The following is a 54,802-nucleotide window of genomic DNA, read 5'->3' as shown; positions in this document are numbered from 1 at the left end:
CCTGACAGGGCTGGCGCCACTTCATGGCTGGCGCCGTGCCCTTGTTGTAACAGCCTTGTGCTGCGAAGAGGCCCGTATAGCCGACACATCACTGTCAGCCGTACGGGCCTTTTCGCAGCACGAGGCTGCTACAACCATTCAGCCCAGATCGAGCAACCGTTTCACGCTGGCCAGAATGGCATTGGCGTCATAGGGCTTGCGTGTGACGGGCACGTGCTGCAGGTGCTCGGGAATGCTGATGCTGTCGCCATAGCCGGTGGCGAACAGGAACGGAATCTGCCGACGCACCAGTTCATCGGCCACAGAAATGGATGTGCCAGTGCCCAGGTTGACATCCAATATCGCGGCATCCGGTGTGCGACTGGCAATCAAGCGCAAGGCTTCATCTTCGGAGCTGGCGGTGATCACGTCCTTGATCTGCGCATCGTTGAGAATCTGTTCCAGGCCAATCGCGATCACCAGCTGGTCTTCGAGGATCAGCACACTCAGCCCTGTTTGCGCTGCGAAGATATCCTTGGCACGTGCGATGGGCGCAGCCAGGCTCGCGGGTTCGGCAGCCTCGGCCACGGAAAGGTGCATTGCAGGAATCTTGAACAACCCTTGCAGGCCTTCGGCGTGATACTCCACCGCGCTCGTGCCGCCAAGGTCGAACGGGATACTGCGGTCGATCAGCACCGAGCCAAAGCCATTGCGGGTAGGTGGCCGAACCGTTGGCCCGCCGCTTTCACGCCAACTGATGGCACAGGCGTTGGTAGCGTCGATGGCCCAGCTCACTGCAAGCTTGCCGCCAGCCCGCGACAGCGCGCCGTATTTGGCGGCATTGGTTGCCAGCTCGTGCAGCACCAAAGCCATGACCGAATAGGCGCGGGCATCAAGGGTAACATTCGGGCCCTGCAGCTCGATCACCCCAGCGGCGGTGCGGTAGGGTGAAAGCTCTGCCTCCAGCAGCTTGGCCAGTCGCCCGCCACCATCACCACGTACCACTTGATCGTGAGCGAGAGACAACGCCTGGATGCGCCCCTTCAGTGTCGCCACGTAGTCCTGCAGTGTCTGGCTTTCCGAGGTCGGGTGGGCAACCAGAGCGCCGATCAACGACAGAATGTTCTTGACCCGATGATTGAGTTCTTCGTTGAGGATGCGCTGGCGCACTTCCGCCTTCGTGCGCTCGCTGGCCAGTAGTTCGCTGTTGTACAGCACCACTTCGACGATGGCGGTACGGATGGAGTCGCCAAACTGGCGGTCCTGTTCGGTCCAGGGCAGCGACTGCTGGTGAACGGTTTCTTTCCAGATGGCAAAGCTTTTGCGGGGTGTCAGGCGGTCGCCCAGCAAGCCGCTGTCGTAGGTCTTGTTCGGGTCCCCGGCCCAGTCGAGCGTCTCGACCACCTCCTTGCGGAAGAAGATCAGGTAATCCCTCGGCTGCTGCGACATCGGGATGATCAGAACGCCCGATACTTCGGTAAAGTATGCCTGGGCTGAAGGTAATACCATCGACAGACGGTTGGACGCCCAGGTCCGGCCTTCGCTGACCATGTCTGCCAGGCGCAGCAAATCGGGGACGGCCGTTTTAGGCGGCGCCAGGCCGACGGTTGACCAGCGGCCTTGTAGCGACATGCCGATGCCATCGCAGGGGATCAGCGACATCAACCGTGGCAGGCGTGCGTGGAAGAACGAATCGATGTCAGCGGTCTGGTTGGCGTCGCGCAGCATGCTGTCCAGCGCTTTGTGAACCTGCACGGCAGCTTCGAGCTTCTGCCGGCTGCGCAAGGTCTCGATGTGCAGGGAGAAGAACTCGCCGAACATCTCCGCGGCTACCCGCTGCCCCATGGCCAGCGTGCGGGGTGCATAGTGGTGGCAGGCGATCATCCCCCACAGTTCGCTGTTGACGATCACCGATATCGACATCGAGGCGCCCACGCCCATGTTGCACAGGTACTCGCAATGGATCGGCGACACGCTGCGCAGGTGCGCGTAGGACAGGTCGAGCGGTTCGCCTGACGGATCGAGGACAGGCTCGATGGCCACCGTTTTGAACTGGGCGTCGGAAATGACCCGGATCGGGTTGCGCAGATAAAGCGCACGGGCCTGCTGCGGGATGTCGGACGCGGGAAAGTACTGGCCCATGAAGCTTTCGAGGTCGCTGCGCCTGGCCTCTGCGACCACCTTGCCGGCACCGTCGGTGCCTAGCTGGTAGATCATCACCCGGTCATAGCCAAGCACTGCTCGGACAAAGCGGGCGGCGTCGCGGAACAATTTGCTGGTTTGTTCGATTTCGCGCAGCTGGGCAATCAGGGTTCGCGCCAGCTCAATAGGCTCGGCGATGCTGGCGCCGGCCGGTTCGAACTCCAGGATCGCAGTGCCTTTGAACAGGTGGGCGGCGACATCGAAAGCCTGGCCGTTAGGCAGCCTAACGCTGAAGCTGAGTGCAGGGCGCGAGGCTTCGCGAGTACGGGCCAACGCGTTGCGCAAGGTGTGGGCTACCTCGTCCCCTAGCACCGCTTGCAGCTTCTGGCCCTTGATATCGCCTGTTATGCCAAGCACATCCGGGGCGTTGACTGAATGGCGCAGGACCACGGTCGCCGATGCATCACAGGCCAGCAGGCAGCCGTGGGGTTGGATGCTGCCGGGCGTCTGGATGGGCTCGCGGTCGCAGTTGGTCAGGTTTACTTGGGGGTTGAAGGTCATTGGCCGGTGCCTGTGGCTAAAGGGGAGGCAGCCAGCACGGCCTCCATCGTCCGTCAGACTAGCAGGCATTGCCGCATTTGGGCACGGCAGGTGAAAGCGCGCTTGCAAGCAAGGCCGAGAGGTTTGCATGCTCCGGCCCCTTACCTGTTACGTGATTCACTACGCTTCTTCGAAATGCATCTCGGGTGGCTGCTTGCTGAAACCGCGGGTAATTGCGGTCAGGTAAAGCATGCCCAGGCACAACCATCCCAGCCCCAGGTAGATTGCCAGGTGATCCAGGCTTGCCATCAGCCACACGTTGGACACCAAGCCCACCAGTGGGAATGCCAGGTATAGAAGTACGGCTGTGCCGCCGCGTTGCCCCATGGCCAGCCAGTAATGGAAGATGACCGCCAGGTTGACCAGGCTGAAGGCCAGGAAGGCGCCGAAGTTGATGAACGAAGTGGACGTGGTCACATCCATGCGCAAGGCGAGCAGGGCGACGACCCCGCACAGGATGATACTGGGCACTGGTGTGCTGAAGCGCTCGCTCAGCTTGCCAAAGAACGACTTGGGCAACACACCGTCACGGCCCATTGCATACAGCAGCCGGGAGGCGCTGGCTTGAGCCGACAGGCCAGAGGTGAACTGGCCAACGATCAGCCCCAGCAGGAAAACGCTCACGAACAGGTCGCCGCCGATGTTCTGGGCGATTTCATAGGCTGCCGCATCTGCGTTGATGAAGTCGGTAGACGGGTGGGCCAGCTGCACGAAGTAGCTGCAGGCGATGAACAGACCGCCGCCAATCAGGGTGATCAGCAGGATGGCCCTTGGGATGTTCTTGCGTGGCTCCTTGGTCTCTTCAGTCAGGGTACTGACGGCATCGAAGCCGAGGAAGGAGTAACAGGCGATCGCGGCACCGCTCATGATCAGCGGCAACTGGGCACCTTCCTTGTAGAAGGGCTCGAGGGTCCATAGCGGTACCGTGGGATCACCCCACACGTAGTGCACGGCGAGGGCGACAAACGCCGCCAGCACCAGAAGCTGAATGAGCATCAGCAGGCCGTTTACGGTTTTCGCCAGGCGCAGGCCAATCACATTGATGGTGGTGGTCACAGCGATGAACGCCAGAACCCAGATGGCCTGCGGCACACTGGGGAAAGCCGAGTGCAGGTAGGCGGCACCAATCAGCCAGATCGCCATGGGCAGGAACAGGTAGTCGAGCAGCACCGCCCAACCGGTGATGAAGCCCAGTTGCGGGCTGATCGACTTGCGTACGTAGGTATAGGCGGACCCGGCAACCGGGAAGGCGCGCGCCATGTTGCCATAGCTCAAGGCGGTGAACAGCATGGCGATGGCGGCCGCAAGGTAGGCTGCGGGCACCATCCCTGCGGTGGTATCCGCCAGAATGCCAAAGGTGCCAAGGACGATGATCGGGGTCATGTAGGCGATGCCGAAAAGCACCACCGAACCCAGCGAAAGTGTTCGCTTGAGTGTGGCCATTACTGCTTGCTCCAGCTTGTGATTGTTATTCAGAGTCGAACGTGCTGCCGTCCTTGGCGGCCTTGCTTGCCCGTGAGGGGGCTTGAATGGCGGAGTATCAGGAGGGGATGATCAATTCGCGCAGGCCGTTTTCATGCTCGAGCAGTTCACCTGGCAGGCGAATACGGCGCTGGGCGATGTAGCTGTAGTCGCGCCGTGCTTGTTGCAGTTGCTCCATGGCCAGCTCGACGGTCATGCGGCACTCGCCACGGCCCGCTTCGCATAGCAACTGGCCGTAGGGGTCGACCACGGCACTGCCACCGGCAAAGACCAGGCCGCCATCACCGTCACCGACCCGGTTGACCATGACCGCGAAGGCCTGGTTTTCCATGGCACGCGCGCTGATGGCGGTTTTGTGAGTTGGGCCATACGGGTCCATGTTGCCGTTGGTGACGATGATCAGCTCGGCGCCGAGCTGGCCCAGGGCGCGGGCGGATTCGGGGAATTCGATGTCGAAGCAGATCAGCAAACCGACACGCACGCCTTTGAACAGGGTGGTGGCATAGCGATCCCCTGGGGTGAACACGCCGGAGTCTGATGCCCACAGGTGGGTCTTGCGGTAGCTGAGGGCGACGCCCTCCGGCGTGACCAGCACGGTGGTGTTGTAGAAGTTGCCGTCGACGGCGGCTTCGGCCATGCCCACCACTACAGCAACATCCCGCGCACAGGCTGCCTGCTGAATGGCCGTGATGCTCGGGCCATCGAGCGTTTCGGCGACCTGGCCAATGTTGTCTTCGGTAGGGAAGCCTGTCAGCTGGGTTTCGGGAAACACCAGCAGGTCGGTACCTGCGTGGCAGTTGTTGATTGCCTCGATGGTACGCTGCAAATTGTGTGCGGTGTCGCCATCGCGACCGGCCAGTTGCACCAGTTCGACCTTCATGTGGATTCCTCGACTGTCTGCTTCAACCACCATGCGCAAGCGGCATGGGGCGTAAAAAACGACCCCGGTAAAGGTTCGGTCAGCGTAAGCTAGCCCGGATTATGGGGTGGTGATCACGCTGGGGGTATTACGCCCACGTGGTAACCCTGCAGGGGTAGAGGATGAATTTTACGCTGCACGACATTGCCTGGCACCGAGCGGTGGGCCAACTGATCGAAACGCTCGATAAAGCGCATTTCTGGCCTGCCCTGGTGCGGCTGTTGAACGAATACGTGCCCTGCGACAGTTGGGTCGCGCTGCTGTTTTCGGCGGGGCAACCGCAGGTGTTTGCCGAATGCCCCAGCGAGGACGGCAACCCTGATCCGCTGTTCCAGGATTACTTGAACGGCCTGTACCTGCTGGACCCCTTCTATGTGGCCAGCCGCGAAGCTGCGGCATCTGGCCTGGTGCGGCTGGCGGACGTCGCCCCCGAGTGCTTCGAGCAGACCGATTACTACCAGCGCTACTTTCGCCTCAACGTGGTAGCGGATGAAATTCAGTTCAACGTGCAACTGGATGCGCAACGTACGCTTTGCCTTTCACTTGGCTGCAAACGCCGTTTCACCCTTGAACAGGTCACCCTGCTGGAACTGTTGCGGCCTTGGGTGTCTGGCCTGATGCGCCAGCGCATGGCTTTCGAGCGAGAGTTGTTGGAGGCGGCCACCAAGCCTGCGCCGCACTGGCAAAGCCGCATGGAGGAAAAGGTCGAGCAGATGCAGTCGCCGCTGACCGGACGTGAGCTGGAAGTGGGCCGGCTGATGCTCAGCGGCTGTTCGAGCAAGGAGATTGCGCGCAAGCTGGAAATCTCTGTCGAAACCGTAAAGGTGCACCGCAAGCATATGTACAGCAAGCTGGGGATCAAGTCGCAATCGGAGTTGTTTTCGCTGTTTCTTCAGGCCCAGCTGGGTTGACTCAAGGTGATGTAGGCTCCGCGCGTTCATCGGTGAACCCCAGCTCACGGATGAACATCGAAAACAGTTCCGGGTGGGATGAGATGTTCAGCTTCGCGTACAGGTGGCGCCGGTGCACCTTGATGGTCTCCGGCGAGATCCCCAGCCGTTGCGCCATCGCCTTCGACGAGTAGCCGCGCAGTATCAGGCGGGCAATTTCCAGCTCGCGCTCGGACAACAGGCCTTGGGCAAACCTGGCCAAGGCATCGCCAACCGGTGGCCGCACGGGCACCGAGATGTCGCTACGCGCCCAGTGCTGCTGAAGCAGGGCCAGCACCCAGGCACTGACCAGGTTGAACTTGCCCAGTTCCGTTGCATCGAAAGCGCGGCGCATGCCCAGCGACAGTGACAACACCCCGTCCGGCAACTGCAACAGAAACTGGATTTCGTCCACCAGCACATGGTCCTGGAAGTAGTTCTGGTAATAGTCCGTTTGCCAGAAATGGTCCGGGGCCACTTCTTCCAGGTGGTAGCAACCACTGGCCAAGCCTTCGCGGGCGGCCTGGTAGAAAGGGTCCAGCAGGTACAGGCCGTCCAGGTACAGCTCACCTGCGGCCGGCGCTGGCGCGGCGTCGTATTCCTCAAGCACCTGGGGCGCGCCATGGGCCGCGAAGTGAATCGCCAGTGCGTTGTCGAACGGCACCCAGTGGCGTAGCACCAGGATCAGCTGGCGCCAGAAGCGCGGGCTGCCAATCTGCTCGATCGCTCTGGCCAACGCGGTATGAGCGGCAACTTCATGAAAGAGAATGTCCACGACGGCGTCCTTGAAAGCGGTAGGGCATTGGCGCTCGCTTTGCCACAGCTGTCAACCGGGGGTACCCCTTAGTGGGAATTGTCCGACTGGGCGCTGGCGCATAGATTTCATCCCCATCAAGCGGGCCGTCGAGCTCGCCATGTTTCGTTTCCTGGTTCTGCCTCCTGACACTAACAACAACGTGAGGATGAACAAATGACGTCCTGTAGTGCACCCCTCTCGAAACTGAAACCGACGCTGAGCGTCGCTGATGTCGTCGCCATCACCGTATCTTCGGTTACCCCCGCCAGCTCGGTCTTCGTCATCGCGCCATTTGCCATCGCCCAGGCAGGTACCGGGGTGATCTGGGCCTTCATGCTCGGTGGCGTGCTGGCGCTGATGTTTGCACTTTGCTATGCCGAACTGGGGCGCGCCCACAGTGCTGCCGGGGGAGAGTACGTGTTTGCCAAACGGGTATTTGGCGGCATGGCCGGTTACGCCACCTTTCTTACCGTGCTGGCGATGCTGGTGTTCATTCCACCGGTACTGGCAACCGGGGCTGCCACGTACTTGAATGCGGCGCTGGGCTCCCAGCTTGATGGGCAGGCGGTGGCCCTGGTGATTGTCGCCCTGGGGTATCTGCTGGGTATCCTCAATATAAAGTTGAACGCATGGGTTACCGGCATCTGCCTGTTGCTTGAGGTAGCGGCGCTGATGGTGATCGTGGTGCTGGGCTTCGGCCATGCCCAGCAACCGCTCACCAGCCTGGTCAGCCCACTGGTGCTCGATAACGGGATACTGCATGCGGCACCCTGGGCGCTGGTGATTGGTGCGGTCGGCACGGCGTTGTTTTCCTTCAATGGTTTTGGCGGCGCAGTGTTGCTGGCAGAAGACATGAAGTGCGGCGGGCGTGGCATCCCCAAGGCGGTGCTGTGGTCACTGGTGCTGGTGGTGGCCATCGAAGTGATCCCGCTGCTGGCACTGCTGATCGGCGCGCCCTCGCTGGAGGCGATGCTGGCCAGCCCGGACCCGATTGGCTACCTGCTGACGGCGCATGGCAACGAAACGCTGTCGCGCCTGGTGAGTGGCGGGATTTTCCTGTCGGTGTTCAACGCCATCATCGCCCTGGTGATCCAGAGTGGGCGGGTGATCTACAGCAGCGGGCGGGATGCGTTGTGGATGCCGGCCCTGAACCGTACATTCACCCGCATTCATCCCAAGTGGGAGTCGCCGTGGTTGGCCACGCTGTTCCTTGCCGTGCCTTCCACGGCCCTGACCTTCAGCTCCAACCTGGCAGAACTCACGTCTTTCACCGTACTGCTGATCCTCTGTGTGTACCTGGTCGTGGGGTTGTGCGCACTGTTCAGCCGGGTACTGCGCCGTGATCGCGAGCACCCGTACCGTATGCCGCTGTGGCCGTTGCCGGCACTGGCTGCCGTGACCGGTGCCGGTTACCTGCTGACGACCCTGCTGAGTGCGGCTTCGGCCCGGGACATCTTCATCATTGTCGGGCTTCTGCTTACCTCCATGTTGCTGTATGGCACATATGGCAGGTTGAGCCCGGCGTTTCAGAAACTTTGAGCGAGAGACATGATGCGAGCACGCGACTTCGGTATCACGCTGGGCCTTGGTCAACCAGGCCCGTACAACGCAATCACCGATGTACCGGGTGTACGGGTTGGCCACGCCACCCTGAACACGACCCATGACGGAAAACCTGTGCGTACCGGTGTCAGTGTCATCGAGCCCCGCGAAGGCCCGGCGCGCCATCAGCCTTGTTTTGCCGGCTGCCATGTATTGAACGGCAATGGCGATGCCACAGGCCTGGAGTGGATTCGTGAAGCGGGCCTGTTGACGACCGCCATTGCCACCACCAACACGCACAGCGTTGGGGTGGTGCGCGACGCGCTGATCGCCCACGAGCATGCGACCCTGGCGGACGCATCGACCTACTGGTGCATGCCGGTGGTGATGGAGACCTACGACGGCGTGTTGAACGACATCTGGGGCCAGCATGTCAACGCGGACCTGGTTCAGCAAGCGCTGGGGGCAGCATGCAGCGGGCCGGTGGCCGAGGGTGCCGTAGGCGGCGGCACCGGGATGATCTGCCATGAGTTCAAAGGCGGGATTGGTACGGCGTCACGGGTGTTGCTGGCAGAGCAGGGTGGCTGGACGGTGGGCGCCTTCGTTCAGGCCAATCATGGCCAGCGTCGGGAGCTGCGGGTGGATGGCTATCCCGTGGGCCGGGTGTTGCTTGGCCTCCCTTCGCCATTTGACCAGCAGGACACCCCTGGCATGGGCTCGATCGTGGTGGTATTGGCCACCGATGCACCGTTGCTGCCACATCAATGTCAACGCCTGGCGCAACGTGCTGCGCTGGGCATTGCCCGCACCGGGGGCGGCACCGATGACTCCAGTGGCGACATCTTCCTGGCCTTCTCGACGGGGAACACCGGGCTGGCGCCTGCCGATTACAACCGCCGCGATCTGCCGGTGACCGCGCAAGTGGCGATGGTCAACAACGACCATATTTCGCCGCTGTTCGCCGCGGCGGCCGAGGCCGTGGAGGAAGCCATTGTCAACGCGATCCTGGCAGGCAGGTCGATGCTGGCAGGAGATGGGCGAGAGGTGCCTGGCCTTGAGGGGGCACGCTTACTGATGGCCCTCGAACAAGTGGGCTGGCAGGCTCAAGGTTGATATTTGGGGAAGTGCGTATACCTGGGGAGTACAGATGTTCTCCTTTCGATAATTGCTTGTATGCAGGCGGTGATCGGTGGTCTCATCCCGCGCCTGAGCCAACAGGTATTGAAAGATGAACCGCCCGCTATTTGTTTCCATCGATGGCCCCAAGGGCACCGGCAAGACCACGCTGCTGGAAGCCGTTACCCAGGCCCTGAGGGTGGAAGGAAAAAAGGTGATTCGTCTTTGCGAAAGAAACAACGACCCCTACCGGCGCGAAACCATGGCCCTGGTCAACCAGCTCGCCAGAAGCCCTTGCCAGGACCTGGAGTTCAGGGTGTGCGAACGCTTTGCTGAAAGCCGTGCGTGGATTTCCCGACATGTACTGCCTAGGCAGCCAGCTGACAGCATCATCCTGATTGATCGCTGGTACCCCTCTGACGCTGCGTTCCGCCGCACTGTGCCGTTTGACCATATCTTGCGCCTGAACCTTGAACGAAGCGTGCAAGTGCCAGATTTGCATGTCGGGGTTGTCACCGCCCCAGAAACTTCATGGGCAAGGGCTGCGGCCCGCACGCGCGGGCTGGGCAGCACGGTGATCCACAACCTGGATGAGCAGGTGGCCTGTACCGAGGCGTTCGAGCGGGCGGTTGCAGCGCACGGCTGGGTGCTGTGCCGCAATGAAGGGACGATCGAGGCGGCCACACGGCAACTGGTTGGCGAGATTGATCGAGTACTGCGAATGAAATGGACTCAAGCCTCGACCGATGAGTGATGGCCTGTGATCAGCCATTGCCCATCAATGCGTTCAAAGGTGAACAAAAACCTTGCCGGCACCACGTGCTGCTCACCGCCATTGCGGTAGACGAAGGTGTAGAGCCCGCCGACCACCACGGTGCCGAGCTTGCGGCTGACGCGCTTCTTGAACACCTGAACGTCACACACCAGCCCATCATTGGCCAGGAAGTTGTCGAAGTAGTTGCGTCGGCTGTCATCACAATCGCGCACCTGGTTGGACAAGGTCGGCACCAGAATGGCGTCTGGCGCATACAGTGCCAGCACCTGGTCCACGTCACGCGTGGCTACCGTTGCAGCCCACCGATAAAGCGCCGCCTTGGCACCCGCCAGGCAGGCCAGTTCGGTGTCGGCATAGGGTTCAATGTTCTGGGCTGCGGTAGGCGTAGCGCTCATGGGGGCTTGCTCACATAAGGTTCAAAAGGGATGGGTGGCATGTTCATGCCGGGATGAGATAATGTGTTATAACATAACATTATCGAGACAAGTTTCAGATCATGTCCCTCAAGTGCGAACACCTCGTGGTGGGCAGGAACCAAAAGGAAGCTCCTGCATGAGCCGAATCCTTGTCAGGAATGCCCGCTTGGTGAACGAAGGCAAGGTTTCCGATGCAGACGTCCGGGTTACCTGCGCACGCATCGAGAAAATCGCCAGCAGCATCTGGGGTTGCCGCTGGTGCTGCATACACTTTCGGCGTTGTGTTGAACGAACACTGTCAAGGGTTGCCTCTGGCATTCAATGCACAGCGGCACTGACCCTTTTGAACCTGACGCAAGAGTGATAGCGATGAACGAACAAGAGCTGCTTCGCATGCCTGCACAGGCCTACATGGATGCCTCGCAGCAGGCATTCTTCCGTGACCTGCTGCTGTCGCAGCGCACAGTGTTACAAGCGCGAATCTCCAGCGAGTTCGAACTCATGCGCACATTCGAGCCAAGCAGTGACCCTTCCGACCTGGGCACTGTGGAGGAGCAACGGCAATGGCAGTTGCGCCTGCTCGAGCGGGAAAAGAAGCTGCTGGACAAGATCGACGAAGCCCTCCAGCGCCTTGCTCGGGGCGAATACGGGTGGTGCAAGGACACTGGCGAGCCCATCGGCCTGAAACGCTTGCTGCTGCGGCCAACAGCGACGCTGAGCATTGAGGCCAAGGAGCGGCAAGAGCGCAGGGAGCGGCACATACGCGATGACTGAGGCGCTCAGCCTGATCTAAGTGTTCAACGGTAACCTCGCACTCGGATACCCCTTTGGAACCTGAGGAGGTTACTCGATGAATGCGCCGAGCAGCACTTGGCTCAACAAAGTACCGGAAGTGACGCTGTCCTTCTGGATCATCAAGATCATGTCCACCACGGTGGGCGAAACGTTCGCCGACTTTCTCGCCGTCGACGTAGGCTGGGGGCTGGCCATCACCAGTGCGGTGATGGCCGTGCTGCTGGCGGGTGCGTTGGCCTTGCAGTTGCGCAAGCGCCACTGTGAACCCTGGATTTACTGGCTGTGCGTGGTGCTGGTGAGCATTCTGGGCACCCAGATCACCGACATCCTGACCGACGAACTGGACATCAGCCTTTACGCCAGCACAGCGTTTTTCTCGGTGTTGCTGGCTGCCAACTTTGCGATCTGGTACGTGCTGGAGCGCAACCTGTCGATACGCGAGATCGTTACCGCCAGGCGCGAGCTTTTCTATTGGACCACCGTGCTTTGTACTTTCGCGCTAGGCACTGCTGGCGGTGACCTGGCTACCGAAGCGTTGGGGCTTGGCTTTGATATCGGCGTGGTGATCTTTGCCGTATTGATCGCCGTTTGCGTGCTCGCCTGGCGACTGGGCGCCAGTACGGTGCTGGTGTTCTGGGTGGCTTACATTCTGACTCGACCACTTGGTGCTTCCCTGGGCGACCTGCTGACTCAATCGCACGCATATGGCGGCCTCGGCATGGGGGCCACCTGGACCAGTGCACTGTTCCTTTGCGTCATCTTCATCCTGGTCGGCGTTGCCCAGTTCAGCGCCGAACAGTCCAAACGGCTCGCCCGTTGATCAAAATAAGGTAGTTACCCATGATTTCGCATCGTTTACGCATAGCGACGTTGGCAATCGCCTGCACGTTTGGCGTGCTGCTAACCCAAGGTTGTTCCAAACCGGATCAACAACAAACACAGCAGGCACCTGCGGGCGCCCAAGCAGCGACCAAGCTGGGCGACCTCAGCCCATTCCGGGCCATTGCCGAGGATGTGGCGGCCAAGGTCGATGCCCAGGACTTACCGGCTGCCAAGGCCCGCATCAAAGACCTGGAAAAAAGCTGGGACGACGCCGAGGCCGGGATCAAGCCACGCGCGGCCAGCGACTGGCATGTACTGGACAAGGCTATCGATCGGGCACTCGATGCACTGCGTGCAGGCCAGCCGCAGCAGGATGACTGCAAAGCGGCAATGGATGCCCTGTTGAAAGCTTTCGACAACCTGCAAGGGCTACGACAAGGTTGAAGCGAGGAACAATCAGTCACCGTGCACTCGGCTATTGTTCCATCACGTGCTCATTTTGGGGAAGGCAATGCGGGTGTTACTGGTCGAAGATGACAGCATGATTGCCCAGGCACTGCAGGACGCGCTGGCAACGGCGGGTTACGCGGTGGACTGGGTAGCCGATGGCCTGACCGCAGAGGCGGCCTTGCGCACGCAGGCCTATGACCAGGTGCTGCTCGACCTGGGGTTGCCCGGGCAAGATGGGCTGCAAGTGCTGCAACAGCTGCGTGCAGCCGACAACCCCATTCCCCTGCTGATCATTACCGCGCGCGCGGAGCTTGATGACCGCGTGCGCGGGCTGGATGGCGGAGCGGATGATTTCTTGCAAAAGCCCTTTGAAATGGCCGAATTGCTTGCCAGGATGCGCGCCGTCATGCGGCGCAAAGGCGGGCGTGCAACCCCTGAGCTGGGCAACGGCACGGTCAGCCTGGACCTTGTCAGCAAATGCGCCAGGGTGATGGCTCAGCCGCCTGTTCAGCTTTCCAACCGAGAGTTCGCCTTGCTTCAGGCATTACTGATCCGCCCGGGGGCGATCCTGTCGCGGGCAGAACTGGAGGACCGGCTATACGGGTGGGGTAACGAGGTTGAAAGCAACGCGGTGGAGTTTCTCATCCATGCCTTGCGCCGCAAGCTGGGCAAGGATGTGATTCGCAATATCAGGGGGTTGGGATGGATGGTCTCAAAAGGCGCCTGAACCAGTCCCTGCAGCTACGCCTGTCGCTAGGGTTGTCCCTGGCGATACTGCTGGTTGCGACAATGAGTGGGGTATTCAGCTACTTCTCGGCCTTCGATGAGGCGCTTGAGCTGCAGGACAACAGCCTGCGCCAGGTTGCGGCATTGTACATGCGCCAAGGCTTGGCATTTCATTACCCAGCCAACGAGCATTCTGTCCCAGGCGACGATGAAGAAACCCGCATCGTCATCCAGTATCTGGCTGATGGACAGGCCGTCAGCCATGCTGATGACAGCCTGTTGCCGTTGCCCATTCCGGGCGCTGTGGCCAATGGCTTGACTACCGTAAATGTCGGCAACGAACCTTTCCGTGTGCTGGTGAACACCGATTCTTCCGGCAAGCGTTTTGCCGTTGCGCAGGAAATTGACAGCCGCAATCGCGATGCCCGCGATAGCGCATGGCGTGCATTGCTGCCATTCGCCATCCTCTTTGCCATTTTGCTGGTGGTGGTGGCCAACCTGATTCGCGAGCTGTTCAGGCCTGTCGCGAGTTTGGCGGCAATGCTCGACCGCCGTGATGATCAGGACCTGCGGCCGATTGATGAGCGTATGCTGGCCATCGAAATACGCCCTTTCATCCAGGCAATCAACCGGCTGCTGGCGCGTGTTGCCCGCACCCTGGAAAGCCAGAAGCGCTTTGTCGCCGATGCAGCCCATGAACTGCGCACCCCCCTTACAGCCCTTTCACTGCAGGTGGAAGGCCTTGAACCCGAAGCAATGACGGCCCGCGCCCAGGCCCAAGTGGCCCAACTGCGGCTTGGTATCGCCAGAAGCCGCAAGCTCATCGAGCAACTGTTGGCGCTGGCGAGCGCCCAGCTCGGCGCGCTGCCGACAGCTGCGGTTTCTCTGCATGAAGTCTGCCGTCGGGTGCTGGAAGATCTGATGCCCTTGGCCGAGCAGAAGCAGCTCGACATCGGCCTGGAAGGTGACGATGCACGCTTGCCCATACGCGAAGTCGAGTTGAGGACCGTGATCAGCAACCTGGTCGAGAACGCCATTCGCCATGCCCCTGTGGCGGGCCATGTCGACCTGCGTGTGGAGCAGGGCGTCGGCCAAGTCACGCTCAGTGTCAGCGACGATGGCCCGGGCATTGACCCGCAAGAGTGGGAGCGCGTGTTCGACCCGTTCTATCGTGGCACTGGCTCGGTGGGGGAAGGCTCCGGCCTGGGGCTGTCGATAGTACGGACCATTGTTCAGCGTTGCGCAGGCGAGGTGGACGTGGGGTACACCGATGCGGCGCGCCGCCAGGGCTGGCGGGTATGTTTGCGTTGGGTGACAAACAGCGGTTGACGATCCGTCAGGGTGTCAGGCGCCCTGACGGTCGATATCCCGGCGCAGGACCACCGACGTGGTAATGTCATCCACTGATTCGTGACGTGCCACATTGTCGCGTACCTGGTTGAGGTCGTCGATTGTCCGGGTCTCCACTTCAACCACCAGGTCAAGCTGCCCGCTCACCGATGAAACCCGCCGCACGCGCGCGTCCGTTGCCAGCTGGTCGAGCAGCCCCATGGCAGGTGTGCGCTGCAACGTCACCAGCAAGATCGCCCTTATCACGTTGGCGTCTATTTCGCCGATGTCCGCGCGATAGCCACGGATGACCCCGCTGCGCTCAAGGTTGGCGACGCGCTCGGTAGTGGCGCTTCTGGAAAGGCCTATGCGGCCGGCCAACGCCTTCAGCGCAATACGCGCATCTTTCGAAAGTACTTCAAGAATCTCACGATCTTTTGCGTCCAGGTCACGCATTGCACCACCCAATAAGCTCGCCGTCTTTATGCCGGCCGGAACCGGCATAATGCCTGTCGATCCCGACCGTATGCAGGGTGTCGGTTTCGGTGGTGCATGACAAGCTATTGAAAAAACAATTTGCTCGCTCGGAACGTGATGATATGACAGACCTTTCCCACCCGGCACCTCGGTTTTCGGCAAGCGATGCAGAGGGCCTTGCAAAAGATTTCTTCAATGTCACCGGCATTGCAACGCCCCTGGACGGGGAGCGTGATTGCAACTACCGGCTGAAGACGGGCATGGATGCAGGCTGGATCCTGAAAATCGTCAATGCCAGCGAGCCCAGGGTAGAAAGCGAGTTTCAAACCGCGCTGCTCGATCACCTGGCCGTGCATGGCGCGCACTTGGGCGTGCCCCACCTGCGGGCCAGCGTGGCGGGCGATTACCTACCGACGGTGACCAGCGCCACAGGTGAACAGCACGCGGTGCGCCTGGTCAGCTGGTTGGCCGGCACGCCGCTCGCCGAGGCCAGGCGCTCCTTTGCGCTGATGAGAAACTTCGGCCAGGCACTCGGTGAGCTTGACCGCGCCCTGCAGGGCTTCATGCACCCGGGCGCCGTTCGTGAACTGGACTGGGACCTGCGCCATGCGGCGCGCGCTCGATCACGCCTGCACTGCATCAAGAGCCCCGAGCGGCGGGCCATTGCCGAACGTTTCATCACCCAGTTCGAGCAGACTGTCCAGCCCAGGCTGGCTTCACTTCGCGCCCAGGTGATCCACAACGACGCCAACGACTGGAACATTCTGGTCGATGCCGAATCCACCAGCAACGTAACTGGCTTCATCGACTTTGGCGACGCAGTGCATAGCGTGCTGATTGCCGAAGTCGCGATCGCCAGCGCTTACGCCATTCTCGACATGGACGACCCGATCGGCGCTGCTGCTGCGCTGGTGGCCGGCTTCCATGAAAAATACCCGCTGCAAGCGCAAGAGCTTGATGTGCTGTTCAACCTGATTGCCATGCGCCTGGTCATCAGCGTGACGTTTTCTGCTTCGCGGCACGATCAGGCAGGCGACAATCCCTACCTGGCGATCAGTGAAGCACCTGCCTGGCGCCTGCTGGAACAGCTTGATGCGATGAACCCACGGCTGGCCACCGGCATCCTGCGCAAGGCCTGTGGTTTCGATGCCATCGACGGTGCCGGGGAAATCCGCCGCTGGATTGCGGATAACCACAAAGCGTTCGCCGACCTGGTGCGCCCTTCAGCCGCCATCCTCAACAAAGTGATCGCGCCGTTTGGCGACGCCAGCCACGAAATGACCATCGCTTCGGCCGAGCAACGTCCTGCGGATGCGACCCGCTGGTGGGACACGTTCTCTGCCGCGCACAAGGTGCCGCTGGCCATCGGGCCATGGGGCGAGTTGCGCACCATCTATACCGACAGTGCTTTTGAGTCCCGTTTCATCAAGGGGCAGCGCCGCACCTTGCATGTGGGTGTCGACCTGGTGATGCCGGCGGGTACGCCTTTGTACGCACCGATCGCCGGCACCGTCAGAAGCGTCGAGATAGAACCAGACCCGCTTGGGTATGGTGGCCTGGTGATGATCGAGCACGCACCGACAGGTTGCCCGCCATTTCTGACCTTGTGGGGGCACATGGCCCATGAGGCGCTCGGCCGCTTGAAAGCCGGTGACAAGCTAGAGGCTGGCGACCTGGTCGGTTACATGGGCACCGACCATGAAAATGGCGGCTGGATCCCCCACCTGCATCTGCAGATGGCCACCGATACCCAGCTGACCGCGAGCGAGGTCATTGGCGTTGGTGAGCCAGAGTACCGTGACGTGTGGGCTGACTTGTTCCCTGATGCCTCGATGTTGGCCGGTATTCCACCAGAGACCTACGACCAGCAGGGGATGACCAAGGCCCAGATCATTGCCAAGCGCAAGGAGTTGCTGCTACCGAACCTGTCAATTTCGTACACTGACCCGATCAAGTTCGTGCGTGGCGATGGCGTATGGCTGATCGACAACTTCGGTCGGGCTTACCTGGACTGCTTCAATAACGTCTGCCACCTGGGCCATAGCCATCCCGATGTGGTCGAAGCCTTGACCCGTCAGGCTGGGCGATTGAACACCAATACCCGCTACCTTCATGACAACATTGTCGAATATGCCGAACGCCTGACCGGCACCTTGCCAGAGGGGCTTTGCGTCGCGTCCTTTGGTTGTTCGGGCAGTGAAGCCAACAGTTTGATGCTGCGCATGGCGCGCAACTACACAGGCAGTGACCAGGCAATCGTGCTGGACTGGGCCTACCACGGCACCACCCAGGAGCTCATCGACCTGAGCCCATACAAGTACAAGCGCAAGGCCGGCAAAGGCAGGGCGGCGCATGTTTACGAGGCGGTGGTCCCGGACAGCTACTACGCGCCCGAGCATTGGCCAGTGGAAGAGCACGGCAAGCGCTTTGCCGAGTCGGTAGCAGAGCAACTGGATGCCATGCGCAAGGCAGGCAAGAAGCCCGCCTTTTTCCTTGCCGAGTCGATTCCCAGCGTGGCGGGGCAGGTGTTCCTGCCCGAACACTACCTGCAGGAGGTATACGCCATGGTGCGCGCCGAAGGTGGGCTGTGCCTGGCCGATGAGGTACAGGTCGGGTTTGGCCGCGTCGGCAGCCACTGGTGGGCATTCGAGACTCAGGGCGTAGTGCCGGATGCTGTCACCATGGGCAAGCCGATCGGTAACGGCCACCCGATGTCGGCGGTCGTGACCACGCGCGAGGTTGCCGATGCCTTCAACAACGGCATGGAGTATTTCAATACCTTCGCCGGCAACCCCGTGTCGTGCGCGGTAGGCCTGGCAGTGCTCGATGCGATCGAGCGCGACCAGTTGAAGGAAAATGCCTTGAACGTTGGCAATTACCTGCTCGATGGTTTCCGCAAGCTGCAGCAGCAATTTGATGTGATTGGTGATGTGCGCGGCCTGGGCCTGTTCCTCGGCATTGTGCTGGTCACTGACCGTCAGTCGAAGGTGCCGGCCACGGCCTTGGCCAGGAAAGTAGCCGACGGCGCCAGGGAGCGCGGCGTGTTGATCGGCACCGAGGGCCCGCATGACAATGTGTTGAAAATGCGGCCTTCAATGATTTTCAGCCGGGCCAATGCCGATTTCCTGCTCGAGGTGCTGAAAGACAGCTTCATCGCAGCGCTGAAATAGCCTATCGGCTGGGCAGGAGGGCGTGCCGAGGGGCACGCCCTTTGTCGTGTGCTCAGGCTTTTTGGCGGTCAATATCGCGCCGTAGCACCACCGCCGTAGTGATGTCGTCTACAGAGTCATGGCACGCCACAGCGTCTCGTACCCGGTTCAAGTCATCGATCGTCCTCGCCTCTACTTCGACCACCAGGTCGAGTTGCCCGCTGACCGATGAAACCCGTTTCACCTGGGCGTTTTGTGCCAGCAGGTCCAGCAGCCCGAGTGCTGGTGTACGTTTCAGTGCTACCAGGATAATCGCCCGTATTACATTGGCATCGATTTCACCAATGTCGGCACGGTAGCCGCGAATGACCCCGCTACGCTCCAGCTGCAAAACCCGCTCGCTGGTAGCACTTCGCGACAGGCCGATTCTTGCCGCCAGCGCTTTGAGTGCCACGCGTGCTTCCTTGGAAAGTATCTCGAGGATTTCCCGATCTTTGATGTCTAATTCGCGCAATGCTGGCACTCCTGCCTGTTCACCGGTAAATGGCCGGATGCCCCAGTGAAGTGCAGGAGGCACGCCAGCCGAATACTTGCTAGTTTTTGGTGCATTGCAAGACACTACTCCAGTTTTGAAACCGGTCGAAGTAGCGCCGACATTATGTCGGTCGATCCCGGCAATGTGCCACCCGAACACGCACATTGCAGGGTGATTTCAAGGTGTCCGTGTGCAAAGCTCTTTGTGAAGGAGGGGCCATCAGCGCCCCAGACAATAAGAAATACAAACTTCCAAGGAGTGCCTCGATGCGGGTAAGAAAAACCAGGATGCTACTTGCATCCAGCGCAGTGGCAGTAATTGCATTGTTCTCTCAGGGCGTGGCGCAGGCCGATGACTTGCAGGCAGTTCAAGAATCAAAAATACTGCGCGTGGCCATGAGCGGCCAGTACGCTCCCTTCAGTTTCGCCAACGAAAAGAATGAAATTGTGGGTTTCGACGCCTCCATTGGTGAAGCACTCGCCCAGCGCTTGGGTGTAAAGATAAAAATCATCACCACCCCCTTCGACGGCATTATTGCCGGGCTGTTAGCCAAAAAGTATGACGCCGTCATCGCTTCGATGACCATTACTCCCGAGCGGCTGAAAGCCGTTGATTTCGTGGGGCCTTATTACCATGCAGGCCGTACCATCGGTGTAAAGGAAGGCTCTCCGATTAAGGGGCTGGATGACCTCAAGGACGTCACCGTTGGCGTTACCTTGGGCGACTCGCATGACAAATGGGCGCGTGCTCGCGGCAATCTTAAAGTGCGCACCTATAAAGGGTTGCCGGAAATGCTGGTCGACCTGGATGCCGGGCGTATCGATGCGGTAGTGATGGACAGCATTCCGGTCATGGTTGCGGTAAAGGAAACCGGTCAGAAAGTGCGCATCATCAACCTGCCCGACGAGCAGGGTGGCCGTGAAGGCCTCGGCATTGCCATCCGCAGGAACAACCCTGAACTCAAGGCCCAGTTGCAGAAGGCCCTGGACGAGATCCTGGCCGATGGCACTTATAAAGAAATCTCCATGAGATGGGTGGGTAGCGACATCCGCTGATGCACACCTGCAGTGGCCTGGCCGACAGGTTGGGCCAGGTTGGCTGAACTTTGTGAGTGGTTTTTATGGACCTGTCATTGATCCTCCGTACCTACCCGTTTTTCATGGAAGCCGCTTGGGTAACTGTGCAAATTTCATTACTTTCATTATTACTGGGTTTGGGCCTGGCAATCATTCTCGTGGCAGGCAGGTTATCGCCAGTCATTATCCTGCGATGGGCAGCCAAGATTTACGTCAGCGTATTTCGCGGTACGCCCTGCCTCGTGCAGTTGTTCATTATTTACTTTGGCGGGCCGCAGATAGGCATAGAGCTGGAGCCATTCTCTGCTGCGGTGATCGGCTTAGGCATGAATATCGCTGCGTATATGTCCGAGTCCATCAGAGGTGCTATCGACAACGTCGACCCTGGCCAGGAGGAGGGCGCACGGTCAATTGGTTTCAGCCGCAGGCAGACGCTGTTGTTCATCATCATTCCACAAGCACTGAAACTCATGATCAGGCCGCTTGGCGTCAATGCCATTGGCCTGATAAAGGGCTCTGCCCTGGTGTCGGCCATTTCGGTTGTTGAACTGACATATACCGCGCAGCGCTTCATCAGCTCAACTTACAAACCGTTCGAGATATTCATGGTGTCGGCGTTGCTTTATATCGTCATGGTCTACTCGGTCAAGTACTTGGTGGAAGTACTGGACCGGCGATACGCGACCAAGTGAGGAGTACCCGTGGAAGGATTAAACCTGAGTGTCATCACGCCTTACTATGAAATGCTGGCGACCGGCCTGTGGTGGACGGTTGTCATGTTTCTCTGTTCCAGTGTCATCAGCGTGGTGGTGGGCGTGCTGTTTGCCCTGATCGACTTGTATGCGCCCAGGGCCATGGCATTGCCTGTGCGTTTCGTCACCTGGCTGTTGATGGGCACGCCCTTGTTGCTGCAACTGTATTTGATCTACTACGGGTTGGTTCAGGTGGGAATCGATATTCCGGCGCTGGCTGCCGGAATCATCGGGCTGAGCCTGCACTTTGCGGTGTACAACGCTGATGTGATCAAGTCGGGGATCGAGGCAGTTGACCCTGGCCAGATAGAAGGCGCGCGCTCGATTGGCCTGAGCAAGGCAATGACCCAGCGCTACATCATCGTTCCGCAGGCGCTCAGAAAAACCATTGCGCCGCTTGGGAACAACCTCATTGTCTTGCTCAAAGACACGTCGCTGGTATCGATCATTGGTATCGCCGAACTGGTCTACAGCGCCCAACTGGCAGTCAGCGAAACGTACAGCCCCTTTGAGTTCTACATCGCCGTGGCGGTGATCTACTACGTGGCCAACCTGGTGCTCGAGGCTGGGTTGCATCTTATTGAAGCAAAGGTCGAGATGTCACGATGAACAACAACGTTATGGTGGAAGTGAAGGGCGCTCGTAAAGCCTACGGTGCACTTGAAGTGCTCAAGGGTATCGACCTGTCGGTGTCGCGTGGGCAGATTGTCGCCATCATTGGCCCCAGCGGCTCGGGTAAAAGTACCTTGCTGCGCTCGATCAATCATCTCGAAGTGCTTAATGGTGGTGAGGTCTGGCTTGACGGCGATCAGGTCAACCGGCCCTTGAAAGGCCGCGCCTTCGAACAGCATATCAACCGGGTGCGCCAACAGATGGGCATGGTGTTCCAGCACTTCAACCTGTTCCCGCACCTTACCGTCTGTGAAAACATCGCGATAGGGCCTGTGAAGTTGAAAGGCTACTCGAAAAGTGCGGCCAGGGCGTTAGCCCTGGAGTACTTGCAGAAGGTCGGGTTGGCTAACAAGATCGACGAGTACCCATCACGTTTGTCTGGGGGGCAAAAACAGCGTGTTGCCATCGCCCGTGCGCTGGCCATGCAACCCAAGGTCATGTTGTTCGATGAGGCGACCTCGGCGCTGGACCCCGAGCTTGTGGAGGAAGTGAACCTGGTCATGAAGCAACTGGCGGCCGAACACATGACCATGCTGATCGTCACCCACGAGATGCGTTTCGCGGGGGAGGTGGCCGATCAGATTGTGTTCATGGATGGCGGGGTGGTCGTGGAGCAGGGTACTCCGAGTGAAATCCTGAGCAACCCAGTTCAGGACCGCACCCGGGCTTTTCTGAAAAAGCATCTGCATGACCGCTAGTTCACCGGAAAAATGAGTCGAAGCCTCCTATTTTTTAAGTTGTCGCTTCCAGATACCTGGGGGATATGCAGAAGCAAACCCCGCGTTTGGCCAATAAGCCGGCCTACCAAATCCTGATCAGTAATGGTTCCACCACGCATCGCACAATTCACTAACGCCAACCAGGCGGCCCAGGCGGCGGACGTGGCCGCGGCCATTTCCCTGCAGGTACTCAAGGGCACCATTCGGGCCTTCGACCCGCGCTACCACTCGGTCAAGGCCCATGTCGCCCAGGCGCAGACCGCTCGCTATATCAAGCAGTTGCTGGGTGACAGCCAGCTGATCGAGGAGAACATCGACTACCGCCTGCAAGACACCTATAGCCTGCGCGCCATCCCCCAGGTGCATGGTGCCTCCAAGCAGTTCATCGCCTACGCCCAGGCCTGCATCGACAACGAGATCGGCTCCTCGGGCGACAACCCGGTGATCTACCCGCTCAGCGACGATGACGGTATCGCCATCTCCGGGGCGAACTTCGATGGTTCCTACATCGGCATGGCGGCGGACACGCTGTGCAACGCAATGACCAACCTGGCGAAGATCTCCGATGTGGCAACCAAGAAGACCCGGTGAGCTTTGCCTTCAACGCAGCCATAAAGGCGTACCAAGTGTCGCGCAAGCTGGAGTCGGTGCTAGCCATCGAGATCCTGGTCGGCTGCCAGGCCCTGGACTTTCATGAGGTGGGCAAGGCCTCCAGTGCCACGCGTGCGCTCTATGAACTGGTGCGCAGTCGCGTGCCAGTGGCCAATGAAGACCGCGCGTTCTACGCCGATATCGTTGCGGTGACTGAGCAACTACGCGAGGGCGAAGTGCTCGCAGTCATTGATCGCGTGCTTGCCAATCTGTGATTGCGTACCGGCCCGGTGGATATACCGGGCCGGCTCCGGAGTTTGTTGAGCGATCAAATCACCTGTGGCGAACCCTCAAATACACGATTTAACATAATATGCATTATGAGTAACTTCATATTTCAGTGCCGTACCGTGGACGGCCAGATGTTAAGTCAGCACAAGCTCCTCACTCATTCAAACCGTTGGCTTAATTGATCCAGGTTAAGGTTGGCTCACATTGCCTTGAGTAAAATGCGGGCTCCGCACCCTCACGGGGAATCTGGCATGACGATCATCGTAACCGGCGCCGCGGGATTCATCGGCAGCAATCTCGTTCAGGCACTCAACCAACGCAACGAGACCAATATCATTGCCGTCGACGATCTGACCGATGGCGACAAGTTCAGCAACCTGGCCGACAGTGAAATTGCCGATTACCTGGACAAGGACGATTTTCTCGACCGGTTCGGTCGCGGCCAGTTTGGCAAGGTGCGCGCCGTTCTGCACCAGGGTGCGTGTTCAAGCACCGTCGAAGGCGACGGTCGTTTCATGATGGACAACAACTACCGGTTCAGCCGTGAGTTGCTGACGTATGCACAGCACCAGGAAATCCCGCTGCTATATGCATCATCGGCCGCCGTATACGGCGCAGGACGCATCTTTAGCGAACAGCGTGAGTGTGAACGCCCGCTGAACGTCTATGGCTATTCCAAGTTTCTGTTCGATCAACAGGTGCGCCGGCAACTGACGGCGGCTCGCAGCCAGGTCGTCGGCTTGCGTTATTTCAATGTCTACGGGCCCCATGAGCAGCATAAAGGCCCGATGGCCTCAGTGGCCTTACACTGCTTCAATCAGTACCAGGCTCGCGGAAAAGTCAGCTTGTTCGGTAGCTATGGGGACTTCCCCAGCGGTGGCCATCTGCGGGATTTCGTCTCTGTTGAGGATGTGGTCAAGGTCAATATGTTCTTCCTTGAGCGACCACAACTCAGTGGCATATTCAATGTTGGCAGTGGTCGTGCCCAGCCATTCAACGACGTTGCAGGGGGTACTGGAGTACAGCGAATTTCCTGATCATTTGCGTGGCAAATACCAGTGCTACACCTGTGCCGACCTGGAGCGCTTGCGCGCTGCTGGTTACAAGGCGCCTACATTGACAGTCCAGCAAGGCGTGGCCCGCTACTGTGACTGGTTGCAGGGTAACCAAAGCCCGCCGCCCGCTCCTTTCAAGCAAGCGGCGGCAGCTTGATGTTGCGCATTTGTGTGGTTGGCAGATGCTTTTACCTGCTTTGATGCGATTTATTGGTGAATTATTGACGATAACTACACTAAATAGTCATTTAGTGTAGTTATATAAAAGGTCAGGTTAATGCCTGCACTTTTTCTTCAGGCCAACCCACCAAAACGCTTGTAGAAGCTCTCGTTCACATCCGGCAATGGTCCGTCTGCGGTTTCCAGCGCAGCGTTCAACCATTCCTCTGCCTTGGCAAACACCAGCCGATAGAGATTGCGGCACAGTTGTCGCGCAGCCCTTCCCTCCCAATCTCCTGGCAGCAGCTCGTCCGGTAGTTGCGGGTCGCGCAGCAGCAGGCGGCGGTACTCGTGTATCAGCAGTGTGCGTGCAAGGAAGCAATCTTGCGCATCCAGCAGTTGTTGCTCTTTCAAACCTTGCCAAAGCGGCCTGAACAGCTGGATGAACTCGCTGTACTGCTCCCCCAGCTCTTCGATACGCCAGCTTTCCCGCACCTGGGCGCGCATGGCCTTGGACGCGAGAACCTCCTGGGTGTGGGTTTCGAAGACGATGCTGTCGTCACTGGCTTCAAGGTCGCGCAACGTGGCAGCCAGGTCGGCACGGTCAGCCCTTGGGCAGCCCAGCAGGTTCGGGGCCATGACGCCGAACCCCTGCCATTCCAGCTCTTCACGCAAGGCCTTGCGCTTGCCAGCCTCGAGTTGTGACAGCAACACCAGCGTCCAGGCGCCGTCCCAAGCGGGCTGGCTCTGGCTGTAGACGCGTTTGAAGGCTTTTTCGAAACGTCGGCGGCCAGTGCCCGTCAAGCTGTAGTAACTGCGCCGGCCAACCTTTTCAGCGGTAAGCCAACCTTCTTTGGTCAGGCGAAAGATCGATGTGCGGATCAGCCGTTCATTGATGCCGATCGGCTCCAGCAGATTGATCAGGCTACCTAGCCAGACTGTCCCGCCGTGGGGCTCGATGGCATCGCCGTACAACGTGATGATCAGAGAGCTGGCGCGAATCGGCGTCTGCTCCTGAAAGCGGGTAATCAAATTGTTCAGTGGGGCAAGATTGCTCATGGGCGAACTGTGCGCGGAGAAAGCACCGACTATACCTGTGCGGCGGGCCGCCTGGCCATGGCGTGTCACTGCCAGGTTCATGCGCTTGCCTGGCCCTTGGGCCTGACACCGGAGTCTTCCATGCGTGGGCGCCCCGGTTCTGCCTCGGCCAGCGGCGGGCATTCGACCATACTGTTCATGCAACGCTGCGCCAGATGCTGGTACTGCGCGGTGCCGCGCTGCTTCCAGGCCAGCTCCTGATCGGTCAATGGGCGCTTGACCTGAGCCGGCGAACCCATCACCAGGCTCTGCACGGCACATTCGAAGCCAGCCTTGACGAACGCTGTGGCCGCAACGATGCAGCGTGGCGCTACGTGGGCGCCATCCATCACCACCGCGTTCATGCCGATCAAGGCGTCCTCACCCACGCGACATCCGTGCAGCACGGCACCATGGCCGACGTGCCCATTGCGCTCCACTACGGTGTCACCGCCTGGGAAGCCATGCATCACGCAGGTGTCCTGAAGGTTGGCGCCCTCCTCTAGCACGATGCGGCCAAAATCGCCCCTCAGCGACGCCAGAGGGCCTATGTAGCAACGAGGGCCAACGATGACGTCACCGATCAGGACCGCGCTGGGGTGCACGTAGGCTGTGGGATGAACCACGGGCGTCAGGCCGTCCAGTCGATAGCAAGGCATGGCAAAGCTCCTGAAATGATTTGAAATGCCATTCGATCTTGTATCACAAGACATTTCGTCGTCAACCGGGTAGATCGTGTATCGCTTCAGTCAGGCCAAGTAAGCTGAAAGAAAGTGGCAAATCGTCTGCCTAAATGCCTTGATCAAACGTTTCATCAAGAATTTATAAGGTCGATGATGCTGGCAAAAAATACAACAAAGGGATACGAGATGCATTTTTGAATGTTGCATTTATGTATCGCGTAATGCATATACTGGCCGCACCTGGTCGTGATCCCGCATCACGCCCCTGCAAACAATTCCAAGAAATGCCGGCCCCACGATGTGCCGTGCGTGCAGCCAGAGGAACCCGACATGCCGCGATATCTCGCTGTGCAGGCGCCCGAACACGGCGTTCAGCTCATTACCTTGCAACGGCCCGAGGCCTTGAATGCCCTGTGCACCGAGCTACTGGCAGAACTGGCTGCTGCGTTACAAGCAGCCGCTGGCGACGAACAGATCGGCGCTGTTGTGATTACCGGCAGCGCCAAGGCATTCGCTGCAGGTGCCGACATCCGGGAAATGGCCGAGCGCGACCTGGTCGGCATACTCAATGATCCGCGCGTAGCCCACTGGCAAAGCATCGCGGCATTCACCAAGCCATTGATTGCCGCTGTCAATGGTTACGCCTTGGGTGGCGGTTGCGAACTGGTGATGTGCGCCGACATCGTCATCGCTGGCACCGATGCCCGCTTCGGCCAGCCAGAAATCAACCTCGGCATCATTCCCGGTGCCGGCGGCACCCAGCGCCTGTTGCGTGCCGTCGGTAAGCCGCTGGCCATGCAGATGGTTCTGACCGGTGAAGCAATCACCGCTCGCCACGCCCAGCAGGCGGGCCTTGTCAGCGAAATTTCCCAGCCCGAACTTACCGTCGAGCGCGCCATGCAGGTCGCCCGCAGCATCGCTGCCAAGGCGCCGCTTGCCGTGCGCCTGGCCAAGGAGGCGCTACTGAAGGCCGGTGATACCGACCTGGCCAGTGGCCTGCGCTTCGAACGCCATGCGTTCACCTTGCTGGCCGGTACTGCCGACCGGGACGAAGGCATCCGGGCCTTTCAGGAAAAGCGCCAGGCTCGTTTCCAGGGCCGCTAAACATCATTCCCTCGACTGACGGAGCGAGTCTGTCATGACTTTCCAGCACATCCTGTTTTCCATCGAGGACGGCGTTGCCCTCCTTTCATTGAACCGCCCCGAGCAACTGAACAGCTTTAACACCGCCATGCACATGGAAGTGCGCGAAGCACTCAAGCAAGTACGCCAGAGCAGTGAAGCGCGGGTGCTGTTGCTGACGGCTGAAGGCCGGGGCTTCTGCGCCGGCCAGGACCTGTCCGACCGCAACGTTGCCCCCGGCGCCGAAATACCGGACCTGGGCGAGTCGATCGACAAGTTCTACAACCCGCTGGTGCGCACCCTGCGCGACCTGCCGCTGCCAGTGATCTGTGCGGTCAACGGCGTGGCTGCCGGCGCTGGCGCAAATATCCCGCTGGCCTGCGATCTGGTGCTGGCCGCCCGCTCCGCCAGCTTCATCCAGGCCTTCTGCAAGATCGGCCTGGTGCCGGACTCTGGCGGCACCTGGCTGCTGCCGCGCCTGGTTGGCATGGCGCGGGCCAAGGCCCTGGCCATGCTGGGTGAGCGCCTTGGCGCCGAGCAGGCCCAGCAATGGGGGCTGATCCACCGGGTGGTGGATGATGCCGCACTGCGAGACGAAGCCCTCGCCCTCGCCCGCCAGCTTGCCACCCAGCCCACCTACGGCCTGGCGCTGATCAAGCGCAGCCTCAATGCCAGTTTCGATAATGGGTTTGACGAGCAGCTGGAGCTGGAGCGCGACCTGCAGCGCCTGGCCGGGCGCAGCGAGGACTACCGCGAAGGCGTGAGTGCCTTCATGAACAAGCGCACGCCAGTTTTCAAGGGGCGCTGAACATGAGCGCACTCGCAAGCAATGTGCAGGTGGCGGTGATCGGTGCCGGTGCCATGGGCGCCGGTATCGCCCAGGTGGCGGCCCAGGCCGGCCACCCAGTGAAGCTCTATGACAACCGCCCGGGGGCAGCTGCCCAGGCAGTGGCGGGTATTGATCGGCAGCTGGCCCGGCAAGTGGAAAAGGGCAAGCTGCAGGCCGTTGAACGGGAAGCGATCAGCGCCCGTCTGTGCCCGGTCGATACGCTCGAAGCTCTGGCCGATGCCGGCCTGGTGATTGAAGCCATCGTCGAAAACCTGCAGGTGAAACAGGCGCTGTTCAGTCAGCTCGAAACCCTGTGCGGCGCCGACTGCATTCTTGCCAGCAACACGTCGTCGCTGTCCATCACCAGCCTTGCTGCCGGTCTTGAGCGCCCGCAGCACGTGGTCGGCATGCACTTCTTCAACCCTGCTCCATTGATGGCGCTGGTCGAAGTGGTGTCTGGCCTGGCAACCGCCCCGACAGTTGCCGCATGCATCTATGCCACTGCCCAGGCCTGGGGCAAACAGCCGGTGCACACGCGCTCTACACCGGGGTTTATCGTCAACCGCGTGGCGCGGCCGTTTTATGCCGAAAGCCTGCGCCTGTTGCAAGAAGGTGCCGCCGATTGCGCCAGCCTCGATGCGCTGCTGCGCGAGGCCGGGGGCTTCCGCATGGGGGCGTTCGAACTCACCGACCTGATCGGCCACGACGTCAATTACGCTGTCACTTGCTCGGTTTTCGATGCGTTCTATGGTGATTTCCGCTTCCAGCCATCACTGGTGCAGAAAGAACTGGTGGACGCCGGTCGCCTTGGGCGCAAGACCGGCCAGGGCTTCTATAGCTATGCCGAGGGCGCCGAACGCCCCCAGCCTGCCGAACTGCACAGCCTCGCCATTGCAGGTGCCTGCGTTGTCGAGGGCTGCCTGGGCGTGATGCAACCGCTGGCCGAACGCCTGCGCCAAAGCGGCATTGCCGTGACCCAGCGCGCCGGCAGCGGCCTGATCCAGGTGGGCGATGCCACCCTGGCCCTGTCCGACGGCCGTTTGGCCAGCCAACGCGCCCGTGAAGACGGCCTGCGCAACCTGGTGCTGCTCGACCTCGCGCTGGACTACGGCAGCGCCACGCGTATCGCCATTAGCTGGTCGGCCGATACCAGCGAAAGTGCCCGCGACCAAGCCGTTGCCCTGCTGCAGCGCGCAGGCCTTAAAGTGACCGGCGTCGCCGACCTGCCAGGCCTGGTGGTACTGCGCACCGTCGCGATGCTCGCCAACGAAGCCGCCGATGCCGTGTTGCAGGGTGTCGGCAGCGTTGCCGACATCGACCTGGCCATGCGCGCCGGCGTCAATTACCCCTGCGGCCCTCTGGCCTGGGCCGCGAACATCGGTATTGGCCACACCCTGCGCGTACTGGACAACCTGCAACGCAGCTATGGCGAGAGTCGCTACCGCCCTTCCCTGCTGTTGCGCCGCTGCGAAGCCAAAGGAGGCACCCTGCATGACTGAAGTGGAACTGGCACAAGCCTGTGCCGACGCCATGTACGCCCGGGACCAGGCCACTCAGGGCCTGGGCATCAGCCTGTTGGGTGCCGGGCCGGGCCGGGCCAGCCTGCGCATGCCGGTACGTGCCGACATGATTCAGGGCCATGGCACCTGTCATGGTGGCTTCCTGTTCGCCTTGGCCGATTCGGCGTTTGCCTTCGCCTGCAACAGTTACGACCAAGCCACCGTGGCGCTGGGCTGCAGCATCGACTACCTGGCCCCGGCATTGCGCGATGACGTGCTCACCGCTCACGCCAGCGAAGTCAGCCGCAAAGGCCGTACCGGCCTGTACGACGTGCGCATCGACAACCAGCGCGGTGAGCTGGTGGCGATGTTCCATGGCAAATCCTACAAAGTGCGCGGCACCGTGCTGGCGCAGGAGACGCAAGATGACTGAACCGACCCTCGCCGATGCCTTGATCATCGACGCCGTGCGCACCCCCATTGGCCGCTATGCCGGCGCCTTGAGCAGCGTTCGCGCCGACGACCTCGCGGCCGTCCCGCTCAAGGCGTTGATCCAGCGCCACCCCGAACTGGACTGGAAGGCCGTTGATGACGTGATCCTCGGGTGCGCCAACCAGGCAGGCGAAGACAACCGCAACGTGGCCCACATGGCCAGCCTGCTGGCCGGGCTACCGCTCGAAGTGCCGGGGACTACCATCAACCGCCTGTGCGGTTCTGGCCTGGATGCCATCGGCAATGCGGCCCGCGCCCTGCGCTGTGGTGAGGCCGGGCTGATGCTGGCTGGCGGCGTGGAGTCGATGTCGCGTGCGCCGTTTGTAATGGGCAAGTCGGAACAGGCATTCGGTCGCACGGCGGAACTGTTCGACACCACCATCGGCTGGCGTTTCGTCAACCCACGGATGAAGGCCGCCTACGGTACCGATTCGATGCCGGAAACTGCCGAGAACGTAGCTGAGCAGTTTGGTATTTCCCGCGCCGACCAGGATGTTTTCGCCCTGCGCAGCCAGCACAAGGCTGCCGCAGCGCAGGCCCGAGGCCGCCTGGCCCGGGAAATCGTGCCGGTCGAGATTGCGCAGCGCAAAGGCCCGGCCAAAGTGGTCGAGCATGACGAGCACCCACGCGGCGACACGACGCTGGAGCAGTTGGCCAAGCTGGGTACTCCATTCCGAGAGGGGGGGAGCGTAACCGCCGGCAATGCCTCCGGGGTCAATGACGGCGCGTGCGCCCTGCTACTGGCCAGCAGCGACGCTGCCCGCCTGCATGGTCTGAAAGCGCGCGGTCGCATCCTCGGCATGGCCGTGGCCGGGGTTGAGCCGCGGCTGATGGGTATCGGCCCGGTGCCGGCAACCCGCAAGGTACTTGAAATGACTGGGCTGTCGCTGGCTGACCTGGATGTCATCGAGCTCAACGAGGCCTTCGCCGCACAAGGTCTGGCCGTGTTGCGCGAGCTAGGCCTCACTGACGACGACGCGCGGGTCAACCGCAACGGTGGCGCGATTGCCCTGGGCCATCCGCTGGGCATGAGCGGTGCGCGGCTGGTGACCACGGCGCTGCACGAGCTGGAAGAGACGGGCGGTCGTTACGCCTTGTGCACCATGTGCATCGGCGTTGGCCAGGGCATTGCCATGGTCATCGAGCGCCTCTGAGCGGTTCACACCATCCGCCTGTTACCGAACTGAACGCAGCCGTATATGCTGCCTCCATGACACTCACCGCGCGGCCTGCAACCGCAGGCGCGCGGCGTACAAGAACAATTCGAGTGAAGCCATGAATATGTACCATGATGCCGATCGTGCCCTGCTGGACCCGATGGAAACCGCCAGCGTCGACGCCCTGCGCCAGCATCAGCTGGAGCGTTTGCGCTGGAGCCTGAAGCACGCCTATGACAACGTGCCGCTGTACCGTCAGCGCTTTGCCGAGTGCGGCGCCCACCCCGATGACCTCAAGTGCCTTGAAGATCTGGCGAAGTTCCCCTTCACCGGCAAGAACGACCTGCGCGACAACTACCCCTACGGCATGTTCGCAGTGCCGCAGGAAGACGTGGTGCGCTTGCATGCCTCCAGTGGCACCACCGGCAAGCCGACGGTGGTCGGCTACACCCAGAACGACATCGACACCTGGGCCAATGTGGTCGCCCGCTCGATCCGTGCCGGTGGCGGGCGCAAAGGCGACAAGGTACATGTTTCCTACGGCTATGGCCTGTTCACCGGTGGGCTTGGTGCACACTACGGCGCCGAGCGCCTGGGCTGTACAGTCATCCCCATGTCCGGCGGCCAGACCGAGAAGCAGGTGCAGCTGATTCGCGACTTCCAGCCCGATATCATCATGGTCACCCCATCCTACATGCTCAACCTGGCCGACGAGATCGAGCGCCAGGGCATCGACCCGCACGACCTCAAGCTGCGCCTGGGCATTTTCGGTGCCGAGCCCTGGACCGATGAACTGCGCCGCTCGATCGAGCAGCGTCTGGGTATCAACGCCCTCGATATCTATGGCTTGTCGGAGATCATGGGCCCAGGGGTGGCGATGGAATGCATCGAGACCAAGGACGGCCCGACCATCTGGGAAGACCACTTCTACCCCGAAATCATCGACCCAGTCACCGGCGAAGTGTTGCCGGACGGCCAGCTGGGCGAGCTGGTGTTTACCTCACTGAGCAAGGAAGCGCTGCCGATGGTGCGCTACCGCACCCGTGACCTTACCCGTCTGCTGCCCGGCACCGCCCGGCCCATGCGCAGAATCGGCAAGATCACCGGCCGCAGTGACGACATGCTGATCATTCGCGGGGTCAACGTGTTCCCCACGCAGATCGAGGAGCAGGTATTAAAAATAAAACAGCTTTCAGAGCTTTATGAGATTCATCTGTATCGCAATGGCAACCTGGACAGTGTCGAGGTGCATGTGGAGTTGCGTGCGGAGTGCCAGCACCTCGATGAAGGCCAGCGCAAGCTGGTTATCGGGGAATTGAGCAAACAGATCAAGACCTACATCGGCATCAGCACCCAGGTGCACCTGCAACCCTGCGGCACGCTCAAGCGCTCAGAAGGCAAGGCGTGCCACGTGTTCGACAAACGGTTGGCCAGCTGAGTCATTCGGCTGCCTTTTCGGCCCCGGCATGGTCCGGGGCTTTTTTTTGCCTGTTGGAGCGGCCTTGCGTCGCGATTGGCCTGCAAGGCAGCCCCCCGTCGGTGGGCAATGTGATACACAAATCTTATTCGATACATATAAAACTGTTTGACGTTATGTTTTGTATCGCTTACAAATGACTCATGCCTCAGCAGGAGTCTGAACTCATGTACGCACAGCTAGTGGAAACCGGAGTCAAGCGCGTCAAATCGCTGGAAGAAATGTCCCCCGAGGAGCGCAACTTCCAGGAAAAGATCGACGCCGAAATCAAGATCGAAGCCAAGAACTGGATGCCCGAGGCCTACCGCCAAACCCTCATCCGGCAGATCTCCCAGCACGCCCACTCGGAAATCGTCGGCATGCTGCCCGAAGGCAACTGGGTCACCCGCGCCCCCAGCCTCAAGCGCAAGCTGCAGTTGATGGCCAAGATCCAGGACGAAGCCGGCCACGGCCTGTACCTGTACAGCGCCATGGAAACCCTGGGTGCCGACCGCGACGAAGAAGTGGCCAAGCTGCACAGCGGCAAGGCCAAGTATTCAAGCATCTTCAACTACCCCACCCTCAGCTGGGCCGACATGGGCGCAGTGGGCTGGCTGGTAGATGGCGCGGCCATCGTCAACCAGGTGGTGCTGCAACGCACCTCCTACGGCCCCTACTCCCGCGCCATGATCCGTATCTGCAAGGAAGAGAGCTTCCACCAGCGCCAGGGCTACGAAATGCTCCTGACCATGATGCGTCATGGCACCCAGGCCCAGAAGGACATGGTCCAGGACGCCATCAACCGCCTGTGGTGGCCTGCGCTGATGATGTTCGGCCCCAGCGACGAACACTCGCCCAACAGCGCCCAGTCGATGGCCTGGAAGATCAAGCGCCAGACCAACGACGAGCTGCGCCAGCGTTTCATCGACCAGACCGTGCCACAGCTCGAGCTACTTGGCTGCACTGCCCCGGACCCTGAGCTGAAGTGGAACGCCGAACGCGGCCATTACGACTTCGGCGAAATCCAGTGGGACGAATTCTACGAAGTGATCAAGGGCAATGGCCCGTGCAACCTGGAACGTGTCGCCACTCGGCGCAACGCCATCGAGAGCGGTGCCTGGGTACGCGAGGCCGCCGTGGCCTACGCGCGCAAGCAACAGAACAAGAACGCCGCCTGAGCGGCGATTGATGCGGAGATCGAAAATGTCTGTCTGGACCCTCTACGAAGTGTTCGTGCGCAGCAAGCACGGCCTTAACCACAAGCATGTCGGCAGCGTGCACGCTGCCGATGCCGCCATGGCCATCGAGAACGCCCGCGAGCTGTACACCCGCCGCAGCGAAGGCGTGAGCCTGTGGGTGGTGCCTTCGGCGCTGATCACCGCCTCCTCCCCCGACGAGAAAGACCCGCTGTTCGCCCCCTCGGACGATAAGGTCTATCGCCATGCCAGCTTCTACGAGCTGCCCGACGAAGTCGGACACATGTGAGGTTGGCCATGCATAAAGAAGCCCTTGTTCCTTACCTGCTGCTGCTCGGCGACAGTGCCCTGGTGCAGGGCCAGCGCCTTTGCGAATGGTGTGGCCGTGCGCCTGCCATCGAAGAAGAGCTGGCCTTGATGAACGTCGGCCTCGACCTGGTCGGGCAGGCGCGCAACTGGCTGGAGTATGCCGCCGAGCTGCTCGATGACGGCCGTGATGCCGATGCCCTGGCTTTGCGCCGTGACGAGCGCGCCTACCGCAACCTGCTGCTGGTCGAGCAACCCAACGGCGACTTTGCCGTGACCATGACCAAGCAGTTTCTCTACGACGCCTGGCACTTCGCCGTGCTTCAGGGGCTGGTCGAGTCCAGCGATGCGCGTGTCGCCGGCATCGCCGCCAAGGCCCTGAAGGAAGTCACCTACCACTTGCGCCGCTCCAGCGAGTGGGTACAACGCCTGGGTGATGGCACCGAAGAAAGCCGCCAGCGCATGCTCGCCGCTATTCCGTCACTGTGGCGTTTCACTGTCGAACTCACGACCGGCAGCGACAACGAAGTGCATTTGGCCGAAGCCGGTATCGGCGCCAACCCTGCCGCTGTCGGTGCCGCCTGGCTCCAACAGGTCACAACGACCTTCACTTCGGTCGAGCTGCCGCTGCCCAAGGCCGCCAGCCACTTCTACCTGGATGGCCGCAAAGGGCTGCACACCGAGCACTTGGGCCTGCTGCTGGCCGAGATGCAGTTCCTGCCAAGGGCCTACCCCGATGCAACCTGGTGAGCTGATTGCCGGCGACCGCGGTGCGCGGGCGCTGCAAGGGGGCGACCTGGCACGCGCCTGGGCGGTATTGGGCCAGGTCATGGACCCGGAAGTCCCGGTGGTCAGCGTGGTCGACCTGGGGATCGTGCGCGACCTCGATTGGCGGGCCGGCCACCTGCACCTGGTGGTCACCCCGACCTACTCCGGTTGCCCGGCCACCGAGGTGATCGAGGGTGATATCCGCCAGGCGCTGGAACAGGCCGGTTTCGCCGCACCAGCGCTTGAGCGCCGGCTGACCCCGGCCTGGAGCACTGACTGGATCAGCGAGCTGGGCCGCGAGCGCCTGCGTGCTTATGGCATCGCACCGCCGCAAGGCAGCGCCAGCAAACGCAGCCTGCTTGGCGAAGCGCCTCAGGTGTGCTGCCCGCAATGCGGCAGCACCCATACCGAATTGCTCAGCCAGTTCGGTTCCACGGCCTGCAAGGCGCTTTACCGCTGCCGCGAGTGCCTGGAGCCGTTCGACTATTTCAAATGCATTTGAGCCGTGGAGAACGCCATGAGCCAGTTTCACAGCCTGACCATCAAGCAAGTGCGCAACGAGTCCCGTGATGCGGTGTCGATCGCCTTCGATGTACCCGAGCACCTGCAGGACCAATTCCGCTTCACCCAGGGGCAGTACCTGGTCATGCGTACCCAGCTGGATAACGAAGAAGTCCGCCGCTCCTACTCCATCTGCAGCGCGGTGCAGGACGGCGAGCTGCGTGTGGCCGTCAAACGTGTGCCAGGCGGGCGTTTTTCCGCGTTTGCAAACGAAGTGCTCAAGGCCGGCCAGCAGCTGGAAGTGATGCCGCCATCGGGCAGCTTCTTCGTGCCGCTGGACCCGACTCGCCAGGGCAATTACCTGGGAGTGGCGGCCGGCAGTGGCATTACGCCGATTCTGTCGATCATTGCCACGACCCTGGCCAGCGAGCCGAACAGCCGCTTCACCTTGCTGTATGGCAACCGTTCCAGCTCGGGCGCGCTGTTTCGCGACAAGCTCGAAGACCTGAAAAACACCTACCTCGACCGCCTGAACCTGATTTTCGTGTTCAGCCGCGAACAACAGGACGTTGACCTGTACAACGGCCGCATCGACGCCGACAAGTGCGGCCAGCTGTTCTCGCGCTGGCTGGACGTGCCCGGCCTGGACGCCGCATTCATCTGTGGCCCGCAGGCAATGACCGAGACGGTGCGTGACAGCTTGCAAGCCAACGGCCTGGAAAAACAGCGTATCCATTTCGAGCTGTTCGCCGCTGCCGGCAACGAAGCCCGACGCGAGGCCCGCGAAGCTGCGCGCCAGGTGGACGCGGCGCTCAGCCATATCACCGTGATCAGCGACGGCCGCGCGCTGACCTTCGACCTGCCGCGCAACACCCAGAACGTGCTGGACGCCGGCAACGCCATCGGCGCCGAGCTGCCCTACTCGTGCAAGGCCGGCGTGTGCTCCACCTGCAAGTGCCGAGTGATCGAGGGCGAAGTGGAAATGGACAGCAACCATGCCCTTGAAGACTACGAAGTGGCGGCCGGGTACGTGCTGTCGTGCCAGACCTACCCGGTGAGCGACAAGGTGGTGCTCGATTTCGACCAGCTTTGACACCGCGTCGCCTGTTTCGCGGGCGCGCCCGCTCCCACAGGGATCGCACAAAGGCGAAGAGCAACGCCTTACCTGTGGGAGCGGGCAAGCCCGCGAAGAGGCCATCAGCAACACCGCAACACCCGCGTGACCTCAACAAAACAATTACAACACCCAGAGATCGCAACCCATGACACCCGAACGCATAGAAAGCATCGCCAACCACCCCGACTTCCAGCACCTGGTGCGGCGCAAGCGCCGTCTCAATGGCAGCCTGACCCTGGCCATGCTGGTGATCTACTACGGCTTCGTCCTGCTGGTGGCGTTCTCGCCCAGCACATTGGGCCAGTCCCTCAGCGGCGGCGTGACCACTGTCGGCATGCTGGTGGGCGTGCTGATGGTGCTGCTGTCCTTCGCCCTTACCGGCATTTATGTGCACCGCGCCAACAACGTGCTCGACCCGCTCAACGACAAGGTCAAGCAGGAGTGCGCACAATGAACTGGACCGCCATTTCGATGTTCATGGTGTTCGTCTGCTTCACGCTGCTGGTCACCCGCTGGGCTGCCCTGCGCACCCGCTCGGCCAGTGACTTCTACACCGCTGGCGGTGGGCTGACCGGTATGCAGAACGGCCTGGCGATCGCCGGTGACATGATCAGCGCCGCGTCGTTCCTGGGTATTTCCGCGATGATGTTCATGAACGGCTACGACGGCCTGCTGTATGCCCTGGGCGTACTGGCCGGTTGGCCGATCATCCTGTTCCTGATTGCAGAGCGCCTGCGCAACCTGGGCAAGTACACTTTCGCCGACGTGGTCAGCTACCGCCTGGCGCAAACCCCGGTGCGCCTGAGCTCGGCCTTTGGCACCCTGGTGGTGGCGTTGATGTACCTGGTGGCGCAGATGGTCGGCGCCGGCAAGCTGATCGAGCTGCTGTTCGGCATCAGCTACCTGTACGCCGTGATGCTGGTCGGTGTGCTGATGGTCGCCTATGTCACCTTCGGCGGCATGCTTGCCACCACCTGGGTGCAGATCATCAAGGCCGTAATGCTGCTGTCGGGCACCAGCTTCATGGCCTTCATGGTGCTCAAGCACTTTGGTTTCAGCACCGAAGCGATGTTTGCCAGCGCCGTGGCCGTGCATGCCAAGGGCCAGGCGATCATGGCCCCGGGCGGCTTGCTGTCAAACCCAGTGGACGCGATTTCTCTCGGTTTAGGCATGATGTTCGGCACCGCCGGCCTGCCGCATATTCTGATGCGCTTCTTCACCGTCAGTGATGCCAAGGAAGCACGCAAGAGCGTGTTCTACGCCACTGGCTTCATCGGTTACTTCTACCTGCTGCTGATCATTGTCGGCTTTGGCGCCATCGTGATGGTTGGCACCGAGCCGTCCTACCGCGATGCCACCGGCGCCATCATCGGCGGCGGCAACATGGTCGCCGTGCACTTGGCCCAGGCCGTGGGTGGCAACCTGTTCCTCGGCTTCATCTCTGCCGTGGCTTTCGCCACCATCCTGGCCGTGGTCGCCGGCCTGGCGCTGTCCGGGGCATCGGCGGTCTCCCACGATCTGTATGCCTGCGTGATGCGCAAAGGCAAGGCGACCGAGCAAGAGGAAATGCGCGTGTCGCGTGTTGCCACGCTGGTCATCGGCCTGCTTGCGGTGATCCTCGGCCTGATGTTCGAGTCGCAGAACATCGCCTTCCTCTCCGGCCTGGTGCTGGCGGTAGCCGCCTCGGTCAACTTCCCGGTGCTGCTGCTCTCGATGTTCTGGAAAGGCCTGACCACCCGCGGCGCGGTGTGCGGCAGCATGGCCGGCCTGGTCTCGGCGGTGCTGTTGGTCGTGCTGGGCCCAGCAGTGTGGGTCAACGTGTTGCACAACGAGACGGCGCTGTTCCCCTACAGCAACCCGGCACTGTTCTCCATGAGCCTGGCCTTCCTCAGTGCCTGGGTGTTCTCGGTTACCGACAGCTCCGAACGTGCCGTCGAGGAACGTGGCCGCTACCTGGGCCAGTTCATCCGCTCCATGACCGGCATCGGCGCTGCCGGCGCCAGCAAGCACTGATTTCAAGGACGAACAACCATGTCGGGTAAAACAACAACAATGAACCGCACGCACTTCATGTCAGCCGCCTGGCTGGCCACCCTCGCCCTGCCAATGCCGGCGCTGGCGGACTTCATCGGCGACAGCCATGCACGCCTGGAGCTGCGCAACCACTACATCAACCGCGACTTCCGCCAAAGCAATGCGCCCCAGGCCAAGGCCGAGGAATGGGGCCAGGGCTTCACCGCCAAGCTGGAGTCGGGCTTCACCGAAGGCCCCGTCGGCTTTGGCGTCGACGCCATGGGCCAGTTGGGCATCAAGCTCGACTCCAGCCGGGACCGTCGCAACACCGGCCTGTTGCCCTTCGGCCCGAACAGCCATGAACCCGTCGACGACTACAGTGAGTTGGGCCTGACCGGCAAGGTGCGGGTGTCCAAAAGCACCCTGCGCCTGGGCACCTTGCAGCCGATTCTGCCGGTGGTGGTGTACAACGACACCCGACTGCTGGCATCCACCTTCCAGGGTGGCCTGCTGACCAGCCAGGACCTCGAAGGCCTTACTTTCAATGCCGGCCGCCTGACCAAGGCCAACCTGCGCGATTCCTCGGGCCGCGATGACATCGGCTACGGCACCGCGACCAGCGACCACCTGGACTTTGGTGGTGGTAGCTACGCCATCACCCCGCAAACCAGCGTCAGCTACTACTACGCCAAGCTTGAGGACATCTATCGCCAGCAGTTCGTCGGCCTGATCGATACCCGCCCATTGAGTGAAGGGGTGAGCCTGCGCAGCGACCTGCGCTATTTCGACAGCCGCAATGATGGCGCCGAGCGTGCCGGCAACATCGATAACCGCAACTTCAACGCCATGTTCACCCTGGGTGTACGGGCGCACAAGTTCACCGCCACCTGGCAGCAGATGTCCGGTGACAGCGCCTTCCCGTTCGTCAACGGTGGCGACCCGTTCACCGTCAACCTGGTCACCTACAACACCTTCACCCGGGCCGGGCTGGACTCGTGGCAAGTGCGCTACGACTACGATTTCGTTGCCATGGGTATCCCTGGCCTGAGCTTCATGTCCCGTTACACCGACGGCCGTCATGCGCAAACCGCCACCGTCAGCAATGGCCGTGAGCGCGAGCGCGATACCGACATCACCTATGTCATCCAGAGCGGCCCGTTCAAAGACGTCAGCCTGCGCTGGCGCAACGTCACCTTCCGCTCCGGCAATGGCCTGACCAACGCCGTGGACGAGAACCGCCTGATCATCGGTTACACCCTGGCGCTGTGGTAACAGCGCCCCCTCACATTTGAACAGCATGGAGAACAGCATGTCTGCCGCCCCTACTCTGCAAAGTTTCATCGCCGGCCGTTGGCTCGGCCAGCACGGCGCCCAGGCCCTGCGCAGCGCCCTTGACGGCCACGTGCTGGCCTACAGCCATGAAGAGCGCCCGGACTTCGCCGAAGCTGTGGATTACGCGCGAGCGCGGGGGCTGGCCTCGCTGATGGGCATGGACTTCCAGCAGCGCGCCCAACGCCTCAAAGCCCTGGCGCTGTATTTGGCCGAACGCAAGGAGCAGCTCTACGCCCTGTCCCACCACAGCGGTGCAACCCGTGCCGACAGCTGGATCGACATCGAAGGCGGCAACGCCACGCTGTTTTCCTATGCCGGCATCGGCAGCCGCGAGCTTCCATCAGGCAACCTGGTGCACGAAGGCCCAGCCATCCCGTTGGGCAAGCAAGGCCACTTTGCCGGCAGCCATATTCTGGTGCCGCGTGCAGGCGTTGCGGTACACATCAACGCGTTCAACTTTCCCATCTGGGGCATGCTGGAAAAATTCGCCCCGACCTTCCTGGCCGGCATGCCATGTATCGTCAAGCCAGCGACCTCGACCAGTTACTTGACCGAAGCCGTAGTGCGCCTGATGAATGCCTCCGGCCTGCTGCCCGAAGGCAGTCTGCAACTGGTGATCGGCAGTACCGGCGACCTGCTCGACCGCCTGCAAGGCCAGGACGTGGTGACCTTCACCGGTTCCGCCGACACGGCCGCCAAATTGCGTGTCACGCCGAACCTTGTACGCAATTCGGTACCGTTCACGGCTGAAGCCGACTCGCTGAACTGCGCCATTCTTGGCCCGGACGTAACCCCGGACAGCGAAGAGTTCGACCTTTACATCAAGGAGGTGGTGCGTGAAATGACCACCAAGGCCGGGCAGAAATGCACCGCCATCCGCCGCGCCATCGTGCCGGCCAAGCATATCGATGCGGTCGCCACGCGCCTGCGCGAGCGGTTGAGCAAAGTCGTGGTCGGTGACCCGTCGGTGGAAGGCGTGCGCATGGGCGCCCTGGCCTCCCACGATCAGCAGCACGACGTGGCCGAGCGCGTGCGCAGCTTGCTGCAAAGCTGTGACCAATTGTTCGGCGCCAGCGACGGCTTTGCCCCGCGTGGCGAGGGCGTGGCCGAGGGCGCCTTCTTCGCCCCGACTCTGCTGCAAGCCCGCGACCCGCATGCCGAAGGTGGCGCCCACGATATCGAAGCGTTCGGCCCGGTCAGCACGCTAATGGCCTATGACGACCTCGACGAAGCCTTGGCGCTGGCGGCGCGTGGCAAAGGCAGCCTGGTGGCGACCCTGGTTACCGCCGACCGCAGCGTGGCTGCCAAGGCAATCCCGGCGGCGGCTGCCTGGCATGGCCGCCTGCTGGTGCTCGACAGCGAGGCCGCCAAGGAATCCACCGGCCACGGCTCGCCACTGCCGCAACTCAAGCACGGCGGTCCGGGCCGGGCCGGTGGTGGTGAAGAGCTGGGTGGCCTGCGGGCGGTCAAGCACTACCTGCAGCGCGCCGCCATACAAGGTTCGCCGAGCATGCTCACGGCGGTCACCGGCGAATACGTGCGTGGTGGCGAAGTGATCGAAACCGAAGTGCACCCGTTCCGCCGCTACTTCGAGCAACTGCGCATCGGCGAGTCGCTGCTCACCCATCGGCGCACTGTGACGGAAGCTGACCTGGTCAATTTCGGCTGCCTGTCGGGCGACCATTTCTACATGCACTTCGACGAAATCGCCGCGAAGGAATCGCAGTTCGGTAAACGCATCGCCCACGGCTACTTCGTGCTGTCGGCGGCGGCCGGGTTATTCGTGTCGCCCGGTGCCGGGCCGGTGCTGGCCAACTATGGGCTGGATACCTTGCGCTTCATCAACCCGGTGGGCATTGGCGATACCATCCAGGCGCGCCTGACCTGCAAGCGCAAGATTGACCAAGGCAAGACCAGCCCGCTGGGGCAGCCGCAGGGTGTGGTGGCGTGGGATGTCGAGGTGACCAACCAGCTGGGTGAGCTGGTGGCCAGCTATGACATCCTGACATTGGTGCTGAAAAAGCCACAATGACTCGTTGAAGCATTGGCCTCTTCGCGAGTCAGCCGCGCAGAGGCCAATTACCCTGTCGCCGCCGGGTCTCCCGCCGATTGGTTTGGCTTGCTTCCCGAAACCCGCCAGCTCACGGCGGTAATCCCATAGCGTTCGGCCATGGGCCGGCTGACCTTTTTGATCTTTTCGCGACCAAACTTGGGAATGATGCCGATGCCCGCATCGCAACTTGCCCAATGCCAGGCTTCGGCATTGTCCAGCCGCTCCAGACGAATGATGAAACTGCGCGGCTGGCCATGCAGTTGGTAATCGATGATGTACAGCTGTGGGCCTGGCATCGCTGGGGCCTCCTCTTCTCCATGGATGACACCCTGATTGATCAGGCCATGGCCAGAAAATTCAAAATTTCGGCGAACAATTGGCATCATCTGCGAGCGCTGTCACTCATTGGCTACCGCTCCCGCCGTGGCTGTTCTGCCCACCCTTGCGGCCTGCTTCCGAAGCCCGTTGGCGATCGTTGGCGAAGTTACCGCCAGAGGCCTTGCCGCCCTTTTGGCCAGCGCGCGAAGCCCGTTCCCGGTCATTGGCGAAGTTGCCTGGGTTGGTTTCCTTGGTGCCGCCGCGCTGGCGGGTTCGCTCTTGGTCTTGCGCCATGTCGTTTCTCCTTGCGATGGGTTCGCTGGTCGCATGAATCTTTGCCATGCCTAGCTTCCGAGCCTCTGAATGATGAGTCTGCTCAATGGTTTTGCCGGCAGCTGACCAATGGCACGAAACTCAGGCATGCACACTCCACTGAACGGCCTCCACCCCGATCGGCATTTCGTCAATGGCATCAATCAGCCCGTTCTCCATCGCCTCGCGTGGCCCTAGAATCCGCGGATAGGCCATCAGGTAGCGTGGCACATCCAGCACCTCGGCTGCCCCCTCGGTCCGCTCGGTGACGATCTGCGCATAGAGCCGCAGATCGTAATCCAGGCTCATCGCATACTCGGCCATCCGTGAATGGTCCACCGAACCATGCAAAGTCCAGTGAAACGGATGGAACAGGAACTTGCTGAAACTGCACGCCGTACGCCGTTCTCCGGCCAGGAACAGGATATTGCCCATGGATTCCACGGTGCCCAGGTTGTGGGTATGCACCTCCACTGGCAACGCCCGCAAAAAATTGTACAAAGTGAACCCATAGCTGCATTCGCCGCCCATGGTGGCGATGTTCAGTTGCAACACCTCGGCCCCCTGCTGCAACGCCCGCGAACAGGTACTGATCAGGTTGCCACAGGTCGAGGAATTGATCGGCCCGGTAAAGTGGATGATATGTCTGGCCATGCTTGCCTCCGGGGTTGGCAGCTCATTCCTTGGTGTTCTGCGCATCGTTGCCCTGCCCGGCCATTTGTCGGTACTGCTTGCGCAGGGCGTGCAGCTCGGCGGGGTCCATATCCTCCAGGTCCAGCAGCGCCTTGTGTGCCCGGCGCGTGGTGCGCAGCAGTTCGTCGATCTTGATGTGCAGTTCGTCGTTGTCGCGGTTCTGGGTGTTCTGGATCAGGAACACCATCAGGAAGGTGATGATGGTGGTCGAGGTGTTGATCACCAGTTGCCAGGTGTCATTGAAGTGAAACAGCGGCCCGGTCACTGCCCAGGTCAAGATCAGCAGGCAGGCGATGCCAAAGCTCAGCGGACGTCCGGCCCAATTGGCCAGCCAGTGGGCGAAGCGGTCGAATTTCATGCTGGCACCCTTCCACGAAGCGGATAACCGGTGGAAACGTCAGCCGCTCTAAAGTTCAACCCGACATCAGCACTTCCCATTGGTCACGTGCGCTGAACCCAGCGGGGGCTCCACCAGTCGCACATTCAGAGCAACTGAATGGAAGGCGCCTTGTGGACAAGACCCTGCCCGCCCCAAACCGTAGCATCGACACAGTCACCACGGTGCGCCGGCTCAATGTGCTGACGCTTAACGTGCACAAGGGCTTCACCTTCTTCAACCGGCGCTTCATCCTGCCCGAGTTGCGCGAGGCGGTGCGCGCCACCGGCGCTGACCTGGTGTTCTTGCAGGAAGTGCACGGCAGCCACCAGCAACATGCCCAGCGCCATGCGGCCTGGCCAGAAACGCCGCAATACGAGTTTCTCGCCGACAGCATGTGGCCGCAGTTCGCCTATGGGCGCAATGCCGTGTACCCGCATGGCGACCACGGCAACGCGTTGCTGTCGAAATTCCCCATCAGCCACTTCAACAACCTGGATGTTTCAGTGCAGGGCAACGAACAGCGCGGCTTGCTGCATTGCCAGCTGGAAGTGCCGGGGCATGACCAGGTGCATGCGGTGTGCGTACACCTGGGCCTGCGTGAGGCCCACCGGCAGCGCCAGGTCACGCTGATGCTGGACCTGTTGGCCAGCCTGCCGCCCCAAGCGCCGGTGATCGTCGCCGGCGATTTCAACGATTGGCGGCTTAAGGCCGACGCCGTGCTCTGCGAGCACCTGATAGAGGCCTTCGGCAAGCCGGCGCGCAGTTTCCCCGCGCGCCTGCCGTTGTTACGCCTGGACCGCATCTACTTGCGCAACGCCGTGCCCGGTGCTGCCCAGGTGCTGTCGAAATACCCGTGGTCGCACCTCTCCGACCACGTCCCACTGGCTGCGGAGATCAACCTGTGAACCGACCTTGGGTAGACGGCAACAGCGTGCAGTTGCTGATCAATGGCGAGCAGTACTACCCCCGCGTGTTCGAGGCCATGGCCCAGGCGCGAGAAGAAATCCTGCTGGAAACGTTCATCATCTTCGACGACAAGGTTGGCCAGCAACTGCAGCAGGTGCTGATCGATGCGGCCCGGCGCGGCGTGCGTGTGGAAGTGGCGGTAGACGGCTACGGCACCGCCGACCTGCCAGGCGCGTTCATTTCGGCGATGACCGATGTGGGCGTGAGCTTCCACGCGTTCGACCCGCAGCCGCGGCTAGTGGGCATGCGTACCAACCTGTTCCGGCGCCTGCACCGCAAGATCGTGGTGGTCGATGGTGAGCGGGCCTTCATCGGAGGCATCAACTACAGCGCCGACCACCTGGGCGACTTTGGTGCCATGGCCAAGCAGGACTATGCCGTGGAAGTCACCGGCCCGGTGGTTGCACAGGTACATGCCGCCAGCAAGCGCCTGATGTCGCCAGTGCTGCAGCCACCCAGTGCGGTTCGCCCGGTTACCGAGCCTGCCGGGGCCAGCAGCGCCGTGCTGGTCGAGCGCGACAACGGGCTGCGCAGTACCGATATCGAAGCCCACTACCTTCAGGCTTTTCGGGGGGCCAAGCAGCGCATCGTGGTCGCCAATGCGTATTTCTTCCCAGGCTACCGGCTGATGCGTGAGCTGCGCAATGCAGCCCGGCGTGGCGTGGAAGTGCGTTTGATTTTGCAGGGCCAACCCGACATGCGCTGGGTCCGCGCACTCTCACGCCTGCTGTACAACTACCTGCTGCGCGACGGCGTGGTGATTAACGAATACTGCCAGCGGCCGCTGCATGGCAAGGTGGCGCTGGTGGACGACCAGTGGGCCACCGTCGGTTCCAGCAACCTCGACCCACTGAGCCTGTCATTCAACCTGGAGGCGAATCTGTTCATCCGTGACCGAGCCTTCAACCAGCAACTGAATCAGCACCTGCAGGCCCTGGCCAACGAACACTGCAAGCCAGTCACCCTGGAGCGCATGATTCGCGGTTACTGGTGGCGGGCACCGCTGATTTTCGTATGTTTCCACGTGATTCGCCATTTTCCGCGCATTGCCGGCTGGTTCCCGGCGCACCGCCAGCGGTTGCGCTCGGTGCAGCCGGAAGCCGAGCCGCAAGGCGACTTGCACGAGGGCAGCACCTGATGGCGCGCAAAGGCTGGCAAAGCTGGGGCAAACGCTTGTTCACCCTGGCGTTCCTGGTCCTCATCCCTATGTTGCTGTACCTGCTGGCGCGCAACCTGGACTGGAACGAAGTGCGCCAGTCCTTGCTGGCCTACAAACCTGGTGCCCTCGTCATAGGCTTGGCGATTGCGCTGTGCAGCTACCTCACGTTCGCCAGCTACGACCTGCTGGCACGGGCTTACACCGGCCACCACTTGCCTGCCCGGCAGGTAGTGCCCATCGCGTTCGTGTGCTACGCCTTCAACCTCAATTTCACCACCTGGGTGGGCGGCGTCGCCTTGCGTTACCGGCTATACGGGCGCCTTGGCCTGGACACGGCGACGATCACACGCATTCTAACCCTGGGCCTGCTGACCAACTGGATGGGCTACATGCTACTGGCCGGCACAGTATTTGCCCTGGACCTGGTCGAGCTGCCCAGTAACTGGGCGGTGGGCGCTACAAGCTTGCGCCTGATCGGCCTGCTGCTGTTGGCGATCGCCGGCGGTTATCTGCTGGCCTGTGGTTTTGCCAAAAAGCGCACCTGGTGCTGGCGCGATCACGAAGTGACGCTACCGTCGCTGCGCCTGGCGTTGAGCCAGGTGGCGCTGGGCGCCAGCAACTGGGCACTGATGGCGCTGCTGATCTTCTGGCTTTTGCCGGGCAACGCGTTTTACCCCTCGATACTCGGCATTCTGCTGATCAGCTGCGTGGCTGGCGTGGTCGCGCATATACCGGCCGGGCTGGGCGTACTGGAGGCAGTGTTTCTGGCTCTGCTACACGGGCAGATGGCCCAGGGCACGCTGGTGGCTGCCCTGCTGGGCTATCGCACGCTGTACTACTTGATCCCGCTGCTGCTGGCGGTGATCTGCTACCTGATCCTGGAAAAGCGCGCCAAAGCCATGCGCCAGGACGACACACCCGCCCAAACCTGACACTGGCTTCAGGGCAACGTCCAGCCGCTCAGCGGCTCGGCTCGCTCAAGGCTTGCTGTCCTCGTCAATGACCGCATCATCGCTCCACGGTATGCCGTCCAGCGGCGCGGACCGCGCCAGCTCGGCCTCGTCCAAGCCTATGCCGCCCCCGATCTCATCGGCGTTCACCTGCCGCAAGGTCTGATCCGCCGGGCCCTCACTGTCGCCAGACTCATACGGGTCGCGGGCACCTGTTTCGTCCAGCAGAGTGTCCGGGCTCAAATCGTCATAGGTGACGTTGTCTTCATGCAGGCTATCACTCAGCGCCTCGCCGCCGGTCATGCCGCTTTCGGCCACACGCCGTGGTGAAAACTCCCGAGCGACGTCGTCGGCCGGTCGTTCGTCGCCCACACGTCCTTGTCGCTCATCCAGGCGCTCATCGAAGTCCAACTCGTGGACGCTGCCCATGCGGTCTTCGGTGTCATCGATTTCTGTAGGGGTATACGGCTTGGGTTTATCTGTTCTGGCCATGAGGGTTCTCCGTCGGTTGGCTTCATTCGGTCGACTGCGTCTGCCTGTTGAAGATTCAGAGTTTTTTGAACTACCCCTCACTGCAGCGCCTCCCACCTTAGAGACTGCGAACCACCCGGAGGCCTCCATGGCCAAGCCCCTGCAGGAATATGCGCGCAAGCGTGACTTCAGCGCCACGCCCGAGCCAGACGGCAGGCGCAGCCGTGGTAAACAGGCCCACGCCCTGCTGTTCTGCATCCAGAAGCATGACGCCAGCCACCTGCACTATGACTTCCGCCTGGAGCTTGATGGCACCCTGAAGAGCTGGGCGATCCCCAAGGGGCCGTCGCTGGACCCCAAGGTGCGCCGACTGGCCGTGCATGTGGAGGACCATCCGCTGGACTACGCCGACTTCGAGGGGCATATCCCCGAAGGCCACTATGGTGCAGGCGATGTGATCGTTTGGGACCGTGGCATATGGGAGCCCGAGGGCGATGCCCGTGAGGCTTATGCCAAAGGCAAGCTGCGCTTTCGCCTGCAGGGTGAAAAGCTCAGTGGTGTGTGGAACCTGTTTCGCACCCACCTGGCCGGCAAAAAGGAGCAATGGATGCTGGTGAAGTCCCACGATGGCCAGGCGCGCAGCGAAGCTGACTACAGCATTGTCGAGGCCCAGCCTGACAGCGTGCTCAGCGACCGCACCTTGTTGCCACGCAAGGCCGCTGCAAAAAAGGCCACTACACCGCGCACCAACCGTCAACGCACCGGAAAAGGCCAGCATGCGCCGTTGCCAGCGCAGCTACAGCCGCAGCTTGCAACGTTGGTGGATTCCCCGCCTAGCGGCGACTGGCGCTATGAAGTCAAATCTAAATAGGTACCAGCCCAGCTGTTGCGTTTGAGAAGCCTTATTTTTCTATCTGAGCTGTTTACGGTGTTGCGATTGAAAAAATGCACCCGTTGCGTTTCGCGTCGAGATCTATCACCCAGCCTCACAGCTGTAAATTTCAAAATGCTGAGTTCAGGTGAGGCGAAGGTCGATGTTGTAAGCACTCTGCGGAGGGCATCATGGAAAAGAAGCTCGAAAAATACAACAAAATGCGTGATTTCAAGGAGAGTCCAGAGCCTGCTGGCCTCACAAAATCTAGCAGGCGCAAGGGCAAAGCGCATGCATTGCAGTTTTGCATTCAGAAGCATGATGCCTCGCGCTTGCATTACGACTTTCGCTTAGAGTTGGACGGTACGCTCAAGAGTTGGGCGGTACCAAAGGGGCCGTCACTGGATCCCAAGGTCAAGCGCCTGGCGGTGCATGTCGAAGACCATCCGCTGGATTACGCTACCTTCGAAGGCAGCATACCCGAAGGCCACTATGGTGCTGGCGACGTCATCGTCTGGGACCGCGGCATGTGGATTCCTCTGGGCGACCCGGTCGAGGCCTACGCAAAGGGCCGCCTCAAGTTTGAACTGCAGGGCGAGAAGCTGAGCGGTCTATGGAACCTGGTTCGCACGCACATGCCGGGCAAGCAGGAGCAATGGTTTCTTATCAAGCATCAAGACAGTTCCGCTCGGCCTGAAGATATTTACGACGTGGTTGTCGCCGAACCCGACAGCGTGATCAGCGAACGGGCAATCGTTGCCAAATCACCCAACACATCAATTACAGCCAAGGCCAAGCCCACCAAGAAAGCTGCAGAGCCTGTACGGCAAACAAAGCTCTCGCCACTCACCGGTGCGCGCAAGGCGAAACTGCCGGGCTACATCAAGCCGCAGCTGGCGACTCTGGTGGAAAAGCCTCCTAGCGGTCGATGGATCTATGAGTGCAAATTCGATGGTTTTAGGATGCTTGCCAGGATAGAAGATCAAAAGGTTCGTAACCGTCCGGCCAACTCACCTTCCTGACCCCGACGCCAAAGGCGATGGTGTCCACCTAATTTAAGTGGACACCATTTCTAGCCTTTTAAGCGGGTCTTTCCATGCAGTCACAACGCCGTTCCTATTCAAAATCCTTCAAGGCCCAAGTTGTCCAAGAGTGCGCCCAGCCCGGCGCATCGATTGCCAGCGTCGCGCAGAAGCACAGCCTTAACGCGAACCTCGTACATAAATGGATTAGGGTACTCACGAACAAAACTATGGCGCTGCAACCTGCTTTCATTCCAGTGCCCTTGCCGCTAGCCGGAGGACATTCGCAGGCAGCTTCATCAAGTATCTGCATTGAAATCCAGCACCCGCGTGGCACCGTCAAAGTGAACTGGCCGACCGAAAGCGCTGTCGCCTGTGCCACCTTTCTGCGAGACCTGTTGGAATGATTCGGATCGATGCCATCTGGCTTGCCACCGAGCCTATGGACATGCGCGCCGGTACCGAGACCGCGCTGGCCAGGGTGATCGCGGTGTTCGGTGTGGCGAAGCCGCACTGCGCATACCTCTTCGCTAATCGCCGTGCCAACCGAATGAAAGTCTTGGTGCATGACGGTGTGGGCATTTGGCTGGCAGCGCGACGATTGAACCAAGGCAAGTTTCATTGGCCCGGCATCCGTCACGGATCGGAAGTCGAACTCGATAACGAGCAACTTCAAGCCTTGGTACTGGGTTTGCCGTGGCAGCGGGTCGGCGCAGGCAGCGCGATCACAGTGCTTTAGCCCCTGCCATTAGCCCATCGGTTTATCGCTGTTGACGACCTGCTCTGACACAATCAGCGGCATGACTTCCTCGCCCAATCTCGACCAGATGACACCGGAACAGCTGCGCGGCTTGGCCGAACAGGCTATGCAGTTGCTGTCCCAGGTCGACTCCATGAGCCAGAAAATCCAACGCCTCGAAACGGTCAACGAGCAACTGGCTCATGAAATCGCCATCCTCAAGCGACACAAGTTCGCCAAGCGCAGCGAGCAACTGAGCCCCGACCAAGGCAGTCTGCTTGATGATCTGCTCGATACCGATATCGCAGCTATCGAAGCCGAGCTGAAGGCAGCCAATCCGCCGGCCGCACCGGCCGAGCCACGTCATAAGCCCAAGCGTGCACCACTGCCGCCGCAGTTTCCGCGAACCGTGATCCGTCACGAACCAGAGAATACTCAGTGCGTGTGCGGCTGCCAGCTTCAGCGAATCGGCGAAGACGTCAGCGAGAAGCTCGATTACACTCCGGGCGTGTTCACAGTTGAGCGGCATGTGCGTGGAAAATGGACGTGCCGTCAGTGTGAAACACTGATCCAGGCGCCTGTACCGGCCCAAGTGATCGACAAGGGCATCCCGACCGCAGGCCTTTTGGCCCACGTGATGGTGGCGAAGTTCGCCGACCATTTACCGCTGTACCGGCAGGAGAAGATTTTTGGTCGGGCCGGACTGCCCATCGCCCGTTCGACACTGGCGCAATGGATCGGACAGACCGGTGTGCAGCTCCAGCCTCTGGTCGATGCGCTGCGTGAGCATGTGTTGGCCCAGGGCGTGATCCACGCCGATGAGACCCCGGTTCAGATGCTCGCACCAGGCGAAAAGAAAACCCACCGCGCTTACGTGTGGGCCTATAGCACCACGCCTTTCTCGGCCCTAAAGGCCGTGGTCTACGACTTCAGCCCCAGCCGTGCCGGCGAACATGCGCGTAACTTCCTGGGCACGTGGAACGGTAAGCTGGTCTGCGATGACTTCGCCGGCTACAAGGCCAGCTTCGAGCTGGGCATCACCGAAATCGGCTGCATGGCCCATGCACGCCGCAAATTCTTCGACCTGCATGCAGCCAATAAAAGCCAGTTGGCGGAGCAGGCGCTTCACTCGATTGGCGGGTTGTATGAAGTCGAGCGACACGCCAAGGAAATGAGCGACGAAGCCCGCTGGCGATTACGTCAGGAAACAGCGGTGCCCATCGCTGAAAAACTGCATGAGTGGATGTTGGCCCAACGCGAACTTGTGCCCGAGGGTTCGGCCACGGCCAAGGCCCTGGATTACAGCCTTAAACGCTGGGTAGCGCTGACGCGCTACCTGGAAGATGGTGCTGTGCCCATCGACAATAACCAGATCGAGAATTTGATCCGGCCGTGGGCGCTTGGGCGCTCGAACTGGTTATTTGCCGGGTCGCTGCGCAGTGGAAAAAGGGCGGCGGCAATCATGAGCCTGATCCAGTCGGCGCGTATGAATGGGCACGATCCGTATGCCTATCTCAAGGATGTACTGATGCGGCTTCCGACACAGCGGGCGAGCGAAATCACGCAATTACTCCCGCAGCATTGGATGCTTGCCTGAGGCAGGCTAAGTGGACTTCGCCAAATAGTCAGCTCAAAGGCTGATTGGCATCAACAATTCGGAAGCGACTTTTCTCAGCATGTAGGTTTCGCGCAGAATTGACTGCCCCATCGAAGACTCGTGACGCTGCATGACGGCTTCATTGTGTGCGATGGCTTCATGCAGGTTGATCCAGACAGGCCGCATACCATTAGCGATTTCGTGGCTTTCCATTCTCACCGGCTCTAGCTGGGGCGCTACTTCGCATTGATAAAAATGCGAGGTCATGTGCATCAGATCGTACTGTGGCTTTTGGTAGGGCCGGTACTCCTCGATGTAACCGTAGTGCTGGAGCACCTGTATTTCACGAGCACCAGTCTCTTCCTCAAGCTCACGCTTCAGGCCTGCGACAATGTCCTCGTCACCATCAAGGCCGCCTCCAGGAAAGCTGAAATCGTTATAGCGCTCGGTGAACAGCAACAGGATCTGTTCACCCCGCATCACGATGCCGCGAGCTGCATGTCGACGGAATACTCTGCCCTGCTTGGATTTCAGCTCGGGGTGAACAATTTCAGTTATGAGTTGCATGTGGTCTCGTAGCGGCAAGATCAGTTAGTCATCGTCCAGGGTGGCCACGGTATTTCCTCAGTTCTGGAAATACTGTGGCCAGTGGAACTGGCTCAGCGAAGCAGCAATAAGGGTACAGTGGATGTACGCAGCATCGTCGTGGTCGTGCTGCCTATCAGAAACTGCCTGATGCGTGAGTGCCCGTACGCCCCCATGACCAAGAGGTCAATGCCGTGCTCTGCCTGATACGCATGCAGTGTGGACTCTACTTCGCCTGGGCGGATCTCGGAATGCACCAGCGAGCCGGAAGACGCAAGCGTGGTTCGTGCCTTCTCCAGCGCGTTCTGGTTGTCTTCAGAATCCGTTCCAACCATGACGATATGAATTGGCAGGCCTTCGCACAGCGGGCTTGAAGCAAGCATCTGTAAGGTCTTGTGGCCTGTTGCGCTGCCGTCAAATGCCACCATGACCGTTTCAGGTTTCCTGAAATGGCTGGTTGTAATCAGGGTGGGGCGGTGGATAGTTCGGACTATCGCTTCAATCTGGCTGCCAAGACTTTGGGCACTGCGCGTGCTGTCCTCACCGACTCTTCCAATCACCAGTAACCGAATATCGTCTTGGAGATCGCTCAGGCTCTCGACGAGATGGCCATGGCGCTGCTTCATATCAGGTGACATGGCGCCAGAGTGAACTGTTCGCTCGCGAGCTTTTTCAAGCATGTGCTGCCCATGCTCCAACGCCAGTTTTGCCCGCTGCGCATCCAGCATGGCCAACTCTTCCAGCAGATGTTCTCTGCTACCGAGACCGATATTGCCGCTGAGGTCAGCGGATGCAGGATATTTCTCCTTATCCAGCACATGAAGCAAGGTCAGGGGAGCGCTGAGTCGTTGCGAGGCCCATGCTGCGTAATCGCAGACCGCCAATGAGGATTGTGAGTTATCAATGCATGCCATTACGCGGGTCATTGTCGTTCTCCTTAGTGGCTCATGAGCTTGTCGATGGCACCGGGTTTGTCATGCACGCCGAAGCGGTCAACGATTGTCGCGCTGGCTTCATTGAGACCGAGCACTTCAACCTCAGCGCCTTCGCGTCGGAACTTGATCACGACCTTATCCAGCGCTGCGACGGCGGTGATATCCCAGAAATGCGCCTGTGTGAGATCGATGGTGACCTTGTTGAGCGCCTCCTTGAAGTCAAAAACCTCAGTGAACTTGTCCGCAGAGCTAAAGAACACCTGGCCCACGACGCGGTAAGTCCGATGCGATTTCGTCTCTTCAAGAGTGCTCTTGATATCCAGGTAGTGCCCGACCTTGTTTGCGAAGAACAGGGAGGCCAGCAGCACACCTACCAGTACGCCGTAAGCCAGATTGTGAGTGGCCACGACGACCACGACGGTCGCCACCATGACGAGGTTGGTCGACAGCGGATGCTCTTTCAGATTACGCAAGGAATCCCAGCTAAAGGTGCCGATGGACACCATGATCATCACAGCCACGAGTGCCGCCATAGGGATTTTGGAGAGCCACTCGCCAAGAAATACCACCATCAGCAGCAGGAAAACGCCGGCACACAATGTCGAGAGACGGGTGCGGCCACCAGATTTCACGTTGATGATCGACTGGCCGATCATGGCGCAACCTGCCATGCCGCCAAGCATGCCGGCAGCGATGTTGGCCACACCCTGGCCTTTGCACTCGCGGTTTTTGTTGCTGGTGGTGTCGGTAAGGTCGTCGACGATGGTCGCGGTCATCATTGATTCGAGTAGACCCACTACTGCCAACGCAGCCGAGTACGGGAAAATGATGCGCAGGGTTTCAAAATTCAGCGGAACTTCAGGCCAGAGGAAGATCGGGAGCGTATCAGGCAGTTGGCCCATGTCACCGACGGTGCGGATATCCAAACCGAGGTAAATGGCGATGGCAGTCAGCGTCAGAATGCACACCAATGGAGAGGGAATCACCTTGCCGATTTTCGGTACATACGGGAACAGGTAGATGATTCCCAGGCCCGCAGCGGTCATGGCATAGACATGCCAGGTGACATTGGTCAGCTCAGGCAATTGCGCCATAAAAATCAGAATCGCTAATGCGTTTACGAAGCCGGTGACTACCGAGCGTGAAACAAAGCGCATCAACGAGCCGAGCTTCAGGTAGCCGGCAAGGATTTGAAGTACGCCACATAGTAGCGTCGCGGCCAGCAGGTACTGGAGTCCATGCTCTTTTACCAGCGTAACCATCAGCAGTGCCATGGCGCCTGTCGCCGCCGAGATCATTCCGGGGCGCCCGCCGACAAAGGCGATGACAGCACAGATACAGAAGGAGGCGTAGAGACCGACTTTGGGATCTACCCCGGCGATGATGGAAAAGGCGATGGCTTCCGGGATCAGCGCGAGTGCGACCACCAGCCCCGCGAGCACGTCGGCACGGACGTTGGAAAACCACGTTTGTCTAAGTTTTTGCAGCATATAAATATCCAAGGCAAAGCATCGCGCACGCCAAGGGAGTGGCGAGCGAATCGATACAAATTCAAATTTTGAGGATTTTTTGCTGTGTGCTTAAGGTGTAAAACCAGGCGTACAGCAGTGAGCACCCGCGAGCGAGGCTAGCGGAAGCAGGTTGTTGCGAGGGGGCGTAGCGCTAAGGCGGCGTAGGCTGCCAGTAGATCGTTTGGAGTACAGTCATGCTGATGTTCCTGTAGCTCAAGGGGTATGCGGAGCCGAAGTATACAATGAAGCCATCGTCGATTGCGACCCGCTGGCAGGCTCTGCATGACCTACGTCAGATACAGGCTTATTCAATGGGTATACCTGCGGGCAAGGCTTTGTTTTCCACCCGTTCTTGTCCGAGCTGGTCTGTGTGCTGAGGGGTGAGTTGGCCAGACGGTT

General features: G+C 60.6%; 54 protein-coding genes and 3 pseudogenes. 40 read left to right on the top strand and 17 right to left on the bottom strand.

The features are described from left to right. Positions 1 to 138 precede the first annotated feature (138 nt). From APH35_RS19135 to APH35_RS19125, 3 genes are all read right to left on the bottom strand, one after another. On the bottom strand, positions 139 to 2,682 hold the full coding sequence (locus tag APH35_RS19135) for an HWE histidine kinase domain-containing protein (protein WP_060515281.1): 2,544 nt from the start codon (positions 2,680 to 2,682) through the stop codon (positions 139 to 141). Between the two features lie 159 nt (positions 2,683 to 2,841). Further along, a complete protein-coding gene (locus tag APH35_RS19130; RefSeq protein WP_012272227.1) occupies positions 2,842 to 4,164 on the bottom strand; it encodes an APC family permease in 1,323 nt (440 codons plus the stop codon). A 97-nt stretch (positions 4,165 to 4,261) separates the two neighbouring features. Next, on the bottom strand, positions 4,262 to 5,083 hold the full coding sequence (locus tag APH35_RS19125; RefSeq protein WP_060515280.1) for a carbon-nitrogen hydrolase family protein: 822 nt from the start codon (positions 5,081 to 5,083) through the stop codon (positions 4,262 to 4,264). 161 nt (positions 5,084 to 5,244) lie between these two features. On the opposite strand from APH35_RS19125, the gene APH35_RS19120 reads away from it, so the two are divergent. Further along, positions 5,245 to 6,033 (top strand): helix-turn-helix transcriptional regulator, encoded by a 789-nt coding sequence (locus APH35_RS19120; RefSeq protein ID WP_012272229.1) that lies wholly within the window; start codon positions 5,245 to 5,247, stop codon positions 6,031 to 6,033. 1 nt (position 6,034) lies between these two features. On the opposite strand, the gene APH35_RS19115 is transcribed toward APH35_RS19120, so the two are convergent. Then, positions 6,035 to 6,826 carry a helix-turn-helix transcriptional regulator gene (locus APH35_RS19115; protein ID WP_060494151.1) on the bottom strand — a complete coding sequence of 264 codons (792 nt, stop codon included), beginning with the start codon at positions 6,824 to 6,826 and terminating at the stop codon, positions 6,035 to 6,037. A 195-nt stretch (positions 6,827 to 7,021) separates the two neighbouring features. Here APH35_RS19115 and APH35_RS19110 point away from each other — a divergent pair, with 195 nt between their 5' ends. The 3 genes from APH35_RS19110 to APH35_RS19100 all read left to right on the top strand — a co-directional run bounded on the left by APH35_RS19110 (position 7,022) and on the right by APH35_RS19100 (position 10,259). Continuing rightward, positions 7,022 to 8,386 (top strand): APC family permease, encoded by a 1,365-nt coding sequence (locus APH35_RS19110; protein ID WP_060494150.1) that lies wholly within the window; start codon positions 7,022 to 7,024, stop codon positions 8,384 to 8,386. A gap of 12 nt (positions 8,387 to 8,398) precedes the next feature. Beyond that, positions 8,399 to 9,502 carry a DmpA family aminopeptidase gene (locus APH35_RS19105; RefSeq protein ID WP_060515282.1) on the top strand — a complete coding sequence of 368 codons (1,104 nt, stop codon included), beginning with the start codon at positions 8,399 to 8,401 and terminating at the stop codon, positions 9,500 to 9,502. 115 nt (positions 9,503 to 9,617) lie between these two features. Continuing rightward, a complete protein-coding gene (locus APH35_RS19100) occupies positions 9,618 to 10,259 on the top strand; it encodes a dTMP kinase (protein ID WP_060515279.1) in 642 nt (213 codons plus the stop codon). Here the strand turns inward: APH35_RS19100 and APH35_RS19095 are convergent. After that, entirely contained in the window at positions 10,238 to 10,675 is a 438-nt protein-coding gene (locus APH35_RS19095) for a DUF4440 domain-containing protein (protein WP_060515278.1), read from the bottom strand. The two genes, APH35_RS19100 and APH35_RS19095, sit on opposite strands and share 22 nt — an antisense overlap. 390 nt (positions 10,676 to 11,065) lie before the next feature. Here APH35_RS19095 and dksA point away from each other — a divergent pair, with 390 nt between their 5' ends. From dksA to APH35_RS19070, 5 genes are all read left to right on the top strand, one after another. After that, on the top strand, positions 11,066 to 11,470 hold the full coding sequence (dksA, locus tag APH35_RS19090; RefSeq protein WP_012272235.1) for an RNA polymerase-binding protein DksA: 405 nt from the start codon (positions 11,066 to 11,068) through the stop codon (positions 11,468 to 11,470). Positions 11,471 to 11,546: 76 nt separating this feature from the next. Next, positions 11,547 to 12,311 carry a COG4705 family protein gene (locus APH35_RS19085; RefSeq protein ID WP_012272236.1) on the top strand — a complete coding sequence of 255 codons (765 nt, stop codon included), beginning with the start codon at positions 11,547 to 11,549 and terminating at the stop codon, positions 12,309 to 12,311. A 20-nt stretch (positions 12,312 to 12,331) separates the two neighbouring features. Then, the gene (locus APH35_RS19080) at positions 12,332 to 12,757 is read left to right on the top strand and encodes a hypothetical protein (protein WP_060515277.1); all 426 of its coding nucleotides are present in this window, start codon (positions 12,332 to 12,334) and stop codon (positions 12,755 to 12,757) included. Positions 12,758 to 12,824: 67 nt separating this feature from the next. Beyond that, entirely contained in the window at positions 12,825 to 13,490 is a 666-nt protein-coding gene (locus APH35_RS19075; protein WP_060515276.1) for a response regulator, read from the top strand. Beyond that, positions 13,466 to 14,818, top strand: coding sequence for a sensor histidine kinase (locus tag APH35_RS19070; RefSeq protein ID WP_060515275.1), 1,353 nt, complete (start codon positions 13,466 to 13,468; stop codon positions 14,816 to 14,818). The genes APH35_RS19075 and APH35_RS19070 overlap by 25 nt, the downstream gene beginning before the upstream one ends. Positions 14,819 to 14,833: 15 nt before the next feature. On the opposite strand, the gene APH35_RS19065 is transcribed toward APH35_RS19070, so the two are convergent. Then, complete coding sequence (locus APH35_RS19065; protein WP_004374903.1) at positions 14,834 to 15,274, bottom strand: Lrp/AsnC family transcriptional regulator; 441 nt, start codon at positions 15,272 to 15,274, stop codon at positions 14,834 to 14,836. Between the two features lie 143 nt (positions 15,275 to 15,417). Between APH35_RS19065 and APH35_RS19060 the strand changes: the two genes are divergently transcribed. Further along, complete coding sequence (locus tag APH35_RS19060) at positions 15,418 to 18,465, top strand: aminotransferase class III-fold pyridoxal phosphate-dependent enzyme (protein ID WP_060515274.1); 3,048 nt, start codon at positions 15,418 to 15,420, stop codon at positions 18,463 to 18,465. Positions 18,466 to 18,517: 52 nt separating this feature from the next. On the opposite strand, the gene APH35_RS19055 is transcribed toward APH35_RS19060, so the two are convergent. Next, positions 18,518 to 18,958: an Lrp/AsnC family transcriptional regulator gene (locus APH35_RS19055; protein WP_012272242.1), complete on the bottom strand. Its 441-nt coding sequence runs from the start codon at positions 18,956 to 18,958 to the stop codon at positions 18,518 to 18,520. A gap of 287 nt (positions 18,959 to 19,245) precedes the next feature. Here APH35_RS19055 and APH35_RS19050 point away from each other — a divergent pair, with 287 nt between their 5' ends. The 7 genes and pseudogenes from APH35_RS19050 (at position 19,246) to rfaD (ending at position 24,292) form a co-directional block, all read left to right on the top strand. Beyond that, complete coding sequence (locus APH35_RS19050; protein ID WP_012272243.1) at positions 19,246 to 20,034, top strand: ABC transporter substrate-binding protein; 789 nt, start codon at positions 19,246 to 19,248, stop codon at positions 20,032 to 20,034. 65 nt (positions 20,035 to 20,099) lie between these two features. After that, positions 20,100 to 20,747 carry an amino acid ABC transporter permease gene (locus APH35_RS19045; protein WP_012272244.1) on the top strand — a complete coding sequence of 216 codons (648 nt, stop codon included), beginning with the start codon at positions 20,100 to 20,102 and terminating at the stop codon, positions 20,745 to 20,747. A 9-nt stretch (positions 20,748 to 20,756) separates the two neighbouring features. After that, positions 20,757 to 21,416: an amino acid ABC transporter permease gene (locus APH35_RS19040; RefSeq protein ID WP_012272245.1), complete on the top strand. Its 660-nt coding sequence runs from the start codon at positions 20,757 to 20,759 to the stop codon at positions 21,414 to 21,416. 11 nt (positions 21,417 to 21,427) lie between these two features. Next, on the top strand, positions 21,428 to 22,177 hold the full coding sequence (locus tag APH35_RS19035; protein ID WP_123108812.1) for an amino acid ABC transporter ATP-binding protein: 750 nt from the start codon (positions 21,428 to 21,430) through the stop codon (positions 22,175 to 22,177). Between the two features lie 123 nt (positions 22,178 to 22,300). Continuing rightward, a complete protein-coding gene (locus APH35_RS29455; protein WP_060515273.1) occupies positions 22,301 to 22,789 on the top strand; it encodes an aromatic amino acid lyase in 489 nt (162 codons plus the stop codon). 35 nt (positions 22,790 to 22,824) lie between these two features. Beyond that, positions 22,825 to 23,064: a hypothetical protein gene (locus tag APH35_RS29450; RefSeq protein ID WP_231118577.1), complete on the top strand. Its 240-nt coding sequence runs from the start codon at positions 22,825 to 22,827 to the stop codon at positions 23,062 to 23,064. A gap of 267 nt (positions 23,065 to 23,331) precedes the next feature. Further along, positions 23,332 to 24,292 (top strand): annotated as a pseudogene (gene rfaD / locus APH35_RS19020) (ADP-glyceromanno-heptose 6-epimerase). A gap of 137 nt (positions 24,293 to 24,429) precedes the next feature. On the opposite strand, the gene paaX reads toward rfaD, so the two are convergent. Both paaX and paaY read right to left on the bottom strand, forming a co-directional pair. Next, positions 24,430 to 25,353, bottom strand: coding sequence for a phenylacetic acid degradation operon negative regulatory protein PaaX (gene paaX, locus APH35_RS19015; protein ID WP_176729444.1), 924 nt, complete (start codon positions 25,351 to 25,353; stop codon positions 24,430 to 24,432). Positions 25,354 to 25,430: 77 nt separating this feature from the next. Next, on the bottom strand, positions 25,431 to 26,030 hold the full coding sequence (gene paaY / locus APH35_RS19010; RefSeq protein ID WP_012272251.1) for a phenylacetic acid degradation protein PaaY: 600 nt from the start codon (positions 26,028 to 26,030) through the stop codon (positions 25,431 to 25,433). A 354-nt stretch (positions 26,031 to 26,384) separates the two neighbouring features. Here paaY and paaF point away from each other — a divergent pair, with 354 nt between their 5' ends. The 15 genes from paaF (at position 26,385) to paaZ (ending at position 41,874) form a co-directional block, all read left to right on the top strand. Next, positions 26,385 to 27,158, top strand: coding sequence for a 2,3-dehydroadipyl-CoA hydratase PaaF (gene paaF, locus APH35_RS19005; RefSeq protein ID WP_060515272.1), 774 nt, complete (start codon positions 26,385 to 26,387; stop codon positions 27,156 to 27,158). A 34-nt stretch (positions 27,159 to 27,192) separates the two neighbouring features. After that, on the top strand, positions 27,193 to 27,984 hold the full coding sequence (paaG, locus tag APH35_RS19000; protein WP_012272253.1) for a 2-(1,2-epoxy-1,2-dihydrophenyl)acetyl-CoA isomerase PaaG: 792 nt from the start codon (positions 27,193 to 27,195) through the stop codon (positions 27,982 to 27,984). A 2-nt stretch (positions 27,985 to 27,986) separates the two neighbouring features. After that, entirely contained in the window at positions 27,987 to 29,504 is a 1,518-nt protein-coding gene (gene paaH, locus APH35_RS18995) for a 3-hydroxyacyl-CoA dehydrogenase PaaH (RefSeq protein ID WP_060515271.1), read from the top strand. Next, positions 29,497 to 29,937: a hydroxyphenylacetyl-CoA thioesterase PaaI gene (gene paaI, locus APH35_RS18990; protein WP_060515270.1), complete on the top strand. Its 441-nt coding sequence runs from the start codon at positions 29,497 to 29,499 to the stop codon at positions 29,935 to 29,937. The genes paaH and paaI overlap by 8 nt, the downstream gene beginning before the upstream one ends. Continuing rightward, positions 29,930 to 31,150 carry a 3-oxoadipyl-CoA thiolase gene (gene pcaF, locus APH35_RS18985; RefSeq protein WP_060515269.1) on the top strand — a complete coding sequence of 407 codons (1,221 nt, stop codon included), beginning with the start codon at positions 29,930 to 29,932 and terminating at the stop codon, positions 31,148 to 31,150. The genes paaI and pcaF overlap by 8 nt, the downstream gene beginning before the upstream one ends. A gap of 121 nt (positions 31,151 to 31,271) precedes the next feature. Then, positions 31,272 to 32,591 carry a phenylacetate--CoA ligase PaaK gene (gene paaK, locus APH35_RS18980; protein ID WP_012272257.1) on the top strand — a complete coding sequence of 440 codons (1,320 nt, stop codon included), beginning with the start codon at positions 31,272 to 31,274 and terminating at the stop codon, positions 32,589 to 32,591. Positions 32,592 to 32,797: 206 nt separating this feature from the next. After that, a complete protein-coding gene (paaA, locus tag APH35_RS18975) occupies positions 32,798 to 33,787 on the top strand; it encodes a 1,2-phenylacetyl-CoA epoxidase subunit PaaA (RefSeq protein WP_060492378.1) in 990 nt (329 codons plus the stop codon). A 25-nt stretch (positions 33,788 to 33,812) separates the two neighbouring features. Continuing rightward, positions 33,813 to 34,094 carry a 1,2-phenylacetyl-CoA epoxidase subunit PaaB gene (paaB, locus tag APH35_RS18970; protein ID WP_004374528.1) on the top strand — a complete coding sequence of 94 codons (282 nt, stop codon included), beginning with the start codon at positions 33,813 to 33,815 and terminating at the stop codon, positions 34,092 to 34,094. An 8-nt stretch (positions 34,095 to 34,102) separates the two neighbouring features. After that, a complete protein-coding gene (gene paaC / locus APH35_RS18965) occupies positions 34,103 to 34,861 on the top strand; it encodes a 1,2-phenylacetyl-CoA epoxidase subunit PaaC (protein ID WP_060515268.1) in 759 nt (252 codons plus the stop codon). Next, on the top strand, positions 34,848 to 35,381 hold the full coding sequence (gene paaD, locus APH35_RS18960) for a 1,2-phenylacetyl-CoA epoxidase subunit PaaD (protein ID WP_012272260.1): 534 nt from the start codon (positions 34,848 to 34,850) through the stop codon (positions 35,379 to 35,381). The genes paaC and paaD overlap by 14 nt, the downstream gene beginning before the upstream one ends. 15 nt (positions 35,382 to 35,396) lie before the next feature. Then, a complete protein-coding gene (gene paaE / locus APH35_RS18955) occupies positions 35,397 to 36,473 on the top strand; it encodes a 1,2-phenylacetyl-CoA epoxidase subunit PaaE (RefSeq protein WP_060515267.1) in 1,077 nt (358 codons plus the stop codon). Positions 36,474 to 36,642: 169 nt separating this feature from the next. Beyond that, positions 36,643 to 36,951: a DUF485 domain-containing protein gene (locus APH35_RS29165; protein ID WP_012272262.1), complete on the top strand. Its 309-nt coding sequence runs from the start codon at positions 36,643 to 36,645 to the stop codon at positions 36,949 to 36,951. Next, positions 36,948 to 38,510: a cation acetate symporter gene (locus APH35_RS18945; RefSeq protein ID WP_060515266.1), complete on the top strand. Its 1,563-nt coding sequence runs from the start codon at positions 36,948 to 36,950 to the stop codon at positions 38,508 to 38,510. Before APH35_RS29165 ends, APH35_RS18945 begins: the two co-directional genes overlap by 4 nt. 39 nt (positions 38,511 to 38,549) lie before the next feature. Then, entirely contained in the window at positions 38,550 to 39,782 is a 1,233-nt protein-coding gene (locus APH35_RS18940; protein WP_060515265.1) for an OprD family porin, read from the top strand. Positions 39,783 to 39,819: 37 nt separating this feature from the next. Then, positions 39,820 to 41,874, top strand: a complete 2,055-nt coding sequence (gene paaZ / locus APH35_RS18935; protein WP_060515264.1) for a phenylacetic acid degradation bifunctional protein PaaZ — start codon at positions 39,820 to 39,822, stop codon at positions 41,872 to 41,874. 47 nt (positions 41,875 to 41,921) lie between these two features. Here the strand turns inward: paaZ and APH35_RS18930 are convergent, their stop codons facing one another. The 4 genes from APH35_RS18930 to APH35_RS18915 all read right to left on the bottom strand — a co-directional run bounded on the left by APH35_RS18930 (position 41,922) and on the right by APH35_RS18915 (position 43,576). Beyond that, on the bottom strand, positions 41,922 to 42,191 hold the full coding sequence (locus APH35_RS18930) for a DUF6555 family protein (RefSeq protein ID WP_012272266.1): 270 nt from the start codon (positions 42,189 to 42,191) through the stop codon (positions 41,922 to 41,924). Positions 42,192 to 42,297: 106 nt separating this feature from the next. Continuing rightward, positions 42,298 to 42,507: a general stress protein gene (locus APH35_RS18925; RefSeq protein WP_060515263.1), complete on the bottom strand. Its 210-nt coding sequence runs from the start codon at positions 42,505 to 42,507 to the stop codon at positions 42,298 to 42,300. A 120-nt stretch (positions 42,508 to 42,627) separates the two neighbouring features. Continuing rightward, positions 42,628 to 43,179, bottom strand: coding sequence for an ATP-dependent Clp protease proteolytic subunit (locus APH35_RS18920; RefSeq protein WP_012272268.1), 552 nt, complete (start codon positions 43,177 to 43,179; stop codon positions 42,628 to 42,630). Positions 43,180 to 43,201: 22 nt separating this feature from the next. Beyond that, complete coding sequence (locus tag APH35_RS18915; protein ID WP_012272269.1) at positions 43,202 to 43,576, bottom strand: low affinity iron permease family protein; 375 nt, start codon at positions 43,574 to 43,576, stop codon at positions 43,202 to 43,204. 152 nt (positions 43,577 to 43,728) lie between these two features. Here APH35_RS18915 and APH35_RS18910 point away from each other — a divergent pair, with 152 nt between their 5' ends. Genes APH35_RS18910 through APH35_RS18900 form a run of 3 tightly spaced genes read left to right on the top strand, consistent with a single transcriptional unit; the run spans position 43,729 to position 46,654 of the window. Further along, positions 43,729 to 44,502, top strand: coding sequence for an endonuclease/exonuclease/phosphatase family protein (locus APH35_RS18910; protein WP_012272270.1), 774 nt, complete (start codon positions 43,729 to 43,731; stop codon positions 44,500 to 44,502). Then, positions 44,499 to 45,701, top strand: a complete 1,203-nt coding sequence (clsB, locus tag APH35_RS18905; RefSeq protein WP_060492373.1) for a cardiolipin synthase ClsB — start codon at positions 44,499 to 44,501, stop codon at positions 45,699 to 45,701. Before APH35_RS18910 ends, clsB begins: the two co-directional genes overlap by 4 nt. Next, entirely contained in the window at positions 45,701 to 46,654 is a 954-nt protein-coding gene (locus tag APH35_RS18900; RefSeq protein ID WP_060515262.1) for a lysylphosphatidylglycerol synthase domain-containing protein, read from the top strand. The genes clsB and APH35_RS18900 overlap by 1 nt, the downstream gene beginning before the upstream one ends. 45 nt (positions 46,655 to 46,699) lie before the next feature. Here APH35_RS18900 and APH35_RS18895 read toward each other — a convergent pair whose 3' ends face one another. Next, positions 46,700 to 47,164 (bottom strand): hypothetical protein, encoded by a 465-nt coding sequence (locus APH35_RS18895; protein ID WP_060492371.1) that lies wholly within the window; start codon positions 47,162 to 47,164, stop codon positions 46,700 to 46,702. A 127-nt stretch (positions 47,165 to 47,291) separates the two neighbouring features. Here APH35_RS18895 and APH35_RS18890 point away from each other — a divergent pair. The 5 genes and pseudogenes from APH35_RS18890 to tnpC form a co-directional block, all read left to right on the top strand. Beyond that, positions 47,292 to 48,005, top strand: a pseudogene (locus APH35_RS18890) (DNA polymerase ligase N-terminal domain-containing protein); the annotation flags it as partial. A gap of 200 nt (positions 48,006 to 48,205) precedes the next feature. Next, positions 48,206 to 49,009: pseudogene (locus tag APH35_RS18885) on the top strand (DNA polymerase ligase N-terminal domain-containing protein); the annotation flags it as partial. A gap of 101 nt (positions 49,010 to 49,110) precedes the next feature. Next, entirely contained in the window at positions 49,111 to 49,443 is a 333-nt protein-coding gene (tnpA, locus tag APH35_RS28455; RefSeq protein ID WP_009684096.1) for an IS66-like element accessory protein TnpA, read from the top strand. Continuing rightward, positions 49,440 to 49,775, top strand: coding sequence for an IS66 family insertion sequence element accessory protein TnpB (tnpB, locus tag APH35_RS29445; protein ID WP_009684097.1), 336 nt, complete (start codon positions 49,440 to 49,442; stop codon positions 49,773 to 49,775). The genes tnpA and tnpB overlap by 4 nt, the downstream gene beginning before the upstream one ends. 61 nt (positions 49,776 to 49,836) lie before the next feature. Further along, the gene (gene tnpC, locus APH35_RS18875; RefSeq protein WP_009684098.1) at positions 49,837 to 51,372 is read left to right on the top strand and encodes an IS66 family transposase; all 1,536 of its coding nucleotides are present in this window, start codon (positions 49,837 to 49,839) and stop codon (positions 51,370 to 51,372) included. A gap of 33 nt (positions 51,373 to 51,405) precedes the next feature. On the opposite strand, the gene APH35_RS18870 is transcribed toward tnpC, so the two are convergent. The 3 genes from APH35_RS18870 to APH35_RS18860 all read right to left on the bottom strand — a co-directional run bounded on the left by APH35_RS18870 (position 51,406) and on the right by APH35_RS18860 (position 54,382). Next, a complete protein-coding gene (locus APH35_RS18870) occupies positions 51,406 to 51,939 on the bottom strand; it encodes an NUDIX hydrolase (RefSeq protein WP_009684099.1) in 534 nt (177 codons plus the stop codon). A 92-nt stretch (positions 51,940 to 52,031) separates the two neighbouring features. Continuing rightward, entirely contained in the window at positions 52,032 to 52,883 is an 852-nt protein-coding gene (locus APH35_RS18865) for a universal stress protein (protein WP_012316922.1), read from the bottom strand. Between the two features lie 11 nt (positions 52,884 to 52,894). Further along, positions 52,895 to 54,382: a SulP family inorganic anion transporter gene (locus APH35_RS18860; protein ID WP_009684101.1), complete on the bottom strand. Its 1,488-nt coding sequence runs from the start codon at positions 54,380 to 54,382 to the stop codon at positions 52,895 to 52,897. Positions 54,383 to 54,802 lie beyond the last annotated feature (420 nt).

Source organism: Pseudomonas sp. NBRC 111132 (genome assembly GCF_001320565.1).
Lineage (GTDB): Bacteria > Pseudomonadota > Gammaproteobacteria > Pseudomonadales > Pseudomonadaceae > Aquipseudomonas > Aquipseudomonas putida_P.
Note: the sequence above shows the minus strand (reverse complement) of the source record. Positions and strands in the feature narration are given on the sequence as shown.

Bases quoted from the DNA above. Each gene is read 5' to 3' on its own strand.
- APH35_RS19135 (WP_060515281.1), bottom strand. From the start codon at position 2,682: ATGACCTTCAACCCCCAAGTAAACCTGACCAACTGCGACCGCGAGCCC.
- APH35_RS19130 (WP_012272227.1), bottom strand. From the start codon at position 4,164: ATGGCCACACTCAAGCGAACACTTTCGCTGGGTTCGGTGGTGCTTTTC.
- APH35_RS19125 (WP_060515280.1), bottom strand. From the start codon at position 5,083: ATGAAGGTCGAACTGGTGCAACTGGCCGGTCGCGATGGCGACACCGCA.
- APH35_RS19120 (WP_012272229.1), top strand. From the start codon at position 5,245: ATGAATTTTACGCTGCACGACATTGCCTGGCACCGAGCGGTGGGCCAA.
- APH35_RS19110 (WP_060494150.1), top strand. From the start codon at position 7,022: ATGACGTCCTGTAGTGCACCCCTCTCGAAACTGAAACCGACGCTGAGC.
- APH35_RS19105 (WP_060515282.1), top strand. From the start codon at position 8,399: ATGCGAGCACGCGACTTCGGTATCACGCTGGGCCTTGGTCAACCAGGC.
- APH35_RS19100 (WP_060515279.1), top strand. From the start codon at position 9,618: ATGAACCGCCCGCTATTTGTTTCCATCGATGGCCCCAAGGGCACCGGC.
- APH35_RS19095 (WP_060515278.1), bottom strand. From the start codon at position 10,675: ATGAGCGCTACGCCTACCGCAGCCCAGAACATTGAACCCTATGCCGAC.
- dksA (WP_012272235.1), top strand. From the start codon at position 11,066: ATGAACGAACAAGAGCTGCTTCGCATGCCTGCACAGGCCTACATGGAT.
- APH35_RS19085 (WP_012272236.1), top strand. From the start codon at position 11,547: ATGAATGCGCCGAGCAGCACTTGGCTCAACAAAGTACCGGAAGTGACG.
- APH35_RS19080 (WP_060515277.1), top strand. From the start codon at position 12,332: ATGATTTCGCATCGTTTACGCATAGCGACGTTGGCAATCGCCTGCACG.
- APH35_RS19075 (WP_060515276.1), top strand. From the start codon at position 12,825: ATGCGGGTGTTACTGGTCGAAGATGACAGCATGATTGCCCAGGCACTG.
- APH35_RS19070 (WP_060515275.1), top strand. From the start codon at position 13,466: ATGGATGGTCTCAAAAGGCGCCTGAACCAGTCCCTGCAGCTACGCCTG.
- APH35_RS19065 (WP_004374903.1), bottom strand. From the start codon at position 15,274: ATGCGTGACCTGGACGCAAAAGATCGTGAGATTCTTGAAGTACTTTCG.
- APH35_RS19060 (WP_060515274.1), top strand. From the start codon at position 15,418: ATGACAGACCTTTCCCACCCGGCACCTCGGTTTTCGGCAAGCGATGCA.
- APH35_RS19050 (WP_012272243.1), top strand. From the start codon at position 19,246: ATGCGGGTAAGAAAAACCAGGATGCTACTTGCATCCAGCGCAGTGGCA.
- APH35_RS19045 (WP_012272244.1), top strand. From the start codon at position 20,100: ATGGACCTGTCATTGATCCTCCGTACCTACCCGTTTTTCATGGAAGCC.
- APH35_RS19035 (WP_123108812.1), top strand. From the start codon at position 21,428: ATGGTGGAAGTGAAGGGCGCTCGTAAAGCCTACGGTGCACTTGAAGTG.
- APH35_RS29455 (WP_060515273.1), top strand. From the start codon at position 22,301: ATGGTTCCACCACGCATCGCACAATTCACTAACGCCAACCAGGCGGCC.
- paaX (WP_176729444.1), bottom strand. From the start codon at position 25,353: ATGAGCAATCTTGCCCCACTGAACAATTTGATTACCCGCTTTCAGGAG.
- paaY (WP_012272251.1), bottom strand. From the start codon at position 26,030: ATGCCTTGCTATCGACTGGACGGCCTGACGCCCGTGGTTCATCCCACA.
- paaF (WP_060515272.1), top strand. From the start codon at position 26,385: ATGCCGCGATATCTCGCTGTGCAGGCGCCCGAACACGGCGTTCAGCTC.
- paaG (WP_012272253.1), top strand. From the start codon at position 27,193: ATGACTTTCCAGCACATCCTGTTTTCCATCGAGGACGGCGTTGCCCTC.
- paaH (WP_060515271.1), top strand. From the start codon at position 27,987: ATGAGCGCACTCGCAAGCAATGTGCAGGTGGCGGTGATCGGTGCCGGT.
- paaI (WP_060515270.1), top strand. From the start codon at position 29,497: ATGACTGAAGTGGAACTGGCACAAGCCTGTGCCGACGCCATGTACGCC.
- pcaF (WP_060515269.1), top strand. From the start codon at position 29,930: ATGACTGAACCGACCCTCGCCGATGCCTTGATCATCGACGCCGTGCGC.
- paaK (WP_012272257.1), top strand. From the start codon at position 31,272: ATGAATATGTACCATGATGCCGATCGTGCCCTGCTGGACCCGATGGAA.
- paaA (WP_060492378.1), top strand. From the start codon at position 32,798: ATGTACGCACAGCTAGTGGAAACCGGAGTCAAGCGCGTCAAATCGCTG.
- paaB (WP_004374528.1), top strand. From the start codon at position 33,813: ATGTCTGTCTGGACCCTCTACGAAGTGTTCGTGCGCAGCAAGCACGGC.
- paaC (WP_060515268.1), top strand. From the start codon at position 34,103: ATGCATAAAGAAGCCCTTGTTCCTTACCTGCTGCTGCTCGGCGACAGT.
- paaD (WP_012272260.1), top strand. From the start codon at position 34,848: ATGCAACCTGGTGAGCTGATTGCCGGCGACCGCGGTGCGCGGGCGCTG.
- paaE (WP_060515267.1), top strand. From the start codon at position 35,397: ATGAGCCAGTTTCACAGCCTGACCATCAAGCAAGTGCGCAACGAGTCC.
- APH35_RS29165 (WP_012272262.1), top strand. From the start codon at position 36,643: ATGACACCCGAACGCATAGAAAGCATCGCCAACCACCCCGACTTCCAG.
- APH35_RS18945 (WP_060515266.1), top strand. From the start codon at position 36,948: ATGAACTGGACCGCCATTTCGATGTTCATGGTGTTCGTCTGCTTCACG.
- APH35_RS18940 (WP_060515265.1), top strand. From the start codon at position 38,550: ATGAACCGCACGCACTTCATGTCAGCCGCCTGGCTGGCCACCCTCGCC.
- paaZ (WP_060515264.1), top strand. From the start codon at position 39,820: ATGTCTGCCGCCCCTACTCTGCAAAGTTTCATCGCCGGCCGTTGGCTC.
- APH35_RS18930 (WP_012272266.1), bottom strand. From the start codon at position 42,191: ATGCCAGGCCCACAGCTGTACATCATCGATTACCAACTGCATGGCCAG.
- APH35_RS18925 (WP_060515263.1), bottom strand. From the start codon at position 42,507: ATGGCGCAAGACCAAGAGCGAACCCGCCAGCGCGGCGGCACCAAGGAA.
- APH35_RS18920 (WP_012272268.1), bottom strand. From the start codon at position 43,179: ATGGCCAGACATATCATCCACTTTACCGGGCCGATCAATTCCTCGACC.
- APH35_RS18915 (WP_012272269.1), bottom strand. From the start codon at position 43,576: ATGAAATTCGACCGCTTCGCCCACTGGCTGGCCAATTGGGCCGGACGT.
- APH35_RS18900 (WP_060515262.1), top strand. From the start codon at position 45,701: ATGGCGCGCAAAGGCTGGCAAAGCTGGGGCAAACGCTTGTTCACCCTG.
- APH35_RS18895 (WP_060492371.1), bottom strand. From the start codon at position 47,164: ATGGCCAGAACAGATAAACCCAAGCCGTATACCCCTACAGAAATCGAT.
- tnpA (WP_009684096.1), top strand. From the start codon at position 49,111: ATGCAGTCACAACGCCGTTCCTATTCAAAATCCTTCAAGGCCCAAGTT.
- tnpB (WP_009684097.1), top strand. From the start codon at position 49,440: ATGATTCGGATCGATGCCATCTGGCTTGCCACCGAGCCTATGGACATG.
- tnpC (WP_009684098.1), top strand. From the start codon at position 49,837: ATGACTTCCTCGCCCAATCTCGACCAGATGACACCGGAACAGCTGCGC.
- APH35_RS18870 (WP_009684099.1), bottom strand. From the start codon at position 51,939: ATGCAACTCATAACTGAAATTGTTCACCCCGAGCTGAAATCCAAGCAG.
- APH35_RS18865 (WP_012316922.1), bottom strand. From the start codon at position 52,883: ATGACCCGCGTAATGGCATGCATTGATAACTCACAATCCTCATTGGCG.
- APH35_RS18860 (WP_009684101.1), bottom strand. From the start codon at position 54,382: ATGCTGCAAAAACTTAGACAAACGTGGTTTTCCAACGTCCGTGCCGAC.